We start from the raw sequence: 55,047 nt of genomic DNA on the forward strand, positions 1-55,047 counted from the left end.
ACGTGGGGCGCAATGAGGACGGCGGCGCTGGCGACCGCGAAACCGATGAGAAAGGCGATGACCGTAAAGCCCATCACCTGACGGACATTGAGCTTCGCGATGGCGAGCACCGGCAGCAGCCAGAACGGCTGAATCATGTTTGCGACTCCTTCGCCGACCGCGACCGACATCGACATCAGCCCGAGGTAGGCCGGCGAGTGTTGATCAATGGCCAGCGCCGAGCCAACCGCGATCGGCCCCTGCACCGCCCAGTGCCCACCGCCCGAAGGGACGAACAACGAGATGAGGACCGAGCCGATGAATGTCAGGAACGGCAGGGTGTACTGGTCCGCGCCCCGCACCAACGCCGCCGCGAGCACCGTCTGCAGCGCCTTGCCCGATCCGGTAGGCAGATAACCCAACAGACCAACGATTCCGCCGTATAGCGGATACTGCAGCAACAACGGGCCGGATACCTTCGCCGCGCCCGAGAATGCGTGGATGAAGCGAATCGGTGTGCGGTGCAGCAGCGCGCTCGTGACGGTGAACAACATGATCATCGACGAGATGTTCAGCGCGAAGCCGCTCAGCACGAAGTACGTGATGCCCGCAGCGAAGACAATGACGTTGAGGATCCATAGGTTTTCTAGCCACTCGGCCACCGATTGCTTGCCGGTGGGCGTGGCCGGTTCCGGCTCCTCACTGAAAACCGCTGGATCGGGTTCGAGACTCTGCTTGGGCTCCATGCGCCAGATCGCGATGGAGAGCAGGCCGACCACGGCGATCACGGCGATCCAGTTGTAGGGCTGGAAAATCGTCAGCGTCAACGGCACCGTCATGCCGGTCATCTTGTGAATCACATTGATCGGGCTGCTGGTGTCGGTGTTGGCAAGCGCGATCGACGACGACAGGCCCTGCGTCCACACGATGTAGCCCATGAACCCGGTGGCGATGAGAAAGCCGAAATGTGCCCCCTCGAGCCGTTTTGCGACCTGGCGCGCGACCAGCGCACCCGCGACCAGGCCGAGTCCCCAGTTCAGTAGTGAAAAGACGGTGCTGACACCGAAACACAGCAGGGCGCCCTGCACCTGGTTCGCCGGCTTGCTCGCGATGCGGATGATCGCCCGCTTCAGGATGGGCGCCTCGGCCAGCGTGTAACCCGTCACGAGGACGAGCACCATCTGGAACGCGAAGGTGTAGATGTTCTGCGCTCCCCACACCCCGCCGTACCACGCCTTGAGGACGCCGCCGGGCGTCGCGCCCCGGACAAGCAGCGCGACGAGCCCGACCACGACGAGGGTAAGGATGACCGCGAACAAATAGGGGTCGGGCATGAGGCGTTCGACATACCGGACGCACACTGCGGTGAGGCGCGGGATGAAGCCGCCCCGCTCGACCCGTCGGCCCTCTTCCGTGGTCATTGATTTCCTTTATCGCTTCGCCCATGTCGTGGTCTCGTTGGCTTGCCGAAACCCTGCCTTAGGCAACTCGAGTCAGGTTGCGGTTAGGTGAATTCCAGGAAGCTGGCAGTCAATGACAATCACGATTGTCACCGGAGCGGCCACAGGATCGCACCGGCGTCTCCTCGGGCGCCAGCCTGTCCTGCCGCACATCTCGAGTGAACCAATGCTCGCCACCGCGATGAGTTTCGGCGACGAAACCTGTCTTTATATGTAGTTCGATCGGACTCGATCGGCTCATTCGGACGGATCATCGACGCCCCCGCACCCAGTGCGGGGGCTTTTTCAGTTGAAAGGGGCTTGTCGTGGGCTTGACAGAGGACACACTCGCAGGCAAATCAGTCTTGGTCACGGGTGCCAACCGCGGCATCGGTCGGGCCTTCGTGGAGGAAGCGCTCCGCAGGGGGGCAACGCGGGTGTACGCGGGCACGCGAGGCGCCATCTCGTTTCCCGATGAGCGGGTGGTCCCGGTGGCGCTCGACGTGACCGACGCGGCTCAGATCCGCGAGGCCGCCGCGCAAGCCGAATCGCTTGACGTGCTGATCAATAACGCGGGCATCGCGGTCTACGACGATCTGAGCGATCCCGCGATGCTCCAACGGCACCTTGCCGTGAACCTGTTCGGCACCTACGCGGTGACGCAGGCCTTCCTGCCGGCGCTGATTCGTTCCGGGGGAGCGGTGATCAACAACCTGTCGGTCAACGCACTGGCGCCATTGCCGCTCATCCCGGCGTACTCGGTCTCCAAGGCGGCCGCGTTCAACCTCACCCAGTCGCTGCGGGCTTTCCTGGCTCCCCGTGGTGTGCGGGTTTGCGCGGTTTTCACCGGCCCGGTGGACACCGACATGACCCGCGAACTCGACATCCCGAAGGCCACTCCGCGGTCGGTGGCGGCGGCCGTCTTCGACGCGCTGCAACGCGACGAACAGGACATCTTTCCCGATCCGGTGTCGCAATCCATTGCCGAGGGCTGGGACAGCAGCCCGGCCAAGGAGCTGGAGCGTCAATACGCCCAGCTGCTGTCGGCGGCACCGCCCGCGACGGCACACGCCTAACACCATCACCAGGAGGACGAGATGAACAAACTATCCGGCAAGACCGCACTTATCGTGGGCGCAAGCCGGGGCCTGGGCCGCGGCATCGCGACGGCCGCGGCCGACGCCGGCGCCTCGGTCATCGCCGTGTCCCGCAGCGCAACGACATATCCCAACCCGACCGACGGCACCGGCGGGATTCAAGCCGTCGTCGCCGATGCGGCCGACCCATCGGTGCCCGGCAGCCTCCTGGATCAATACGATCCGCAGGTTCTGGTGCTGGTGGCCGGGGCGAGCCCATTGCCTCGCCCGCTCCAACACCACACCTGGGAGACGTTCTCGGCCAACTGGAACACCGACGTGCGTATCGCCTTTCATTGGCTGCGCGAGGCCCTGCTCAAGCCGCTGCGCCCCGGGAGCAGGGTGGTGGTTTTCAGCAGCGGCGCCGCGCTCGCCGGATCACCGCTCAGCGGCGGGTACGCCGGCGCCAAAGCCACCCAACGCTTTATCACCGGTTACGCCCAAGACGAGGCGAACCGCGCCGATCTTGGCATCACCTTCACGGCCCTGATGCCCCGCATCACCCCCCTGACCGACCTCGGGCGCCCCGCCGTGCGGGCGTACGCGGCCCGGGGCGGCCAATCCGAGGAGGAATACGTCAAGCAGCTCGGCGAACTGGTCAGCCCGCAGGTGGCCGGCGCGGCTGTCGTGGAGCTGGCGCAGGCGGACACCGCCGGCGTCGCTGCCAGCTACTTGTTGACCGGCGCGGGCCTGCAGAAGATTCCCTGAGAGCTTGGCGCGGCGCTACCAGAACCGTGAAACCACAACCGAAAGGCTGGACATGAACATGCAAACGCCCCCGATCGTGTCGGCGCAGGAGTGGGAGGCCGCGCGCCAGCGGCTGCTGGTCAAAGAGAAAGAGATTTTCCGTGCCCGCGACGCGCTGGCGGCTCAGCGCCGTCGGATGCCGTGGCTGGCGGTGGACGAGCCGTACCAGTTCGACGGGCCCGAAGGCAGGGTGAGCCTGCTGGACCTGTTCCAGGGTCGGCGTCAGCTGGTCGTCTACCGGGCATTCCTGGAGCCCGGGGTGGACGGCTGGCCCGAGCATGCCTGCCGCGGCTGCTCCATGATCGCCGATCACATCGGCGACCTGGCGCACCTCAACGCCCGCAGCACCACGCTGGTGTTCGCCTCCCGCGCCGGCCAGCCCGACATCGAGCGGGTGAAGGCCCGGATGGGGTGGCGGATGCCGTGGTACACGATCACCGACGAGTTCGACCGCGACTTCGGGGTCGACGAGTGGCACGGCACCAACGCGTTCATCCGCGACGGCGAACGGGTGTTCCGCACTTACTTCATCAACAACCGCGGCGACGAGGCGCTGGGAACCACCTGGAGCTACCTGGACATGACCGCGCTTGGGCGCCAAGAGGATTGGGAAGACTCTCCGGACGGCTACCCGCAGGGCCCCGCGTATGCGTGGTGGAACTGGCACGACGCATACGGCGATCAGCCGGCGCAATGGTGGGAAGACCCCGAGCCGGGCGAGCACAATCCCAACGATCCCCGGCCATCGCGCCGCCGGTCATGAAAGGCTTACCCGCACGGGCGCTTCGGCGCCAGTTCCGGCGGGATAGGTGAGGTGGGCAATGCCGGCCGCCAGTGGCGATGATTTCGCGCAAGTCGCCGAGCGGTATCGACCCGAGTTGCGGGCGTACTGCTATCGCATGCTCGGATCCGTCGACGAGTGCGAGGATCTCGTGCAGGACACCTATTTGCGTGCGTGGCAGTCCTACGAGAGGTTCGAGGGCCGCTCCTCAGTGCGGTTGTGGCTCTACAAGATTGCGACGAACACGTACCTGAACACGTTGCAAACGCGCAAGCGGCGTCCACTTCCCTCCGGGCTGAGCGCCCCGGCCGACAGTGCGGCAACCCCGCTGGCCCCGGCGCAATCCGACATCCCGTGGTTGCAACCCGCCCCGGACAGCATGCTGTACGGCGCCACCGACGACCCCGCCGTGGTCGTGTCGCTGCGCAGTAGCGTCCGCCTGGCGTTTGTCGCTGCCCTGCAACATTTGTCGTCGTTGCAGCGCGCGGTTCTGGTGCTGCGCGACGTACTGGGTTGGCAGGCCGCCGAAGTCGCCGAGATATTGGAGACGTCCACGGCGGCCGTCAACAGCGCCTTGCAACGCGCGCGTGCACGATTGGCCGAGGCCGGCCCGATGTACGACGAGCTTGGCGAACCTACCGAACCCGAGCTGCGCGGCGTGCTCGACCGGTATATGGCGGCCTTCGAACACGCCAACGTCGACGAACTGGCGGAACTGCTTCGCGCCGACGTCGAGCTCGAAATGCCGCCCATCCCAACGTGGTTCACCGGACGGGATGCGGTGCGCGGATTCCTGGCCCGGGTGGTGCTGCATACACCGGATCTATGGCGGCTGGCCCTCACCCGCGCCAACGGCGACCCGGCGTTCGCCATGTACAGGCGAACGCCGGACGGTGCTTTTCAAGCCCACGGCCTGGACGTGGTGTCGCTGATCGGCGGCCGCATCTCACGCATCGTTGCCTTCAACGACGCGACGCTGGTCGCCAAGTTCGGGCTGCCCGAGACGTTCACGGCACCAAGGCGGTGAGGACCGGACCGTGTCCGACACCGATGACCTGCCCGTACTGGCCGAGGCGACTCGGTATCTGTTCGGCAGCCTCCTCCTGGTTCGCAAGGCCGACCTGTCGGCGCCGACGCCCTGCCCCGACTGGGACCTGCGTCGCCTGCTGTGTCATCTCCGCACCTCATTGGCGGATGTCACCGACGTCCTGGGGGCTCGCGACTTCGACCGAGGCCCCGAACCCGACGCAGCGGCCCACGCCGACCCCTCCGATCCCATAGCCGCGCTGCGAGCCGGGATCGTCGACTTTCTGCTCGCGTCGACCTCGCTGCCGGCGGCGGGCCGCCGGTGTGAGATCCGGGGCCACTCCCTTCCCGCCAAAATCGTTGTCTACGTTGGGGCGATCGAAATGGTGCTGCACTCGTGGGATATCGCCCAGGCATGCCGGACCGATCGCCCCATCCCCTCCAATGTTGCCTCGGCCCTGTTGTGGGTTTCGCCGCCCCTCGCTGAGGCCGGACTGGCCGGGCACGTGTTCGCCGAGCCGCTGGCGTCGCCCCCGACCGCCACGCCAAGTGACCAGCTACTTGCCCTGTTCGGCCGTCAACCGGGCCGTCGGTAGGTGCGGGCGTGGTTCGTCGCGCAGGCGCCCGCCTGGGCGCGACACGGGAACCCGGACCTGCCCCGCCGGGCCCCTAGACTGCGCGTATGGATTGCGGTACCCGCCACAACGCCGCGGCTTCACAAGGCATGCTTCTCATAGAGGACTGCCTGGACGCCGACGGCGGCGTCGCGTTGCCGCCGGGCACCACCCTGATATCTCTCATCGAGCGCAACATCGCCAATGTCGGTGACGCCGTGGCGTATCGCTATCTGGACTACGCCCGCACCGAAGGCCACACCTCCGAAGTGACCTGGGCCCAATTCGGGGTCCGGTTGCGGGCCATCGGGGCGCGGGTGCAGAAGTTCGCCGGCGAAGGCGACCGGGTGGCGATCTTGGCACCGCAGGGCATCGACTACGTCGCCGGCTTCTACGCCGCGATCAAAGCGGGCGCCATCGCGGTGCCGTTATTCGCACCCGAGCTGCCGGGTCACGCCGAACGGCTGGAGACCGCGCTTCGCGACTCCGATCCCGTCGCGGTCTTCACCACGGCGGCGGCGAAGGACGCGGTCGAGAACTTTCTGGCGAGCCTCCCGGACCTGCGGAAGCCGCACCTGATCGTCATCGATCAGATCCCCGACTCGGCGGGGGAGCTGTTCGTCCCCGTCGAACTGGACGTCGACCGCGTGTCGCATCTGCAGTACACCTCGGGTTCGACGCGGCCACCGGTCGGCGTGGAGATCACCCACCGGGCGGTCGGCACCAACCTCGTGCAGATGATCCTCTCGATCGACCTGCTGGACCGGAACACCCACGGCGTCAGCTGGTTACCGCTCTAACACGACATGGGCCTGTCGATGATCGGCTTTCCCGCGGTGTACGGCGGGCACTCCACCCTGATGTCGCCCACCGCCTTTGTCCGCAGGCCGCTGCGCTGGATCCACGCCCTGTCCGCCGGGTCGAGGGAGGGCCGGGTGGTGACCGCCGCGCCGAACTTCGCCTACGAGTGGACGGCGCAGCGTGGCCTGCCCGGGCCCGGTGACGCCGTCGACCTCAGCAATGTGGTGATGATCATCGGTTCCGAACCGGTCAGCATCGACGCGATCCGGACCTTCAACAAGGCCTTCGCCCCGTATGGGTTGCCGCGCACCGCCTTCAAGCCCTCGTACGGCATCGCGGAGGCGACCCTGCTGATCGCGACCATCGATTCCGCCGCCGAGGCATCCGTCGCATACCTCGACCGCGAACAATTGAGCGCCGGTCACGCGGTACGCGTCGGGGCGGACGCCCCCGACGCCGTGGCGCAGGTGTCCTGCGGCCGGGTCGCTCGCAGCCTATGGGCGGTCATTGTCGACCCCGACACGGGATCCGAGCTGCCCGACGGTGACGTCGGCGAGATCTGGTTGCAGGGCACCAATGTGGGTCGCGGGTACTGGGGGCTGCCCGACGAGACCCGGCGGGCGTTCGGCGCCAAGCTGCAGACGCGGCTGGCGCAGGGCAGTCACGCCGAGGGCTCGACGGCCGAACGAACCTGGCTGCGCACCGGAGACCTGGGGGTGTACCTCGACGGCGAGCTTTACGTTACGGGCCGCATCGCCGACCTCATCACGATCGCGGGCCGCGACCACTACCCGCAAGACATCGAGGCCACCGCCGCGGAAGCCTCGCAGATGGTGCGGCGTGGATATGTGACCGCATTCTGCGTGCCAGCTGACGGCGAGCAACGCCTGGTGGTGATCGCCGAACGCGCCCCCGGTACCGGCCGCGACGATCCACACCCGGCGATCGAGGCGATCCGGAACGCGGTGTCGCGCCGGCATGGTGTGACGGTCTCCGACGTGCGTTTCCTGCCGGCCGGTGCCATCCCACGCACCACCAGCGGCAAACTGGCCCGCCGGGCCTGCCGCGCCGAATACCTCGGCGGCGCATTGGGCGTGCACTAGCGGGCGCGACTTGCCCTCGCCGGAAGGCGCAGTGGTGGCATCCTGGCGGTGTGGGTTTGCTAATCCGGTTGGCGGAGCTCCTGATCGTGATCCTGCCGCTGACGGGCATGGTCATCGCCGCGGTGAGGGCGTTCGGCGCCAACAGGCGCCGCACCGAGGAGCCCCCGGAATTCGATCGGGCGCGGACGGCCCAAGCCCCGAGCCTGCCCACCGACAGCAGCGTCAATAGCCAAGCGGCGCAATGGCGTTCGCTGCGACGCGTCATCGAGGAGCACGGCCGCACCGACGCCCGATGGCTCGAGTACGAACTCGACGTCGCCAAACTTCTCGACTTCCCGCTGATGACCGACATGCGGGATCCGCTGACGATCGGTTTCCACAGAGCCAAACTCCGAGCGGACTTCTTGCGCCCCGTCAAAGCCGAAGACCTCCTCGATGACCGGGAGGCGGCGGCGCAGTATCAAACCGCGGTCGAGGACTACGTGACCGCGTTCAACGTCGCCGAGGCCGAGGCGAAGCGCAAACGCCGCAGCGACTTCTCGCGGGAGGGACAGCAGCGGATTGCGCGCGCCCAGAGCCTGTTGCGGGTGGCGTCGGATCCCGCTGCGGCGCCGCAGGAACGCCAGAAAGCCTTCGACCTGGCCCGCAAAGAACTCGAGGGCCTCATCGTGTTGCCGTCCACGACACAGGCCAGCATCGAGCGCGGGATCTCCGGTCAGTTGGAGGGATAGCCCGCAAAGGCATTCGCCGTGCCACGATGGTCGAATGGCCGCCACCCCCGACCTGCCGGACGCGCAACTGACGGGGTATTCGGTCACCCCACCTGCGCTTCCCGGGCCAGTCACTTTCGAACAGCGCTGGGACGAGCTGACCTTCATCCATTGGCCGGTGCGGCCCGAGAGCGTCGAGGGCCTGTATCCGCCCGGGACCCGGCCGGACGTGTTCGCAGATGGCATGACCTATGTGGGACTGGTCCCGTTCGTACTGAGCGGCACCAAAGTCGGCACCGCACTGCCGCTGCCGTATTTCGGCGGCTTCGCGGAGACCAACGTCCGGCTCTATTCGATCGATGACGCCGGCCGGCACGGCGTTTTGTTCCGATCGCTGGAAACGGCTCGCCTGGCGATCGTGCCCGTGATCCGGCTCGGCCTCGGCGTGCCCTACGCCTGGTCGAAGATGCGGGTGACGCGCCGCGGCGACCACATCACGTATGACAGCGTGCGCCGCTGGCCCGGGCGCGGCCTGCGCAGCCGGGTGACGATCGCCATCGGTGACGCGGTTGAGCCGACGGCACTGGAGGTCTGGCTTACCGCCCGCTGGGGGGCGCATACGCGCAGGGCCGGCCGGACCTGGTGGGTGCCGAACGAGCACGCGCCGTGGCCGCTGCGCGCGGCCGAGATCGTCGAGCTGAGCGACGAGCTGGTGGCCGCGAGCGCGGTACGGCCCGCCGGCGAGCGCCTCCGGGCTTTGTTTTCGCCCGGCGTACGAACCCGCTTCGGTCCCCGCTGCGTCGTCGGATGACCGCGCGGTCAGGGGCAGGAGTAGCCGCCGTCGATGACGATGTCGGAGCCGGTCATGTAGGTGGACGCCTCACTCGCCAGGTACAGGTATAGGCCGGTGAGTTCTTCGGGCCGACCCAAGCGGCCCATCGGTATTTTCGGTTCCCACAGCGCGTGGAGGTCGGCGTAAGGCTCGACGAGCTCGGTGAGGATGTAACCCGGACTGACGCTGTTGACCCTGATCTTGTGCGGCGCGAACTCGACAGCCATGGCCTTGGTCAGGTGAATGACCGCCGCCTTGGAGGCGCAGTAGTGGCCCACCTGCTGCGGGATGTTGACGATGTGGCCGGACATGGAAGCGGTGTTGATGATGACCCCGCCCTGTCCTTGCCGCACCATCGCCCGGGCCGCCGCCTGGGCGGTGAGGAAGACGCCGGTCACATTGGTGTCCTGGATGCGCTGAAATTCTTCCAGCGGCATCTCCAGCATCGGGGTGAGGGTGATGATCCCGGCGTTGCAGACCGCAATGTCGATGCCGCCCAACTCCGCGGTCACCCGGTCCAGCATGCCGTCGACCTGGTCGGGTCGGGTCACGTCGCAGCAGACGGGCACCACCCTGCCGCCCGCCGCGGTGAGCTCTTCGGCGACCTCCGTCAAAACTTCGGAATGCCTTGCCGCGATTGCCACTTCGGCACCGGCTTGAACGTAGGCCAGCGCCACCTTCTTGCCGATGCCGCTGGACGCCCCGGTCACCAGAGCCCTCTTGCCGTGCAATTGAAACAGGTCCAGCACACTCATTGGATATCCCCATTCAGAAGCGTCGCCTTCGACTTCAACCACGTTCTAGTCTGTCCGCTATGGGCAAATTCACCAGGGCCGAAATCGGGCGAGCAGTCGAAAACTACACGACCGTCGTCGAGGGGTGCAGCTCCTCGGGCGACTGGCGACCTTTCGCGGATCTCTTTACCCAGGACGTCGTCTACACCGAGCATCACTATGGCGTCTTTCACGGCCGGGAGGCGGTGCGGGACTGGATCGTCGCGGTGATGACCCCGTTCCCGCACATGCGTTTTCCCAATGACTGGATTGCCTACGACGACGACAACGACGCCGTCGTCGTGATGATCAAGAATCTGCTCGACCACCCGACCGACCCGAACGGCGAGCCGTTCTGGTTCCCGAACTGGACTCGGCTCGTCTACGCCGGTGACGGCCTGTTCTCCAGCGAGGAAGACATCTACAATCCCAACCGCGACGCGCCCCGGACTATCGCCGCCTGGATGCAGGCCGGCGGCCAGCTCGCCTCGACCGAGATCCTGCAGCCCAACGCTTAGCGCGGAGCTAATCGCCCGAATCCCCTTGGGCCGCGACGAACGCCAGGGCCTCGCGGAGAAGCGAGGACCAGGTTTGGGAGCGGCCAGAGTCGATGGAGGCCCATTCCCGAAAGAGCCGGCCCGAGGGCGCGAATGGCTCGGCCTCACCGGATTCGATGAGTTCGTTCACCCTGGCTGTGGGCAGCTTGACGATGAGGGCGGCGCTCCGCCGGTCGAACGAGGCAAAGAAGCGGCCGCTGGCACGCAGGCAGGGAAGGCCCATCATTGTCGAGCGGGTGACCGTGGCGGCGGTCAACAGCGGTTCGGCGAACGCCCAGAAGCTAGTTTCGGTGAACTTGTCGCTCACCGATGGAGCTCCTCGCGACTTGGCACCCGGCGGTCGGCCCATGGATCGGCGCCGGCGTCGTCACCCTCGGCGGTGCGGCGAAGCCGGTCGAGGTAGTGAGCCCAACCGCCGTCGTGAGCGTCCGCGGCGCCATCTTCGAGACCACGATGCACCAGTTTGACAACCGTGGTGCCATCCGGTTGCGCAATGAGATCGATCTCGACGGTGGTTGAGCCGGGCGGGATCCCGACGTCGGCCCGCTCCCAGCCGTAGGTGAACACGATCCGTCGCGGCGGCTCGACCTCGACGTAGCGGCCGGACACGGTGTCGCCGTTGGGATGTGTCCAGCGGACGACGCCGCCCGGCGTGGCGTCGAGGATTGCGTCCTCGGCCATCCATCGCCCGAATTGCAGCGGGTCGGTGAACAATTCGAAGACACGCTCGGCGGGGGCGCGCACCACGAGCTGCTGGATCACCAACTTCATAGCGAGTCGCTCTCCGCGGCCGCGCGCAGCCGTTGCAGCGGCGCGGCCCAGAAGTCGTCCAGCAGCGCCGCCACCTCCGCGACCCGGGCCAGGTCGGCGCGATACAGCCGCCGGGTCGCATCGACACGCACGCCGATCAATCCCGCGTCGCGCAGGACCTTGAGGTGCTGGCTCGCAGCCGATTTCGACAGACCCGCCGCCTCGGCGAGCGCGGATGCGGGTCGCTCTTGGTCCCATACCAAACGCAGCATGGTCCGACGGCCGGGGTGGGCCAGCGCCCTGATCGCGGCCTCAACGGCCGGCTCGGTCACGGTGTGCGGCCCATGGCCGCCAGCAGCCGATCCTGCGCCGGCGCGCCCTCACCGAGCACGACCTCCGGACCGACTATCCCGGCTTCCCGTCCGCGTCTTGGCATTTCGGGTAGGAACATCGCGGTGCAGGCCTCCACCAGGGTCGTGTCGAGGCGTTCACCCTGAGCCGTCGCGCGGGCCAGGTCCCAGGTGTGGATCAGCACGTCCATGAACGTGCCGGCGACGGCGTCCGCCACCGACCACTCGAAGCCGAGCGGTGAGACACACACGCGCTCCATCGCGCCGGGCAATTCCAGGGCGGTCAGGACGCGGTCCACACACGTTCGGTATTTGGTGCCGGGCGCACCCGGCCCGGCTGCCTCCACACCCGTTGCCGCTGCGAGCAGGTAGTCGGCGCCGCCGACCAGATGATCGATCAGGTGCTGCACCGTCCACTCTGAGCAGGGCGTCGGCAAGCCGAGTTGGTCGTGTCCGACCGCCTCCACGACTGCCACGGCTCGATCTGTCGCGGCGCGGTACAGCAGCAGGGGAGCGGGCAGACCGGTGTTAAGCATCTCCTAAATTTAGGGGTCGCTAAACAATCCTGTCAAGTCGTGTGGTCCCGTCGCGTCCGGTGCCGCGACATCACCGACCCCGCAAGTTAGCGCATGCGCTATCGGTTTTCGGAGTCGCATCATGCCTTGCTGGACGGGACCGAAGTGGCGGGTGCGGCCCGCCTGCGTCGGCGCGACCGGACCCCCGCCAGCGCCTGCTCCCACGCGAGCATCGTGGTGGCCTTCAGGTTGGCCGGCTTGGCGCTGTCCTTCGACAACAGCGCGGTGGCAGCGGCTTTCGTGGTCGCGGACGCTTTTGACATGTGGCCGGAATCGAACGGTGGCTGCGGGTCGTACTCGATCGCGAGCTGGATCGCCTTCGCGCGGCCTTCGCCGCCGATCTGGCCCGCCAGCCAGAGCGCGAGGTCGAGTCCCGCGGACACGCCCGCACTGGTAACGATGTTGTCCTCGTGCACGATCCGCTCGTCGGCGACGGGGGTGGCGCCGAATCCCTTCAACAGCGGGATGGCCAGCCAGTGCGACGTCGCGCGCCGCCCCTTGAGCAGGCCGGCTGCCGCCAGGATCACCGACCCCGAACACACCGACGTCGTCCAGCTCGCGGTCCGGTGGGCCCGACGCAGCCACTCGAGCAGCGCCTCGTCGCGTGCGTGCACCGGGGTCGACGGGCCTCCGGGCACCAGAATCACGTCGGGGGAAGGGGTTTCGGCCAACGAATGGGTGGCGCCGATGACCAGTACTCCGGAGTCGGCGGTGATCGGTCCGGATTCGTGCCACACGAATCTCACCTCGGCGTCCGGCAGGTTTCGCAGCACCTCATAGGGGCCGATCAGGTCCAGCGCGGTGAATCCGGGGTAGGCCACGATTGCGATCTGGGTCTGGGACATCGGGGGGTTCCTTTTCTGATCAGGCGAAAGCCTTGCGGTATTGGTCCGGGGAGATACCGACGCGACGAATGAAGTTGCGTCGCATGGTTTCCGCGGTGCCGAAGCCGCACCGGGTGGCGATGGCGACGACGGTGTCGTCGGTCTCCTCCAACTGCCGGCGCGCGGCTTCGGTGCGGATGCGCTCGACGTAGTGGCCGGGCGCCTCACCGACCTCGTCGGTGAACACCCGCGTGAAATGGCGCGGGCTCATCGCCGCGCGGCGGGCCAGGTCGCCGACGCTGTGCTGCGCGCCAGGTTCGGCCTCGATAGCCTCCTGCACCTGGCGGACCGAGGTGCGTTTGGCGCGCGGCAGCCACACCGGCGCCGCGAATTGTGTCTGCCCGCCTGGGCGCCGCAAATACAGGACGAGCCAGCGCGCGACCGTCTGCGCGACCTCCGTGCCGTGGTCGTCCTCGACCAGGGCGAGCGCGAGGTCGATTCCCGCGGTGACGCCCGCGGCCGTCCAGACCGTGTCCGAGCTGCGGACATAGATCGGGTCGGGATCGACGTCGACGGCGGGGAACTCGCGGGCCAAACGCCCGGCGAACGCCCAGTGCGTGGTCACCCGCCGGCCGTCCAGCAGCCCCGCTTCGGCGGCCAGGAACGCGCCCGTGCAGACGGTGACGACGCGGCGGGCATTTCCGGTGACCCTCTTGATCCAGCCCACCAACTCGGGATCGGATCGTGCCGCGTCGACACCGCCGCCGCCGGGCAGCACGACGGTGTCGATGGGTTCGCTCGGGTCGGGCAGCGGCGTCGCGAGGAAGGCCAGCCCGGTGGCGGTGGTCACCGGCTGGCCGTCCACCGACGACATGACGACGTCGTACCCGCCGCCGGTCAGCAGCGATGCACCGCTGAACACGTCGTGGGGTCCCACCACATCGAGCGCCTGAACGCCCGGAAAGCCGACGATCACCACACTGCGAGCCATGGATTCAGTCTTGGCCAGCGGGCCGGTGGCGTCTACGTCGGGTACCCCACGAATTAGGACATGTGGACCTGACCCAAGGCGGCCCCGCCGGCCTTGGCAGACTGTGGCCATGGCACAGATAACCTTGCGTGGAAACCCGATCAACACCGTGGGCGAGCTTCCTGCCGTCGGATCTCCGGCCCCGGCCTTCAATTTGACCGGCACGGACTTGGGCGCGGTCAGCGCCGACCAGTACAGCGGTAAGCCCGTGGTGCTGAACATCTTTCCGTCCATCGACACACCGGTGTGCGCGACCAGCGTCAGGACCTTCAACCAGCGTGCCGCCGCGACCGGTGCGTCCGTGTTGTGCGTGTCGAACGATCTGCCGTTCGCGCAGGCGCGGTTCTGCGGCGCGGAGGGGATCGAGAATGTCAAGACGGGCTCGGCGTTCCGGGACAGCTTCGGCAAGGACTACGGCGTCAGCATCGTCGACGGCCCCATGGCCGGGCTGCTCGCCCGGGCGGTCGTCGTGATCGGCGCCGACGGCAACGTCGCCTACACGGAGTTGGTGCCGGAGATCGCGCAGGAGCCGGACTACGACGCGGCACTGGCGGCGGTGGGCTGACACCGTCCGTTTGCGGCGCAACACGGCCCACCGCTCTGAGCTGCTGTATCGCCGGTATCGCCGCCATTGTGTGTTAGCCTGGCGATCCGATCACGATCGTCAATCGCCGGAATGGCGGCTGAGCAATGACCAACATTGTCGAGCGGGCGGCGGCGGGCACGCTCGCAACTGCGCTCCTCCTGACCGCGTGTTCCGCGAAGGCGACGGTCAAACCCGACGGCGCGGCCCAATCCGTCGTCGGTGTCGTCTCGAGCCAGACAGGCTTTCATCCGACCGACGTGAGCTGCCCGTCGGGCGTGGAAGCCAAGGCCGGCCAGGAGTAGGACTGCCACTTCACCGGCCCGGAGGGCAAGCCGTACACCGCGCACATGCGCATCACCAAGGTTGACGGTGAGCGGGTCGACTTCGACGTCAGAAGCCGTCCGTCGTAACCGGCCCCGGCTGATCGCCCGTGGCGGCCAGCGCCCGGCGCCGCCCCTCCTTCGCCGAAAGATGTTGAGGTTTCGATCTTTCGACGGCCGGGGTGCGGATCACGCGCATCGTCCGTTTCCCGTCGGGGGAGCAGCACCGCCTGCTTGAGGTTGACGTGCACCGCTGACTCCGCCGAGGCCTTCAGCCGCGCGGGTCGATCAGGTCACGGAAGCTTGCCGCGGGGTAGACCGTGGCGCCCAGGGCTGCGACCCGACTGGCCAGCCCCTTGTCCGATGTCACGACCCGAATCTCCTGCGGCCGGGCGTCCGCTTCCACCAGCCGGACGATCTGGTCGTCGGCCGAATTGGCGGCCGCCTTCGGGGCATACGCGATCTCGATCACCGATGAGGTGATCGCGGTTGCCGGCGGTCGCTCAAACACCACGGTCACGTCTTCGCCTTGCACTGATGCCCATCGGTCGAGCTTTTCCACCAGCGCGACCATGGCCCGGCCGCGGTCCTTCCACCAACCGTCGGGGCGACTCCCGATCACGTTCATGCCGTCGACGATCCAGCGCACAAAGACACGGTAGGGCATACCAGTTCCGGCTTATGAAAGGGCTTGCGTGGCGGCCGTTTCGTAAACACCAAAACGAGACTGAACACGCCGCGCCACAACAAGAGCGCGGCGATCGGCATCGGGCGTGGTGGTCGCCGAGGCCTTGCCACCGTATTGTTTGTCGAGCAATGCGCGGCGTCTACGGTATGGCAGCGCGAAAAAGGCTGATGCCGTCGCACCGTAATCGATGATGGGAAACGACAATGACGTCGATAGCCGACACGGATGATCGGGTGGTTTCGCTGGCCCGCGGCATGCGCGACCTTGTGCAGGCCGAAGCCGCCGAGTCCGAGCGGGCGCGCACGCTCACCTCGCCGATCGTCGACGAGATGTGGGCCAGCGGGCTGATGTCCGCGTTCAACCCCGTCGCGGCCGGCGGCGTCGAGCCATCGTTTGCCGAGATGATCGAAACCTGGATCGAAATGGCTTGGCAGGACGGGTCGTTCGGGTGGATCGGCATCGCCAACCTGCCGTCGTCGTTCGCCGCCTCGGCGTATCTGCCCGACGAGGGTTTCGCGGAGGTGTTCACCGCCCACGACAACCACGTGACCCTGGGCGGCCAGTTCTTTCCGAACGGACAGGGCGCCGCGGTGGACGGCGGCTATCTGGTGAACGGGTCGTGGAACTTCGGCTCGGGCATCGGCCACTCGCAATACATCGCCGCCGGGTTCCTGCCGATGGACGACGGCGAGATGCGTTGGATCAGCGAGGGCTTCCCGGAAATGCGTGTAGCCGTAATCCCGCGCGACCAGATCAGCTTCGACGACGGCTGGTACGTGCAGGGGCTCAAGGGAACTGGCTCCTATGACTACAGCGCGCAGGACGTATTCGTGCCCTCCAGCCGCAGCTTCGAGCTGTTCGTCCGGCAGCCGTACCGCGGCACGTCGCCGGCCACGCGCATGGGGCTGATGCCCGTCACCGCCGCCGGTCACGCCTCGTGGGCGTTGGGTGTTTCCAAAAGCATGCTCGACGACGTCCAGGAACTGGCCGCGACGAAGTTCCGGATGAGCGACATGGCGTCCCTTGCCAGCCGCCCGACCTTCCAGAAGGGGCTGGCACACCACCGGGCGGCCTGGCGCGCCGCCCGCCTCCTGGTGCTCGACGCGTTCACCACCGCCGAGGCCGCCGTTGCCGCGGGCGAAGACCTGACATCGGCCCTGCGCGCCGACATGCGGGTCGCCGCCGTCTATGCCACCGACACGGCCCGGGGCTGCGCCGAGTGGGCCCATCTGGTGGCGGGCACCAGCTCGATCCGCGAGGGCAGCCGCCTGGAGCGCGCGTTCCGCGACATTTACACCGGAACCCAGCACGCCTTCATCAGCGAGAAGGTGGCCATCGACGTGGCGCAGATCTGGCTGGGCATCATCGACGACCAGCCGGGGCTGTAGCAGGCGCTCACCCGGTTGCGGCTTGCCGGGATTGTCACCGTCGCTCTCGTCTTGGTCCTCGTGACGTCGACCGATCGCGATCCGATGGCGGCGGCGGCCGGGTTGATCGACGTCGATTCCATGTGCAGAGTGCTCCTGTCACGCCGCGGCACCAACTGCCGAGCACAATGCGCGAAAGTCGGGGTACCCCGCGGGGTAGGGACCACCGGCCCTCCTTACTATCAGCGCATGCGCGGATCCAAGATCCTGATCACCGGCCCGACCGGTCAATTGGCCACTCCCATCGCCCTGGCGCTCGCGGCCGACAACGAGGTGTGGGGGGTCGCCCGCTTCACGAATCCCGCGGCGCGAGAAGGCCTCGAAAATGCGGGGATTCGGTGCCAGACGGTCAACCTGGCAGCCGAGGACTTCACCGGTCTCCCAAGTGATTTCGATTACGTCCTCAACTTGGCGGTGGCCAAGAGCGGGGACTGGGACACGGACCTCGGGGCCAACGCCGAGTCCGTCGGCCTGCTGATGGCCCACTGCCGCGGTGCGAAGGCCTTCCTGCACTGCTCCTCGGCCGCCGTGTATGACCCGCCCGATGACGAACCCCGCACCGAGCGATCCGCCCTGGGTGACAACCACAAGTGTTTGTTCCCCACCTATTCGATCTCCAAGGTCGCGGGGGAAGTCGTCGCCCGGTCGATGGCGCGCATCCTCGACGTGCCCACCGTCATCGCCCGCCTCAACGTCCCGTACGGCGACAACGGCGGGTGGCCTTACTACCACATGGAGATGATGCTGGCCGGCATCCCGATCCCGGTCCCGCCCGGCGGACCGGCCCGCTACAACCCGATCCACGAGGACGACATCATCGCAACGCTGCCGAAGCTGCTCGACGCGGCATCGGTGCCGGCGACCACGGTCAACTGGTGTGGCGACCAGGCCGTCAGCCTCCAGGAGTGGTGCGGCTACCTCGGCTCGCTCGTCGGCAAGGAGCCCGTATTCGAGGCAAGCGAGCAGGCGCTGCGCGGCAATCCCACCGACGTGACCCGCATGCATGAGCTCATCGGCGGCACGACGGTCGACTGGCAGGACGGGCTGCGCCGGATGGCGGCGAAGTTCCACCCCGAGCTGGTCGGCACGTAGGGCCGGCCCCACTCACAGATGACCCAAGAGCCGTTCGGCGAACGCCTCGGGATGCTCCCGGTGCATGAAATGTCCGCCGGGGACCTCCTCGATGAGGTAGTCGTTCTCGAACATTCGCGCGGCGCCCCGGTAGTCGGATGGCTCGGCGATCGGGTCGTCCAGCCCCGCAAAGGCGACCACTGGCACCTTGATCTTCGCCTTCAGTGACGCGCTGGGTATGGGGGAGAGTTTGCGGTAGTAGCCGAAGGCCGCGTTCAAGCTCGCCGGGTTTGAGAAGCTCGCGCGGACCGCGTCGAACTCCCGGGGATCCGGGTTCCAGGTCGGGGACCAGCGCCGGCAAATGGCGGGCAGCGCCGCAAAGTCGTTGCGCGCGAATCGGTCCGCCGCTCCCGGCAACTTGTACGCCGCGAAGTGGCGGACGCCCCAGAGCTTCTTCGGCGACGGCCTCAGCGCCCCAGGGTGCGGAATGCCGACGACGAACAGCTTTTTGACTCGATCCGGCCCGAGTGCGGCCGCACCGTAGGCGGCCGCGGCTCCCCAGTCATGCCCGATGAGGATGGCCTCGCGGGCGCCGAGCGCTTCGATCAGCGCGAGCGGATCGCGCGCCAACGTTTCTTGATCGGCATCCCCGGCGGGCATCGCGCTGGGGTGATATCCGCGCATATACGGGCTGACCGCGCGGTAGCCCTGGGCGGCGAGGCGCGGGCGAAGATCGTCCCAGGTGTGCGCCGTGTCCGGGAACCCGTGCAGCAACAGGACGAGCGGCCCCGAGCCGTCCTCCAGGTAGGCGAATCTCAGCCCGTTGGCTTCGACGAAATGCATCTCATCTGCCATGGCCTGGGACACTACGCGCTTGCCGGAGTCGCGAACGAAGCGCCGGCCGCCGAAAGTGAAACTCACGACGCGACACGCCGAGAATGCGTCGCGCAGTTCACTTTCGGCGGTTAGGTCCGCTCAACGGGTTTGACGATGCGGGCCGCCGCCTCGACGGCGGCGGCGCGCCGGCGGGCGATAACCGTCGCGTCCGTGGTGACCGCCGCGGGATCGGGCCAGTTCGCCCACGCCAGGGCGATCGCAAAGAGAAAAACCAGCAGCTGCGGGGGTTGCCACGCCGGGTCGACGTGGCCGTCGGCTTGCGCCTGCTCCAGGGCGGCGATGGCGCGCTCGGGCGCGCGCTCCTCGTCGAATTCCGGAATGTCCAGCGGAAAGCCTTCCAACCGGGCCCACGTGATCATCCGAAGGTGTTCGGGCCGGCTCTGCGTCAGGTCGAAGATGCCGCCGACGAACTCGGGAACCGCATCGGGGCACAGCTCCACGGCGCGGAAAAATTCCGCGCCATCGGTGGCGACCACATCGCGGAACAGGGTCTCCTTGTCGCCGAAATGCGCGTACAGCCGTTCCTTGCTCGCATTGGCGGCGCGCGCGATGCGGTCGATGCGCGCCCCGGCCAAGCCGTACTTAGCGAACTCCGCGCGGGCGGCGGCAAGTATTTCGCCGCGCAGTTCGGTCTTCGTCCTCACAGGAATATCATAAGCAGACGAACTGGTTCGTTTGTTATGGTGGTTCGAGAACGGGTTGATGACAGGAGAAGGAGAGGCCGTGATGGCTACGACCGACGAGCTGGAGCAGGCAATTGCGACGATGCCGAGGGGTGGCCCTGAGGCGTCGTGGCTGGATCGTCGGTTCGAGACCGATGCGCTGGAGTACCTCGACCGTGACGACGTGGCGGACGAGGTCAAGCAGAAGGTCATCGGCATGCTCGACCGGATGGGCACGCTGACCAATCAGCATGAGAAGTACGCGCGCACGGCGCTGAGCGTCGTCGCCAACATCCCCAATCCGCGCATCCTGGAAATCGGCGCGGGCCACGGAAAGCTCTCCGCGCAGATCCTCAAGCTCCACCCGACCGCTACCGTCACCGTCAGCGACCTCGATCCGACCTCGGTGGCCAACATCGCCGCCGGGGAGCTGGGAAACCACCCGCGGGCGCGCACCCAGGTGATTGACGCGACGGCGATCGACGCCGCCGACAACAGCTACGACCTGGTGGTGTTCGCGCTGGCGTTCCACCACCTCCCGCCGGCGGTCGCCAGCCGCGCCGTCGCCGAGGCCACCCGCGTGGCCAAGCGGTTCCTCGTCATCGACCTCAAACGGCAGAGCCCGTTGGCGATGATGCTGTTTCCGGTAGTGGTGCTGCCGCTTCATCTGGTGCTGTTGCGATGGTCGTGGATTCAGCCGGGGCTGCACGACGGGTTCATCAGCGCGCTGCGTGCCTACAGCCCGTCGGCGATGGAGGCCCTGGGCCGCGCCGCCGATCCACAGATGAACATCGAGATGCTGCCCAGTCCGACGCGGCTCGGGCCGCCTTCGCTCACCGTCGTGTTCTCCCGCCCGGGCGCAGACGACCGTGGCTGACAACACAGACCTGGCCACGATCATGGAGCCAAGCGCGCGGGTGCGGACACTGCGGCGGGCTCTCGATGCGGTGAGCGACCGGCTCCGTCCCCTTGCCGACCTCTCTCGGCCCCATGTTGACGGTGTCGAGCACTTACCCGTCGACCCGCGGTTCTTGTTGGCGGGCAACCACACTCAGTTCGGCTCCGAGGTCTTCTTGATCTCCGATACGGTGCGACGCGCGATCGGGACCCGGGTGCGGCCACTGGCCGACCGGAATTTCGGGCGCATGCGTGGGTTGCCCGGTGACCTGATGGCGGCGTACGGCGCAGTGGTCGGCGCGCCGGAGACCGCGCGCGAACTCATGCGCAACGACGAGACCATCCTGGTGTTCCCGGGGGGCGGCCGCGAGATCGCCAAGTTCAAAGGCGAGGAGTACCGGCTGCGCTGGCAGGGGCGCACGGGATTCGCGCGGCTGTCGGTGGAGAACGGCTACCCGATCGTGCCTGCCGGTCTCGTCGGCGGCGACGAAGTCTATCGCAGCTTGACCACCCGCGACAGCGCCTACGGACGGTTCAGTGAGGCGTTGGGCCGTAGGTTGAACGGGCGCCCGGACATGGCGATGCCATTGTTGCGGGGAATCGGGCCAACCCTGATTCCTCGACCGCAGCGCATGTACCTTCGGTTCGGCCCACCGATCGATACCAGCAGACCGCTGGGTGTCACAGAGCAGGAGTGGGTGGACATCGTCAAGGACCAAACGCAACGGGCGCTGGAGAAGATCCTGGGTGACCTGCGGCGGCTGCGCGCCACCGATCCGTATCGCGGCCTCAATCCGCTGGCGTGGCGGCGGGCGACAACACCGTAAGCGCCCTGCGCGAAGGGCCTTGCGCCGCTATGGATTCGGCGGGGCCGGCCCGGCGCTGGGCAAGTCCCGCCGATCGTGGCAGCATCGCCTAGATGACCAGTAGCTCCGCCGCGCAGCAGCTGCGCGACCTCGCGCTGCTGCGTCGCGTCCGCGACCGGATCGACCGGGACTACGCGCAGCCGCTGGACGTCGAGGCGCTCGCCCGCGGTGTGCACCTGTCGGCCGGGCACCTCAGCCGCGAATTCCGTCGCGCCTACGGCGAATCGCCCTACTCGTACCTGATGACGCGGCGCATCGAGCGTGCGATGGCGCTGTTGCGCCGCGGCGACCTCAGCGTCACCGAGGTTTGCTTCGCGGTCGGCTGCGCATCGCTGGGCACGTTCAGCACTCGGTTCACCGAATTGGTCGGCATGCCGCCCAGCGCGTATCGGCGCCAGGCGGCCGACGCGACCACGGGGATAGCACCGTGCGTCGCAAAGCAGGTGACCAGACCGATCAGGAATCGAGAAGCGCCGGTCACCGGGCCGCCCCTAGCCTGACGCCATGGACATCACGATTCATTCGAGCTTTCTCCCGCATGACGACCCGGAAGCCTCCCTGGCCTTCTATCGGGACACCCTCGGCTTCGAGGTCCGCCTCGACGTCGGGGAGGGCAAGATGCGCTGGATCACGGTGGGGCCGCCGAGCCAGCCCGACACGTCCATCGTGCTCAACCCACCGGCCGCCAACCCGGGCATCACCGACGACGAGCGCCGCACCATCGCCGAGATGATGGCCAAGGGCACCTACGCGATGATCCTGCTGGCCACCAAGGACCTCGACGGCGCCTTCGAGCGGCTGCAGGCCGCCGACGCCGAAATCGTCCAGGAGCCGACCGAGCAGCCATACGGGCTCCGCGACTGCGCCGTGCGCGATCCCGCGGGGAACCTGATCCGCATCCAGCAAGTGCGATGAGTGCCCGCAACGGAAAAGTCCCGAGCCCCAAGCGGGTTCGGGACGTCTCCACTGCGGCGTGCCGGGTTCAAGACCCCTTGGAATAGCGGGTCAGGAATCCGACGGCCGCGACACCCGCGACGGCACCGATCGCGCCCCACAGCACGACCTGGAAAACCATCGAGCCGAAGAACCAACCGAACGTCAGTCCGAGGTAGAGCACCCAGATCAGGCGGAAGAGGCTCCAGGCCGCAACCAGGCCGGTGCTGATCCCGATGTACAGGCTGCGCTGGCGGTCGACGCGGTTGATCTGCTCTTCGATGCTGGTGGGTACGAGCTTCATTTCTGACTTCCTTTCATATGGCGCCGCCTCGGTGGCGTCGTCGTTGCGGTAAGTACAGAGCGCGGGATTGGCTACCGATCCCAACAACGTCGGCCCCACGCTGGCGTCAGGAGGCGGCCGAGGTCTCGGCGTTGTCGCCGACGGGATGGTTCATCTCGGCCTGGAACCGGCGATACCTTTCGGCGCGCCCGGGCCGGCGCCGCACCACCAGCCAGCCGGCGGCGAGTACCAGGAACCACAGCGGAAACCACGCCAGGGCGATCGCGGTTTCGCGTTCGGTGCACAGCGTCCAGATCACGAACGCGAAAAAGCCCAGGATGGCCCAGCACATCGCCACGCCGGCGGGCATCTTGTATGACGAGTCGGCATGCCGTTGCGCGTGCCGGCGCCGGTAGACGAGGTAGCTGACGACGATCACCGCCCACACGAACATGAACAACAGCGAGGCGATGGTGGTCACGAGCGTGAACGCCCCGATCACGGAACCGCCGACGTAGAGCAGCGGAATGGACATCAGCAGTAGCGCGGCCGTGAGAAAGAGAGCGACCGAGGGCACGCCGCCGCGGTTCAGTCGCCCAAAGGGCGCCGGAGCGCTTCCTTTGTCGGCCAGACCGAACAGCATGCGGCCGGTCGAGAAGACCCCGGAGTTGGCCGAGGAGGCGGCCGCGGTGGTCACCACGAAGTTGACGATCGAGGCCGCGGCGGCAAGTCCCGCCAGGGCGAACATCGTCACGAACGGGGACTGGCCGACGGCGAAGTGCCGCCACGGGACGACGGCGAGGATTGCCAGCAGCGCACCGATGTAGAAGATCGCCACCCGAAGCGGAACGGCATTGATCGCGCGGGGGAGGGTGCGGCGCGGGTCCGCCGTTTCAGCCGCCGCGGCGCCGACGAGTTCCACACCCACGAAAGCGAAGAATGCGATCTGGAACCCACCGACCACGCCCATGAACCCCGTCGCGAAGAATCCGCCGTCGTTCCAGAGGTTTTCAACCGTGGCCCGATTGCCTTGCGGGGAAACAAAATTGGTCGCCACGAGCACGGCACCCACGACGATGAGGCACACGATCGCCGCGACCTTGATCAGGGCGAACCAGAACTCCATCTCACCGAAGTTGCGGACGCTGAACAAGTTGAACCCGAGGATCACACAGCCCGTCACAAGCGCGGGCAGCCACGCGGGCACGTCGGGCCACCAGAACTTCGAGTAGCCGGAGATCGCAACGATCTCCGCGATGCCCGTGACGATCCAGGCGAACCAGTACGACCAGCCGACGAAAAAGCCCGCCGCGGGGCCCAACAGGTCGGCCGCAAAGTCGACGAACGACTTGTAGTTGAGGTTCGACAGCAGCAGTTCGCCCATCGCGCGCAGCACGAAGAACACGAAAAACCCGATGATCGCGTACACCAGCAATACCGCCGGGCCGGCGAGCGAGATTGTCTTTCCGCTTCCCATGAAAAGCCCGGTGCCGATGGCGCCGCCGATCGCGATCAACTGGATGTGACGGTTGGCAAGACCCCGGCGCAGTTGCGGGACAGCGTCAGCGGCGTCGGGACCGACGACATCGTTCGACATTGATGATGTCCTCGTCAGTTGGAAACCGTTGTTGCCCCGCGCTAGCCGTTGCCGACCTTGACCACAAGTTTGCCGACGTTCTTGCCGTCGAACAGCATGTTGATCGCCGTCGGCAGCTGCTCGAAGCCCTCGACGACCGTCTCCAGCGGTGTGAGCCTGCCCTCGGCGATCAGGCCGGTGATTTCGGAGATCGCCTCCGGCGCGCGCCCGAGGTGGTCGAGGACGATGAAGCCCTGCAGCGTCGCACGCTGGACGAGCAGATTGCTGAACGCGCGCGGTCCCGGCGGCGGATCGGCCGAGTTGTAGCCGGAGATCAGGCCGCAGAGCGCGATGCGGGCACCGATATTGAGCCGCGCGAAGACCGCGTCCATGATGTCGCCGCCGACGTTCTCGAAGTCAACGTCAACGCCATCGGGGGTCGCCGCGGCGAGCTGGGCCGCCCAGTCGTCGGCGCGGTGGTCGACGGCCGCGTCGAAACCGAGCTGCTCGGTGAGCAGGGCGCACTTCTCGGGTCCGCCGGCGATCCCGACGACACGTGCGCGGTCGGCCTTGGCGAGCTGCCCGGCGACCGACCCGACCGCACCCGCCGCGGCCGATACCACGACCGTCTCACCTTGCTTGGGCTTGCCGATGTCGCGGATGCCGATCCACGCGGTCAGCCCGGTGGTCCCCAGCGCACCCAGGTAGGCGCTCGGCGACATGCCCTCAGCGACGTCGACCGGTGTCACAAGTGACGCGTCCGAGACGACCGCGTACTCCTGCCAGCCGAGGAGGCCTTGCACGGTTTGCCCGACCGGGAAACGCGGATTCTTCGACGCGACCACCTCGCCCAGCCCGGCCGCGCGCATGACCTCGCCGATGCCCACCGGCGGCAGGTACGTGGGCGTGTCGTTGATCCACGTGCGATTGGTCGGGTCGACCGAGATCCAGTCGACGCGCACCAGCGCCTCGCCGTCTGCGAGCTCGGGCACAGGCTCCTCGCTCAGTTCGAAGGTGTTGGGGCCGATGCGTCCGGTGGGGCGTTCGCGCAGGAGGAAGCGGCGGTTTCGACCGGGCATAAGCGCACCGTACTGGACCGGCGCCGCGACAACAGCTATCCGTCGAGATCCGGTGGCTCTACCCTTCAACAAAGGGTCCGCCCGACGGAAGGTTTTGCGCGGTGAACATGGTGTCGCGAGTTGCCCTGATGCCGATCGCTGTAGTGATCGGAGGTTTGTCGCTCTCCGCACCGGCCGCCGCCGATCCGCCACCCACCCAGCAGATCACCGTCGTGGCCGTCGGGCCCAGCGGCGAAGCGATCAACGGTTACCGGGAGGCGCCCGCGGAGGGCAACGTCTTCACCGTCAGCGACTGCACGACACCGTCGCCGTCGGCGGTGGCCAACAACGTCTACTACTGTTCGCCGACCGCGGCCGGTGCCGGCACCTGCTGGCCGTCGACGCCCGGATCACTGCTGTGCGTTGACAATCCCTGGGACAAGCGAATGCATCGGGCGAGCTATGACGGTCCGCTCCCGCCCGTGCAGCCGACCGCCACCCCGGACCCGTTCGCGCTGACGCTCGACGACGGCACGCGTTGCCTGCTCCGCAACGGCGGCGCCTGGGGTGGGCGCGCCGACGGGTACGTCGGCGTCTACGGCTGCGGCGCGGGCGGCGGTGCCAACCCCGCGGTGCTGTGGCTGCCCAGCCAAGGCGCCGGGAGCTGCATCGACCGCTCATCATCGGTGTGGACGGTCAAAGTCGGTCAAATCGGCCAACCGGACACCGACTTTCCACCGCCCCAGACCCGCGCGGTGACCTCCGCGTGGCTGGCCGGAGGTAAGGCCGGTCAGTAGGGCGGTCACGTGGCTGCGCATCCGGTTGTGGTTAGGCACCGGTCGTTCGATCTGGTGCTGGGACCGATCAGCTCGCGGTGATGAACCCGACGTCGAAACGGTCAAGCGTCTTTGCCTGTGTCGAGGGCTGAAGGCGGCTCATAGCCCTGGAGCTCGGCAACGAGCTTGGCGACGACTCCCTGGAGGCGGTGATGGCCCGTTCACGTGCAAAGTTCCTGTGGTCAGGGCCGGGATCGAACCGGCGACCTTCTACATCATGCGTCCGCCGACGAGGACGCCTCCTCCGCGGGCCGTGATGCGTCCGCCGGAACGGGTGGCCAGTGATAGAGCCTTTCGGGTGTGATCCGCACGATCAGCCGCTCGGCTTCAGGCTCGGGAGGGGGCGTCGCACCGTCCATGTATCGGTCGTACATCTCGTACAGCAACGACTTCTGCGGGTCCTCGGTGATGTCGACGGTCCCTCGGATCTCGATATACCGCCCCGTGGTGGTATCCCGCACGAGCAGGCTTACCCGCGGGTCGCGCGTCATGTTGCGTGTCTTCAACCGTCCCTTGATGGTGCTGAAAAGCACCGTGTCACCGTCGCGCTTGACGAAGATGACTGACGATTGGGGTCGGCCATCGACATTCGATGTCGCAATTGTTGCGACGTGCGGGCCGTCGATCACCGCTCGCGCCACGCTATTGAGTTTTTCAGTCATCGGAGGTTTCCTTTCGCTCACAAGGCAATTGCCTCAGAGCAGGGTGCGTTGCGCGCACCCTGCTCTGAGTTAGACATTGTGTTTGGGCGCCGGCGGAGCTCATCGATTCAGCTGCTTCATCGCCTCGACCAGCTGCGGGTCGTCAGACTGGAGGCGGCCGGCTAACCCCGCGGTCTCCAGCGGGTAGTGGTTCATCAGGATCAGCGTCTCAGCGGTGTTAGCGATGCCGTCGTATGCCGCACCGATAGCGGTGAGGATCCTTTCGGCCATCTTTCGTTTGGCGTCGAGACTGGACAGTTCTGGTGCCTCGAGAAAACACACTGGTCTGATCGCCTCGGCACCCAGCCGCCCGTCCTGCGCGACGTTGTCGGCCTGGTATTCCCGCAGCCAGACTCGCACGTCGGGAATGTGATACGCGTCGTCGATCGCGGCGGTGAGGTCTTTCATCATCTTTTGCTTGGCGTCGTCGCGAATTCCTATCGGAGCTTCGACAAAGAACTGGGGCATGACTGGTCTCCTTGGTTTCGGTATTCAGGGCACGGCTTAGGCGGTCACCGTTGATCGCCTCGTAGCTCGCAAGTTGGACTCTACTATGTGATGATTGGATTGTACAACTAGTCGATAGAACTTTCGTATCTCAGCTGGTAGGCTGGGCTGTCATGGTGGGAAGACGTAAGTACGAGGAGGGATGCGCGGTCTCGCATGCCCTCGATGTGATCGGCGAGCGCTGGGCACTGGTGGTCGTACGCGAGCTGTTACTCGGGCCGAAACGGTTCACTGACCTGCGCGCGGGCATGCCGGGCGCGAGCCCAGATGTCCTGGCGCAGCGACTGCGTGAGCTGAAGGAGGCCGGCGTCGTGCGCCAGCACAAGTTGCCACCACCGGCCGGCTCCCAGGTCTATGAGCTGACCGACTGGGGCGCCGAGCTCGAGCCGGTCGTCACCCACCTAGGCCGCTGGGGCAGCCGCTCTCCCTCGATGCCCTACGACGCTGACCGCAGCATCGATTCTCTCGTCCTGTCCTTCAAGGCATTGTTCGACCACACAGCCGCGCAAGGATTCAGCGCAACGATCACGCTTCGTCTCTGCGAGAACCACTTCAGCATTAAGATTGCCGACGGCCAACTCCACCTGACGCGCGGCGAGGCTGAACAGGCCGCCGCAAAACTGGAGACCGACCCACAGACCCTGGCCGCGCTGCTCTATCGCCGTCGTACCCTCGATGACGTCCTGCGCACCGGCGACATGACGATCTCTGGCGACAGCGGCGCCGTGGCACGGTTTCTTCAGCTCTTCCCGCTACCCGTACCAGCCAGCAATTCCTGAGCCCTGTCCGTCTGACCCGCCGACCGGCCAAACACCGACGCAGCACCGGAGCCGAACATCGGCGAAGCCCGCCGCCGTCCATCTCAGACGAATACGACGGAATCGATTCTCAATCGGGTTGTCGAGCCGCCGCGGAACCGGGTGTCGGTTGGTAGAGCGTGTTGTCGCGCAGCATGGCCCAAAGGACGTTGAGGCGCCGTCGGGCCAAATGCCAGGACAGCCTGGCGGTGGTGTTTGCCTTCGGCGCGTTTGCGGTCGCAGTGTGAGCCATGGCGCTAAACCTGCACGCTCTCAGCGCGGAACTGCGGACTAACAGGTGGTTCGTAGGATGCGGTGGTGGCCTATGGGCGATCGCGGTGCAGATTGTGTGGTCGTCACGGCTCCATCGCAAATACCATCGCCCATTACCTCCCTAAAACACACACCCCGCGGGCGAATATCGGCCAATCCTAACCGGCACCCACCACCGCCGCAGCTCACTCGCGAATGCTCCACCAACCCCTGCGCCGGTCTGGCAAGCCCAAGCAGATTGGCAATTTGCAACTACTGTCAGCCCCATGCACACCATTACCCATGTTTCGGACACGGCCCGCTGGACGGCACTGCACCGGGCCACCGAATCTGCCCGCCCTGACGCGCTTTTCAGCGACCCGCTCGCCGAGCGCCTCGCAGGTGAACACGGCCGCGCGATCGTCGCCAACGTCCCGCGCTCGACCCGCAACGGTTGGTGGCTCGTCGCGCGCACCAAGATCATCGAAGACGCCATCGCCGAAGCGATCGCCGCCGGCTGCGACCGGGTGCTGAACCTTGCCGCCGGTTTGGACACCCGGCCATACCGGTTGGAGCTCCCCCCGGAGTTCACGTGGGTGGAGGCGGATCTGCCGAAGTTGCTCGAGGAAAAGACGCAGCTGCTCGCCGACCAGACACCGCAGTGCCGATTGACCCGGGTTGCCGTCGACCTGGCCGACCCGCAAGCCCGGGACGCCTTCCTCGACGACGCGCTGGGGGGCGCGACCAAGGCGCTGGTGCTGACCGAGGGCCTGTTGATGTATCTGGAAGACAGCGATGTCGTCGCGCTTTCGGCGGCGATCAAGCGACCCGAGGTGGCCTGGTGGATGCTCGACTTCGCCGGTCCCGGCCTGAAAGCGATGATGAACAAGAAGATGGCCGGCATGCTGCAAAACGCGCCGTTCAAGTTCGCACCCGAGAACGGGGTGGCCTACTTCGAAGACCTCGGCTGGCGCACCGTCCAGGTGGAAGCGCTATTTGTTGCCGCCCACCGGTTCCGCCGGTTGCCGATATGGATGCGCCCGATGAACTGGCTGCCGCAACCGGACCCGCGGCACCCGGGCAGCAGAGTCTGGAGCGCGACCGCGCTTCTCACGCACTGACTACCAGACGCGTATCCAGTCGACGAGCATGTCGGCAGGATAGGTTCCCGGCCCGGGATCGCCGCCACCGGAACCGGCGACCGCAAGGTTGAACACCGGGAAGACGGTGTAGCCGGGGCCGTTGAACGGCCAGTCCGGTAGGGAGTTCGCCGGTACATCGAAGTACGGCTGAGCGCCGTCGACGTAGTCTTTCCAGAACCGGATTCCTGCCTCGTCCCACTGGGTGCGCCATGTGTGCCAGGCGCTGTCCACCGCGATGTTGTGGGTCTTCCATTCGCCGCCGTTCGCTTTGGCGTGAACGGTGGTGGCCGAGGGCCAGCTGCCGTTGCCGTACCACTCCATGACGTCGATCTCGCCTTGATCGTCATTACCCAGCCAGTAGGCGGGCCAGGCGCCGGCGGTCAGGCAGTTGAGCTTGATCCGGGCCTCCCAGATGTGGCCGACCCCGCCCCGCCACAGGCTTTGCACCTTGCCGCTGAAGTACGTGGGACCATCCTTCGCGGCGCGCAGGACGAGGTTGGAGTTGCCGTCGAGGAACACGTTGTGGCGATCGTCGCGGTACTGCCCGATGTTCTCGGGACGCTCCCAGTACGTCGGGTCCTTGATCGCCTCGCGGGCCTTGGCCACCGCCCACTTGGACGGATCGGGGGCCGAGCCGGCCGGGCCATCGAATTCGTCCTGGAAGATGTAGCTCCCGGCTTGGCCGCTGGGCGCGGCGGGCGGCGGCACCCCGGGCGCGTGTCGGGGCGGGTCGGCGCGGGCCTCGGGGACGGGCAGTGCGGCTGCGAGCACGCCGATCCCGGCCGTGAGCATCATGCGGCGGCGGTCCATCTGCGGCATAAGCAAGGCACGATAGCAGCCGGCGCCGTCCGGGCGCGAAACAGGAATCCAACGGCAATTCTGTCGGTGGCCGTCGCTAGGGTGTGGATCGGTGGGGCGGTGAGGTCTGGGTTACGCCGAAATTCACGGCTAATTCTCACCTTGGCGCGTGGTTTCGTCTCAGGATTGGCGGGGCATCCTGAATTACGAACCGATAACCACTGTTGGTGCTTTTTGCGATTTGCTCGGGAGGAGTTGGAATCGTGGCGAACGCATCGGGAGCGACGGTCATTTTCCTTCAGTCCCATCCGGCATGGGCCGCCGCTCGGCGACGAGACCGTGAGCGCCGCGACGCGATGCGCCGCCATCCTTCTTTTCTCGCCCGGCGGCGCGGCGCAGCGCCGGCCGGCCAGGTTACCCGCGACTTCAAGGTGTACTCGAGCACCGACACCCCGGCCTGAACCCCGCTGGGGGATGCGGTGGAGAATCAGATGCTGTCCCGGCGCGACAACTAATTACCGAGCCTATTTTCCGGCAGTCCAGAATTTTGCTCCGCCGTTTTGAACCGCGAAAGTGCAAGTACCGACGCCGCTTCTCGGAAATGCGTCGGCAGTTGCACTTTCGCGGCTTGGGGCAGAGCCGCCCGTTAGCCCGAATCCCTTTGCAACACAGGCCATTAGCATCGGCTGCGCAACGGCCGATACCCCGGCATAATTCCTCGCGTGGCAGACACCCGCAGGACGAAGGCGCTCGCGCACCCAGCCCCGCCGCACAGCGCACTTCTGCACGAGCTGGAGCGCGACATCGAGGCCCACAATCCCGGCGTGACCGACGTCAACGTGGTGAGCGCGACGGACACGGGCCAGGCCGACAAGGGCCACAAGCCGGTGCGCCACTGGTATCAGGTCACGTACGAAGCCTGAAATCGCGACCGGCGTGACAGCCGACAAGCGGTGACATGGCCAACGCCCCTCAGCACGTCCCGGTGATCATCGGCAACAGGTATTGGCGCACGTAGGCGCGGGTGTCCTCGATGGTGGCGAGGTTGATGCTGGTGTGCGGGGTAACGATGAAGGACAGCGTGAGTCGGGTGTGCAGCTCGGCGACGGTGCGTAGATGGTGCTCCTGCCCGGGCGTGGTGCTCGCCGTGCCGTAAAGCTCGGTCCTCAGCTCCACGGCCGCCTGGTCGGTGGCGAAGTCGAGGATGGGGCCGGCATCGACGGTCAGGCTCGGCAGGATGGTCTCAGGCTCGGTACGGAGCAATTTCTTCAGTAGCACGTGTTCCCGCAGGAATGTCACGGTGAACACCGTGCCGTAAACCAGGCGATCTTCCAGTGTGGTGGCGTGCGAGCAGGCTTGTGCGTGGCCATCGAAGTAACGGCGGGCTTCGCCGAGAACAACGGCATCGATCAGGGCGGCTTTGGTGGGGAACCGGCGGTACAGCGTCGCGCGTCCCACCCCACTGCGCCGTGCGACATCTTCCATCGTGATGCGGCGCATTCCGACGAGTTCGGCCTGCTCGACGGTGGCATCCAAGATGCGGCTGGTGATGTCGTCGGGTTGGTGCAGTTGGGCGAGCACGGAAGGCTCCGGCGCAGTGAGGCGCCGCACGAAGTCCGCCGTTCGGCTCGTCGTCACGTGGTTCTCCTTGCCGGCTCAGGGGGTAGGTCGTATCGTAGCGATTGATACGTGAGAGACATCATACGTCTATTTGTATCGCAGGTGCGGTAGATGGGCTTTGCTGTAGGGGGTCGTTATGGGCGTTGGCTTGTGGGCCCGATGGGTGGCCATGCATGGCGTGCCTCGGGCGTTCATGAGAATCCAAGCGTTGCGCGGCGATCCGCTGGCCCGGCTGATCGCCAGTCACGGACGCGGCGGCGATCCCTACCCGCTGATGGAAGAGATCCGCGTGCGTGGACCGCTGGTGCGCACACCGTTCACCTGGGTGAGCGTCGATCACCGCATATGTCGAGAAATATTGCGCGACAAACGTTTCGGCGTGACGGCAACGTCCGCCATGGACCTCCCACGCCCCCTGCGGACGCTGATCTCTAAGACCGACGACGAAGTCGTGGCCAATCCTGTCGAACCACCCGCCATGGTCGTCGTCGATCCGCCCGAGCACACCCGATATCGACAGGCGGTGGCACAAAGCTTCACCCCGCGCGCGATCGACACCCTCAGCGGCCGCGTCGCCGAGGTGACCGACCAGCTCATCGAGCGCCTCGCCGGCACACCACAGCCGGATCTCATCGCGGATTTCGCATCCCAACTGCCGGTCGCCGTCATCGCCGAAATCCTTGATCTGCCGCCCGGCATTCACGCACGGATGCTGGAGTGGGGGCACCGCGGTGCCCCACTGTTGGACATCGGTATCGGTTGGCGGACCTACCGGCGGGCCATCGACAGCCTGCGCGGCGCTGATCGCGAACTTCGTGAGCGCTTCCATCAACTCCGCGCCGGTGAGCCGGGCGACAACCCGTTCAGTCGGCTGGCTACCCATGGCACGCTGACCGATCACGAATTCACCGCCAACGCCGCCCTGCTCATCGGCGCGGGCTTCGAGACCACCGTTAACCTGATCGGCAACGGCATCGTTCTCCTCCTGCAATACCCCGATCAGCTCGCGCGGTTACGGGCAGACCCCGAGCTGTGGCCGTCGGCGGTCGAGGAGATCCTTCGGATCGACAGCCCGGTGCAGATGACCGCGCGCACCGCGCATTCCGATGTCGGCATCGCCGGTTTCCGCATCGGCGCAGGAGACATGGTGGCCCTGCTCCTCAGCGGCGCCAACCGCGACCCGCACGTATTCGCCGACCCCGAAACATTCGATATCACCCGGCCCAATGCCCGGGATCATCTGGCGTTCGCGTCGGGTATACACGCCTGCCTCGGCGCGGCCCTGGCACGCATCGAAGGCGCCACCGCGCTACGCGCCTTATTCGAGGCCTTTCCCGATCTAGAGCTGACCGCGCCCCCGCAGCCGCGGGGACTGGTCAACCTACGCGGATTCAGCCGGCTGCCCGCAAGCCTCGGCGCCCGAAGCGCCGCGTCACTGGGCGCCTAGAGTTTGCCCGCGACGAAGTCGGCGGCCTGGTTGGCCATGCCCGCATCGATGTACGCACTGGCGAGGTGTTGGGGCCAGTTCTCTTTCCAGGTGTTCGGGTCGGCCGGGTTGCAGACGGGATCGGCACCGTGGCACAACTCGATGGTCCGGTCGTTGTAGATCGCGTTGAAGTTCGTGATGGGACCGGCCCATGCGCTTCCGTTGCCGAACAGCGCAACGGCGGCGACGTGCTGATCGATGCCCGGCGGCAGGGGGCTGTCGAAACCGAACGCGGCGATGGGCGCCGCGAGCACCACGTCGGTGACGGCCGCGCCGAGTGAGTAGCCGCCCAGCACCAGTCGGGTGTCGGGGCAATTGTTGACCACGTCCTGGATGTGGTGGCTCATGTCGTTGGCGCCGATGTCGATCTCCGTGTCGGCGGGGTACTTCACGGCGTATACGCCGATGTTCTTCGAAACCTTGGATTGCAGCGCGTTGATGAACGCATTGCCGAGCACGCCGGTCCCCGGCGATTCGTATCGCCCGCGGGCGAAGACGACCTGCACTGGGGGACAATTCGCCGCGGCGGCCCCGGGCATCCCGGATGGCACCACCGCGGCGGTCAAGGTCAGCGTGGCCGCGGCGACCACGGCGGCCATCCCGAAATCAAGCAACTTGCGGACAGGCAAAGCGCGCACAGCATGATGGTAAAGCGAATGCGCGCTCGCCGCTTGCGCAGCGTCAATAACGGACGGCGCGCACTCCGGCCCTCAAGCGACCACCGTGTCGGCGCCACCGAACCAACCCGATAGGTTCGCCTCATGAGCCACGCCGACGCCAGTCCAACCGAGCGCCTGTTTGTGCTGGCCGAGCAGGTGCAAGGCTTCATGCCGCCCGACGAGGGGCGCGCGCTGCATGACGCCGCGCTGAGCTACCTCAACGGCGGCGTCGGCGTCGAGGTCGGCACCTACTGCGGCAAATCCACCCTGCTGCTCGGCGCAGCGGCGCAGCAGACCGCCAGCGTGCTCTACACCGTCGACCATCACCATGGCTCGGAGGAGCACCAGCCCGGCTGGGAGTACCACGACGCCTCGTTGGTCGATGACGTCACGGGGCTGTTCGACACGCTGCCGACGTTCCGTCGCACGCTCGATGTCGCCGGCCTCGACGACCACGTCGTCGCCGTCGTGGGCAAGTCGCCGATCGTGGCTCGGGGGTGGCGGTCCCCGCTGCAGTTGTTGTTCATCGACGGCGGCCACTCCGAGAAGGCCGCGAACGAGGATTTCGAAGGATGGGCGAAGTGGGTGGACGCCGGCGGGGCGCTGCTCATCCACGACGTGTATCCCGATCCGCGCGACGGCGGCCGCCCGCCCTACTACATCTATTGCCGCGCCATGGATTCCGGTCAGTTCCGGGAGGTTTCGGTCACCGGTTCGCTGCGGGTGCTCGAACGCACCGCCGGGCGGGCAGGGGAGCCCATGGGCCAAACTGGAGTCACCGGCCGGGGCCGCTAACCACGCATTCGCAGTGGAAGTCGGTGTGCAGCCCCATGGGCAGCTCCTCGCCGCGGAAGATCCCGCTGCCCGCAGTGGTGTCCGACAGCGCGTCGGCCGCCAGAATCATCGCCGCGCCGGTCCAGGTGGTTCGCTCCTCGGGCCACCGCTTCCCGTCGGCGAAAACCAGGCCCGTCCAATAGGAGCCGTCCTCTTCGCGCAGGTGCTGCATCGCGGCGAACTGCCGGTGCGCGGCGGAGCGGTGGCCGATGGCGTCGAGGGCCATCACCAGTTCGCATGTTTCGGCGCCGGTCACCCAGGGCCGATCGTCGACGCAACGGATGCCGAGGCCGCCGACCACAAAGTCGTCCCAGCGCTGCCTGATCCGCGCGGCGGCCGCCGGGCCGCGCAGGGCACCGCCGAGAATCGGGTAGTACCAGTCCATCGAGTAGCGGTCCTTTTCGGTGAACGCCTCCGGATGCACGGCGATCGCGTGGTCCAGGCGCCCCAGTGCCAGCTCCCACTCCGGCTGCGGGTCCCCGACGAGAACGGCCAGCGCCAGCGCGCAGCGGATGCTGTGGAACACGCTGGCGCACCCCGTCAGCAGCGCTTCCGGGAGAGGTCCGGCTTCGCTTCGGGCCCAGGCGATCTCGCCGTAGCCGAACTGCAAGTCGATGACGAAATCGATCGCCTTGTGGACCACCGGCCACATCTGGGCGGCGAACGACCGGTCGCCGGTGATCAGCACGTGATGCCATACGCCGGTGGCGATGTATGCGCAGAAGTTGCTGTCGCTGTTGGCGTCTTCGATGGCCCCCGCGCGGGTCTGGATGGGCCAAGAGCCGTCGGGCCGCTGCGTGCGGCGGCTCCACTCGAACGCGGCCCGCGCCGGCTCCAGCAGCCCGGCCGCGGTGAGCGCCATCGCGCATTCCACGTGATCCCACGGGTCGGTGTGACCACCCTCGAACCAGGGGATGGCGCCCGACGATTCCTGCGCGGCGGCTATCGACTGCGCGGTCTGCCGGCATTGGTCCGGGGTGATGACACCCGGAACGGCCGGCGCGTTAAACCGACGCAACTGAATATCCCGGGGCCGCTTCGCTTTCCGCAGCACGCGGCTTGGTGAAATACATGGCTACGCTCTTGCCGACGAGCGGGTTGAGCAGCGACTCGGCCAGCTGCGTCACCTTGGGCCGCCGCATCAGGTCCCACACCAGAAGCTTGTGGTACGCGGCCACCGCGGGATGATCGGAGTTCGACACCCCCACCGCGCATTTCAGCCACCAGAACGGTGAGTGCAGCGCGTGCGCGTGATGAGCATGCGTCAATTCCATCCCCCCGCCGGCGATCTTGTTCCGCAACTCGCTCGCCCTGTAAATGCGCACATGCCCACCCTCGTTGGCGTGGTATTCGTCGGAAAGCAGCCAGCACACCCGCTCGGGAAGCCAGCGCGGGACGCTGACCGCCAGAGCGCCACCGACTTTGAGGACCCTGACCAGTTCGGCGATGGCAGCGTCGTCTTGTAGGACGTGCTCGAGGATCTCCGAGGCGATGACGCAGTCGAACGTCTCGTCGGCGTATGGCAGGCTCAGCGCGTCACCCAGAACGACCTTCGCCGACGCCGCCGCGGGCGCCTCTCCGGTGTCGGCCATCGCTCGCAGGATGGTGTCGACCGAACGCAGTTCGGATGCATCGCGGTCGAAAGCGACGACGTCGGCGCCGCGCCGATAGGCTTCGAAGGCGTGCCGGCCCGCCCCGCAACCCACGTCGATCACCTTCGTGGACGGCCCGATACCGAGCCGGTCGAAATCTACCGTCAGCATCGAGCGATCGCCCGCTCGTAGACCTGCACGGTTTGAGCGGCCACGGCTTCCCAACTGAACACGCTGATCGCGCGGTCCCGGCCCGCCTTGCCCATGGTGCGGCGCTTTTCCGGCGAGTCGAGCAGCTCGCCGAGCGCGCCGGTCAGCGCATCCACGTCGGCCGGCGGCACCAAGTCGGCGCAGGCGCCGTCGGTCCCCAGGACTTCGGGTAGTGCGCCCACCCGGCTGGCCACGATCGGCGTTCCGCTCGCCATGGCTTCCACCGCGGGCAGCGAAAAGCCTTCGTAGAGAGAGGGAATGCAGGCGACCTCGGCCGACGCGAACACGGCGGCGAGCGCTTCGTCGGAAAGCCCATTGGTGATGTGGACGATATCCGAGATGCCCAGCTCGGCGATGAGTTTGTCGGTGGGACCGTTGGGTTCCACCTTGGCGACGAGCCGCAACTCTAGGTCGCGGCGCGTGCGCAGCCTGGCGACCGCGTGCAGCAGCGTCCGCACACCCTTCAGCGGGGTGTCGGCGCTGGCGATCGCGATGACGCGGCCGGGCTGGCGGGGGTGCGATGCCGGCTGGAACAAGTCGGTGTTCACACCCAACGGCACCACGTGCAGTTGCTCCGGGGAGACACCGAAGTCGGCGACGATGTCCGCGGCCGACGACGACGAAACCGTCAACAGGTCGGGGATCCGGCGCGCCACCTGCTCCTGCATTTTGGAGAATCCATACCAGCGGTGCACCAGCGGTTTCCGCCACCATCGTGCGGCGGCGACGTCGAGGACGCGGTCTCGCGTGATGGGGTGGTGCACAGTGGCCACCACCGGCAGCCCCGTGTCGGCGATCGACAGCAGGCCGGTTCCAAGGCTCTGGTTGTCGTGCACCAGGTCGAAATCGTTTGCGCGCTCGGCCAACAGCCGGGCGACGCGCAGCGTGAAGGTTCGCGGTTCGGGAAAGCCCGCCGTCCACACCGTCAGCAGTTCCAACAGGTCGATCCGGTCGCGAATCTCGCTCGGACGCGGCACCCGGAACGGGTCGGGCTCGCGGTAGAGATCCAGGCTGGGCACCTTGGTCAAGCGCACCCGCGGATCCAGCAGCTCGGGGTAGGGCTGGCCGGAGAACACCTCGACGTCGTGGCCGAGCTCGACCAGGCCGCGGCTGAGATGGCGCACGTAGACGCCCTGTCCGCCGCAATGGTCCTTACTGCGGTAGGACAGCAGGGCAATTCGCATACTCAACTCTTATCCGCCGACGAAAGACCGCGGACGGCCGGCCCCCAATCCATCGCGATCAACGGACTCCCGAGCTCCGTGACAGCAAACTGGACATGTGTCCAGACTATAGTTCGAACAACTAATCGACGCAACGAGGGCCATGACCAGGCATTGAAGTCGTTAACGCCGCGCATGTTTCGGCCATCGCGAAGGTCCTGGATCGGTTAGTTGATCTCGTCGAGTTTGCAGCGACGGCGGCGGCGCGGACGCTCGGCTCGACCGTCGAACCATTCGGCACCCGACTGCGTGTAGATATACAGCGCTATACCCAGCTAAGGGGAGGAACCCATTCGTGGATGCCGTCTTGGAGTCGCGTTACGACGTCATCGTCTGTGGGGCCGGGTCGTCGGGATCGGTGATCGCCGGCCGCCTGGCGGCAAACCCCGACGTGCAGGTCCTGCTGCTGGAGGCCGGCGGCAGCGACGACGTCTCCAGCGTGACCGAAGCAAGCCAATGGCCATCCAACCTCGGTAGCGAACGCGATTGGGGCTTCGCATCCGAGCCGGACCCGCGGCTTCACGGGCGATCGATCCCGTTTTCGATGGGCAAAGTGCTGGGCGGCGGGTCAAGCATCAACCTGATGGTGTGGGCGCGCGGACACCGCAGCGACTGGGACCACTTCGCGGCCGAATCCGGCGAACGGGCCTGGGGATACGAGGCGGTCCTGGACCTGTACCGGCGCATCGAGGATTGGCACGGCATCGGCGAGCCGAATCATCGGGGCAGGGGCGGGCCGGTATTCGTGCAACCGGCGCCCAACGCGCATCCGGTGACCACGGCGACGCTGACGGCGGCGCGGGCACTGGGGATTCCCACCTACCAGAGCCCCAACGGCCGCCTGATGGAGGACACGCGCGGCGCGGCGATCGCCGATCTGCGTTGGCGCGCGGGGAAGCGCCTGTCGGTGTTTCGCACCTACACCGCCCCGTACCTGGAAAGGCCGAACCTGACGGTGCTGCCCCACGCCCTGGTCACGCGGGTGATGTTCCAGGGCGACCGGGCCGTCGGCGTCGAGGTCGTCCACGGCGGCACGGTCCATCGTGTCGCCGCCGATGCCGAGGTCGTGCTGTCGCTCGGGGCGATCCACACGCCCAAGGTGCTGATGCAGTCCGGCGTCGGCGACGAAGCGGAATTGGGGGGCGTCGGCGTGACGGTCCGCCAGCACCTGCCCGGGGTCGGACGCAACTTGCAAGACCACTTCGGGTTCGATTGCGTATGGGAATTTCCCGAGGACATTCGCGGCAACACCCAGGTCAGTGCGGCGCTGTTCTGGGACTCCGGAGCGGCCGACATGCAGGGGCCGGACCTGTTCGCATGCTTGGGGCCGTTCCCAAAATCCACCTCCGAGAACGTCGCGAAATACGGCCTGCCACAAAACAGTTGGATCCTTTTCGGCTCGCCGACGCACCCTAGGAGCCGAGGCCGGTTGCGCTTGTCGGGCCCCGACCCGGCAGACCCCATCCGGATCGAAGCCAACGCCCTGTCGCATCCGGACGATCTCAAGACCGCGATCGCCTGCATCGAAACCCTGCGCGAGATCGGCAACGCCCCGGAGCTCCGCCCGTTCGTCGCGCGGGAGGTCATGCCGGGCACGCTGTCGGGCGCCGAGCTGGAGACCTACCTGTGCGACGCGGTGACCACCTACTGGCACGAATCGGGGACGGCGAAGATGGGCCGCGACGCGATGTCGGTGGTCGACGGGCGCCTGAAGGTCTACGGAGTCGAGAATTTGCGCGTCGCCGACGCGTCGATCATGCCGCGCATCACCAGCGCCAACACGATGGCGCCCTGCGTGGTGATCGGCGAGCGCGCCGCGCAATTCATCGAGGCCGAGCACCAGTTCTGAGGCCAGCCCGTTTTGTTACCATCGCGCGGTGCACGGCGGACGGCGATCGGTCTCACGACGCGACGCCCTCAAATTTGCGTTTGCGCCGGCTCTGCTGAGCCTGGCCGCACCGTTCGCGCAGCAGAAAGCGTCGGCCGCCGACCTGCGGCTGATTGATTTCGCGGAGCGGCGGATCCCGCCGGACGAGATCAAAGCGGCGGGCTATGGCGGGGTGGTGAACTACGTGTCCGAGTCGCGCCCGGGCGCGAACTTCGAGGCAAAGCCCATCACCCGCCAGTACGCGGACGCGCTGCGCGCGGCCGGCCTTCAGATCGTCAGCAACTTCCAGTACGGCAAGCCCGGTTGGCCCGACCCCTCCGATTGCACCCGCGGGTACGACGGCGGCGTGGCCGACGCCCAGACGGCGCAACGGCTGCACGCCGCGGCCGGGGGCCCGGATTCGGCCCCGATCTTCTTCAGCATCGACGACGACATCGACGTCAACACCTGGAATAATGTTGGGGTCCAATGGTTTCGGGGGATCAACTCGGTACTGGGCGTCGGGCGCAGCGGCATCTACGGGCACGCCCAGACGTGCGGGTGGGCGATCCGGGACGGCGTCATCGGCAACTCCAGCACGCCGGGGCACCGGTGGGCGTGGCAGACGAGATCGTGGTCGCACGGGGACCGCGAACCGATGGCGGTGCTGTATCAGGCTGTGGTCAACAGCCCGTCGAACCCCGGCCCGCTCTTGGGCGGCATCAACGTGGATGTGGACGACGTGCTCGCGGCCGATTACGGCCAGTGGGATTTCACTCGGTGATCCGGCGCGGTCTCCTGAGGCGTCGTCGAAGCGATGAAGTCCTCCAGAATCTGCGCCACCGCCGACGGCGCTTCCACGTGCGGGAAGTGTCCGATTCCCTCGAGCACCTCGAGGCGGCTGCCCTCGAGCGCGTCATGGGCGGCGTAGGCGTGCGCCACGGGAATGATCCGGTCGTGATCCCCCCAGATCAAGACAGTGGGCAGGCCGGCCGCAACGTGCAGTTTGTTCAACGCGCTGACGGCCTGTCCGCGGTAGTCGACCACTGAGCGCAGCGTCCGTAAAAAGGCTCGGCGGGTCTGTGCGTCCGACAGCGAGGAATACGCGTGCCACATCTGACCGGCGCGCGGCGACTGGACACCGGCCGAGGTCAGCCACGCACCGAGCTTGTTGCCCAGGTTCAGCACCGGTTGCGGCGCCACGACGGGCAGCACCAGCTCGGCGCCGGGCGCAGACAGCACCCGCAGCAGCGGGTTGAGGTCGGGACCGAGGCCACCGCTGCCGATCAGGGCCAGCCGCTCACAATAGTCCCGATGCTGGTGGGCGAACTGCATCGCGATGCCGCCGCCGAGGGACTGCCCGATCACAGTTGCCCGCTCCACCCCGAGTTCGTCGAGCAGGTCGCGTAGAAAGACCGCGAAGGCTCCCAGCGAGTAGTCCCCACGCGGCTTGGCGGACATGCCGTGACCCAGGAGGTCCGGCGCGATCACGCGGAATTTCGTGGAAAGCTGAGGAATGATTGCACCCCAGGTGGCAGAACTACCGGCCATACCATGGATCAGCAATAGGGCGTGGCCGTGGCCGGCATCCCGGTAGGCGACCCGCTCTCCGTGCAGTTCGAGGTAGGTCAATTCGCTCATCTCAACCTTTACCCAGCCTTGGTCAGTGGATACGTCTGACATCGCCTACGGTACGCAACTTACGCCTTCGTAGGTTACCCGTGGGTAATACTGTGCGTGGTATCACTCTGCCCCCGAAACGCACGACACCCCGCGAGCCGAAGCCCGCGGGGTGTCGCTTATCCGGGTGCTATTTGAGGTCGAACCGGTCGGAGTTCATGACCTTGACCCAGGCCGCGACGAAGTCCTCGACGAACTTCCCCTCGTTGTCGTCCTGGGCGTAGACCTCGGAAAGCGCACGCAGCACCGAGTTGGACCCGAAGACCAGGTCGTTGGCAGTGGCCGTCCACTTGCGCTGCCCCGAGGAGCGGTCGACCACGTCGTAGACGTTCTCCGCCGTCTCCGACGCCTTCCACTCATTACCCATGTCGACCAGGTTGACGAAGAAGTCGTTGGTCAGCGTGCCGGGCCGGTCGGTGAACACCCCATGCTTGGTGCCGCCGTGGTTCGCACCGAGGGCCCGCAGCCCACCGACGAGCACCGTCATCTCCGGACCGGTGACGCCCAGCAGGTAGGCCCGCTCCACCAGCAGCTGCTCCAGCGGCGCCTTCTCGCCGGCGCGGATGTAGTTGCGGAACCCGTCGGCCCGCGGTTCGAGCACCGCGAACGACTCCACGTCGGTGTTCTCCTGCGAGGCGTCGGTGCGTCCGGGCGCGAAGTGCACCGAGATCTCGTAGCCGGCGTCCTTGGCCGCCTTCTCGATCGCCGCCGAGCCGGCCAGCACGATCAGGTCTGCCAGCGAGATCTTCTTGGCGCCCGACGACCCGTTGAAGTCCTGCTGGATCTTTTCCAGCACGGGCAGGACCTTGTCCAGCTCGGAGGGCTCGTTGACCTCCCAGCTGCGCTGCGGCTCGAGGCGCAGCCGCGCCCCGTTGGCGCCGCCACGCTTGTCGGTGCGACGGAAACTCGACGCCGCCGACCAGGCCGTCTTGACCAGCTGCGGGACCGTCAGGCCGGAGTCGAGCACCGTTTTCTTGAGCGCCGCGGCATCCTTGTCGTCGACCAGCTCGTGGTCGACGGCCGGAACCGGGTCCTGCCACAGCTGCGGCTCGGCAACCCACGGCCCGAGGTAGCGAGTGATCGGCCCCATGTCGCGGTGCAGCAGCTTGTACCAGGCCTTGGCGAACGCCTCGCTCAGCTCCTCGGGATGGTCGAGCCAGCGCCGCGTGATGTCGCGGTAGATCGGGGACTCGCGCATCGAGATGTCGGTGACCAGCATCGTCGGGGCGCGACCCGGCCCGCCGAACGGGTCGGGGATGGTGCCGGCACCGGCCCCGTCCTTGGCGACGAACTGCCAGGCATCGCCGGGGCTCTTCGTCAGCTCCCACTCGTAGCCGTACAGGATCTCCAGGAAGGTGTTGTCCCACTTGGTCGGGGTGGGCGTCCAGACCACCTCCAGGCCGCTCGTGATGGCGTCCTTGCCCACGCCGCTGCCATACGAGTTCTTCCAGCCCAGCCCTTGTTGTTCGATCGGGGCGGCCTCCGGCTCCGGGCCGACCAGATCGCCGCCGCCGGCGCCGTGGGTCTTGCCGAAGGTGTGCCCACCCACGATGAGGGCGGCCGTCTCCTCGTCGTTCATCGCCATCCGGCCGAACGTCTCGCGGATGTCGATCGCCGCGGCGATCGGGTCCGGTTTGCCCTCGGGACCTTCCGGATTCACGTAGATCAGGCCCATGGTGGTTGCGCCGTAGGGCTGCGCGAGATCCCGCTCACCGGAGTATCGCTTGTTGGTGCCCAGCCATTCGTCCTCTTCTCCCCAGAGGATCTCTTCGGGCTCCCAGACGTCCTCGCGGCCGAAGGCGAAGCCGAAGGTCTCAAATCCCATCGACTCCAGGGCGCAGTTGCCGGCGAAGATGATCAGGTCGGCCCAGGAGATCTTGTTGCCGTACTTCTGCTTGACCGGCCCCAGCAGCCGGCGGGACTTGTCCAGGCTGACGTTGTCGGGCCAGCTGTTGAGGGGGGCGAAGCGCTGCATGCCCTGGCCGCCGCCGCCACGGCCGTCGTGAATGCGGTAGGTGCCCGAGGCGTGCCAGCTCATCCGGATGAACAGGCCGCCGTAGTGGCCGTAGTCGGCGGGCCACCAGTCCTGTGAGGAGGTCATCACCGAGATGACGTCGGCCTTGAGCGCGTCGACGTCGAGCTTGGCGAATTCCGCGGCATAGTCGAAGTCGTCGCCCAGCGGATTGGACTGGGGGGAGTGCGGGTGCAGCGTCGACACGTCGATCTGGTCGGGCCACCAGTCCCGGTTCGTCAGGGGTGGGTGCGGTTTGGGCTCGGGCGCACGGATTACCGGGTTTTCACTCTCGCTCTTGGGTGTATGGGATGACACAGCATTCCTTTCCGGTGGTTGTGATGCGGGCTGCGATCACGGGAGTGATCAGGACTCCGCCGTCGAGCAATCGGGGCACATGCCCCAGTAGATGACTTCGGCCTCGTCGAGGACGAAGCCATCCAGAACGTTGTTGTCGTCCGATGGGGTCAAGCAGGGCGCCTCGCCGACCGCACAGTCGACGTCGGCGATGACCCCGCACGAGCGGCACACGACATGATGGTGGTTGTCGCCGACGCGGGATTCGTAGCGAGCAACCAGGCCCAATGGCTGGATCCGCCGCACCAGGCCCACGGCGGTCAGCGCATTCAGTACGTCGTACACGGCCTGGCGCGAAACGTCGGGCAAACCCCCGCGCACCGCGGTGAAGATCGTCTCGGTGTCGGCATGGGGGTGGGCGTGCACGGCCTCGAGGACGGAGACCCGGGGCCGGGTCACGCGCAGATCGGCCAACCGCAGCCGGTCTGCGTGACTCGCCGATGAGGACACCCTGCCAATATCACTCTCTTATTTGGAATCAGTCAAGACTTTCCTGGCGGACGGTCAAGCAAATATGGGGTGAACCATGCCCTTCGGTTGGGTGCGACGGGGCGAATGACGTTGCGGCGAAAGGCAACTCCGCCGATCGGGATGAGCTTACGAGGCCGGCTTCAGGGCGCTGCCATTGCGCCATTCGTCCCAGCTCAGCGTCCAGTCACCGTTCTGGGCCAGCGTCAACGGCGGCCCCCCGCTGTTGCGGATCTCGACCACGTCACCCGGTACCGAAAAGTCGTAGAACCACCTCGCGTTGTCGGCGTTGAGGTTCAAGCACCCGTGCGACGTGTCGCGGTGGCCCTGGGCCCACACCGTCGCATCGAGCTCATGCAGGTAGATGCCGTCGGTGCTGATCTTGGTCGCGTAATTGATGGTCTCGCGATAGCCGAGGCGTGAGTTTTTGGGCAGGCCGAACGTCGAGGAGTCCATCACGACCGGGTTGCCCTTATCGATCACGGTGTAGATGCCCGGCGGGGTCCACAGCGAGATCGTGTGCCCGGCGACGTCTTCGATGCCGCCCATTCCCATGCTGGTGGGCATGGTGCGGACCAGGGCGCCGTTGTCGAAGACGCTGACTTGTTTGGTGGCGTCGTCGGCGATGGATATGTGCGCGTCGCCGATCCGGAACGACACCCGGCTGTCGTCTTGCCCGAATAAGCCGTCGCCCAACGCGATTCCGTAGATCTTGGCTTCGGCTGTGACGGTCGTTCCCGCGGCGTAGTAGTGCTCGGGTCGCCAGTGGGCGTTTTGGCGGTCGACCCAGAACCATGAACCCTGCACCGTGGGGTTGGTGGTCACGCTCAGCTGTCGCTCGGCGGCGGCCCGGTCGGCGATCTGCTCGTCGAAGTGGGCGACGACCACCGTCCCGACGCCGTAGGTGCCACCGTCGTGCAGCGCGGCCTCCGACGTGGTGGTGAACGAAACCTTGGTCTGGTTGGACGGCCGCAGCGTGGAGAACGACGAGACCTGCGTGGCCGCAACGCCGTTGGGCCCGCGGGCCGTGGCGGTCAGCGTGTAGGTGCGCCCGTACCCCAGGGGGACGGTGGGCTTCCAGGCGGTGTTATCCGGAGTCGTGACGCCCTGGACCGACCCGCCGCTCTCATTGACCATGCGAACGTCCGTCAGCGTCCCCGCATCGGCCTTCACCATGACGAGCGCGACCGGGTCCACGTCGTGCGCGTTGGGTCCGGGTGTGATCGTTATCTGGGCCGCGTCAGGAGATTTCGCGGCGACGCCGGGGCGGGGGCACGCGCCGTTCGGGCACCTGGCCAACGATGCCAGCTGGATCGCGCCCACCACCGCGACGGCGAGCAACACCGCCAGCAGGCACCGGCGGAGCCATCTGTTCGTGGACGTGATCAAGCCCTGTTTCCGGTATTTGCCAGCATGCGCATCAAATAGCCCGGGGCGTTCGCTCTGAAACGTGACGCGAGTCGAGCTGCCCGAGCGCGAGGGATCATGGCGTCATGGCCGACGACGAACTCGACGATCTGTACCGGGCGGAGCCGGACGCTTTCACCGCGCAACGCAGTCGATTGGTCGCCGAGGCGAAGGGCCGCGGTGACGCCGCGGCCGCCAAACGGATCTCCGCGGCACGCAAGCCCACGACGGCGGCGTGGATCGTCAACCGGGTCGCGCTCGGGCATAAGGACACCAAGAAGCGCCTGGCCGACCTGGGTGACCGGCTGCGCGCCGCGCACGCCGAGATGGACGGCGAACGCATCCGGGCCTTGTCCGCCGAGCAGCACAAGCTCATCGATGAGCTCGTTGGCGCCGCGTTCGAAGCGGCCGATGTCAAGCGGCCGTCGGCGTCGGTGCGGGAAGACGTGACGAGCACACTGCAAGCCGCGGTCGCCGACCCCGACGTCAGGGAACGACTCGGTCGATTGGCGAAGCCCGAGCGATGGTCGGGTTTCGGCGCGTTCGGCGATGCGACGAAGGCGGAGCCGAAGCAATCGCGGCCCGCGCATGACACGGCGGCGCAGCGGCGGCGGGACAAGATGACCGCCGCCGTCGCCGACGCCGAGCAGGCCCGGGCCGAAGCCGACGACACCCTGTCCCAGCGGCAAGCCGAACGTGATGCGGCCCGGCAGCGGCGTGACGAAGCGCTCGCGACCCTGCGCAAAGCCGAACGCGAATTCACCAAAGCCGAAGCCGACTACGACAAAGCGAAACGGGCGAGCCGCGCGGCCGCCGAATCGGTCAAAGAGGCGCAAGCTCAGCTCAAACGGGCTTGAACGGGATTGCGCGAGCGGCGCGCAGTTTCCCTCTGTTGTGCGGAGGGTATCAGCCCAGCCGTGACTTCTTTATGGTTGGCCGACCGCGCCGAACAGCCCTGGGCCGCAAGCCAGCTTGACGACGGTCCACGTTCCGCCGACGTCATCGTCGTGGGCGCGGGGATCACCGGGCTGATGACCGCCGTTCTCCTGGCCCGCGCCCGCAGGGACGTGCTGGTGGTCGAGGCGCGCACCGTCGGTGCCTGCGCGACGGGAAACACCACCGGGAAGATCAGTTTGCTGCAGGGCAGCCAGCTGTCGAAGCTCCTGCCCAGGCACGGCAGGCACGTGGCCCGCGCCTACGTCGACGGCAATCGAGAGGGCAAGGAGTGGGTGCTGCACCACTGCGCGTCGCACGGCGTTGCGGTGCAGCGCGAGGACGCCTACACCTACGCCCAGTCCGCCAAGGGCGTCCTGTCCGCGCGCGCCGAACTGAAGGCCTGCCAGGCGGTCGGCCTGCCCGCCGTGTGGGACGACAACGCCGACGTGCCGTTTCCGTACCACGGCGGCGTGCGGCTGCCCGACCAGGCCCAGTTCGACCCCATGCCGTTCCTGGACCTGTTGGCCACCGAGTTGCTCGGCCACGGCGGACGGCTGGTCGAGCACACCCGGGTCCGGCGCGTGTCCTCGCGCGGCAAGGGGGTGCGCGTGCACGTGAACGACACCGCGCAGCAGGACGTCGAGCTCGAGGCCGGCCAGCTGGTGCTCGCCACCGGAATCCCGATCCTGGATCGCGGCGGTTATTTCGCGCGGCTGAAGCCAAGCCGGTCCTACTGCTTGGCGTTCAAGGTCCCCGGCAGCATCACCCGGCCGATGATGATTTCCACCGACTCGCCGACGCGTTCGGTGCGCTATGCGCCCACCGCGGACGGGGAGCGGCTGATCGTGGGCGGGGCCGGCCACACAGTGGGCCGTGAGAAGAGCCCATCGAAGTCCTTGGAGGAACTCTCGTCGTGGGCGCGCAAGCACTACCCGGGAGCCGTGCAGACCCACTTCTGGTCGGCGCAGGACTACACGCCCATCGACCGTCTGCCCTATGTGGGCCCCATTCTGCCGAACGACGAAAGTATCTTTGTCGCAACAGGTTTCAACAAATGGGGGATGACCAACGGCGCCGCGGCGGCGTTGGCGCTGTCGAGCCGCATCCTGGGCGGGCGGATGGACTGGTCCCGCGCGTTCGCCAGCTGGAGTCCCCACGAGCTGTCGGGCCTGCTGACGGCCGTGCAGGCCAACCTGGAAGTCGGCTTCAACCTGACCAAGGGCTGGATCGCCCCGGCGATCCGCACCGGCCGTCGCAGCCCCGTCAACGGCGAGGGCGGCGTGGTCACCGGACCCCCGTGGCACCTGGAGGCCCGCTGCCGCGTCGACGGCACCGAGCACCGCGTTTCGCCGGTGTGCCCGCACCTGGGCGGGATCGTCAACTGGAACGACGCCGACGAGGCATGGGAATGCCCGCTGCACGGGTCACGCTTCGCCCCGGACGGCACCCTGCTGGAAGGGCCGGCGACCAGGGATCTGACCGCTTACAACCCTGCGCCGAACGTGTACTGAGCGCGAAAGAACTTATCGGCATTGCAACGCGGTTAGTCCAACATCGCGTTAGGCGGCTTGGTCGAGGAGGACCGTTGACCGCGGGCGGTCCTTCGGGCTTGAATGTGCATTCAGGGCTTTGAGAGTGCATCTTGGGCGGGGAATTCGCCGAAATCCCGCCGTGGGTTCACTCGGAAAGCCCTCAGCGCACACGGAAAGCCCTCAGCGCACACACAACCGTGGCGGGGCGGGTGCTTGGGTGGTCTAGTGCTTCTGGTAGACGAGCCAGCGCAACTCGATCGGGGACTCCTCGCGCGCGACGTCGAACACGTCGAGGCCGGTGGCCCAGGTCTCGAACCAGCCTGTGGGCGGCCAAGCGCCTTCCGGCAGATGGGCTTTCTCATAGTCGTAGGCCGAATCGTCGGCGATGAGCTCGAGAGGCAGCCCGGCCGCCGCGCTCGTCACCTCGTCACGGGTGAAGATCATGGTGTTGCACTGCTGCCCGAGTTCCAGTGCGGCGTTGTCGGGGGTGTAGCTCGGGCGCGCCAGGAACGTGTTGAACACCAGACGTCCGCCGGGGGCCAGAAGATCGGCGGCGAGTTCGAACACGCCGCGCAACTCGTGGGTCGTCCGGAAGTCGGACACCACCTCGGAGAGCACCATCAGCTGGTACTCCTCGTGGACGCCCTCCATGGCCGTGAAGACGTCGCTTTGGATGACGCGCGCGCCGAGCGATTCGCTTTCCACCTCCGCGCGCATGACCTCGGCGAACTTCGGCGCCATCTCGACCGCGTCGACGGGGTGGCCGCGCCGGGCCAGGGCCAGCGCGTTGCGCCCGGTTCCCGCGCCGACATCCAGCACCCGACAGCTCGCGGCGTCGGCCGCCTCGCAGGCCAGCGCCAGCACGCGCGCGTCCGGCTCGGTGCCGAACAGCGGCGCCGGCCGGGTGGCGACCCAGTCATCGTAGTCGGCTTCGACGGTCCGCCATTCGGCTTTGACGCGGTAGTTCAGGCCCGTTCCGAAGGGAACCTGAAACGAGATGACGATTTCCGACCGCTGGGAGGCCTTGAAGGCCTTCGCCAGCTCGGCCTCCAGCACCTTATTGAGCTGAAGAGCCTGTTCGGGCGTGTACGGGACGCCCAGGGTCGCGCAGAGGTTGGCGCATAACCGGGCGTACTCGTCGATCAAGCCGGGGACGGCCGGCACCGAGATCTGGCCCTCGGCCATCGATCGGCGGTACAGCCGGCTGACCATGGCTTCGCGCAGCATCGACGTGTCGAACCGTTTGGGCTGCGGCGCATTCACCAGACTCTTCTACACGACCCAATCCATGGTCGCACAGCGGGTGCCCCGACACCCGCGGGCTAAGACGTCCGTTCGGCGCGGTGTCGGCCACCTTGACGCGCCGGACATGTACTTCTGAATGAAGTGCGATCAATTGCTGGCCCGGTTTTGGCTGCGCCGTCCCAGTACGTCGTCACCGAAGCCGTCACTGCCCTGGCGGCGTTTGACCCGATCGGAGGGACTGACATGGGCAGCACTGCCGCCCGAGATCAACTCCGCCCGGATGTACACCGGCCCTGGCTCGGGGCCGATGCTGGCCGCCGCGACGGCCTGGGACGGACTGGCCGCCGCGCTGCATTCGGCGGCGGCCCGGGCCGTCGGGAGCGGATCGGGGCGCCCACGACTACCGGAAAGGCGGCGCCTCCGGAGGCCCCGGCCGGCGGCCCGATCACCCGCGTCGCCGCCGAGCTTCGTGAGCTGGCCTCGCTGCGCGACTCGGGCATCCTCACCGACCAGGAATTCACAGAGCAGAAAAGGAAACTCCTGGATCAGATCCCCTAGCAAATCGTCGATCAGGGCAACAGTTGCCACTCGACGGCTAATGAGGCTATGCACCGGCTGGTAACCCGGCGTATTCGATGTTGTTGCATTCCCGCCGACTGGCGAAGCGCTTGTTACCACTTGTCGGGCACCGCGAATATGACGGCCCGCCCTGTTACGCTATTCCGCCAACCGGGCGCGCCCAAGGTGCTACCGTTTGCACGCAATTCGAATCCCCGACTTAGCCTCGCGAGCCCTCATGTGCAATTTCCGGATCACCCCCTTGGCGCGCAGCGCACTGGTCGCCGCTGTCGTCGGCATGGCCATTGTTTTCGCGCCGGGGGGCTGCCCGGCGGCGACAGCGGCCGACGGCGTGTACGGCGACCCGGCGGCGGCCGCCAAGTACTGGCAGGAGCAGTCGCTCGAGGACAACTGCGGTTTGATGGCCGTGGCCGACGTGGTCGGTGAGATCACCGGCAATTCGCCGACCGAGCGCCAGATGATCAAGCTGGCCCAGCAGACACCGTCGGGAACCAACCCGGGTCCCATCTACGCCCCCCGCGGCGACCCGAGCCACTCCAACGGCAATGGCGGCGTCGAGATGGCGGACGAGGTGGTGCTCCTCGGCCACTACGGCATCAAATCGATGATGACCTACGACAAGCACCCGGAACAGACGGGGCTGCCGGCGCTGGAGCAATACCTCGGCAACAACCGCAAGGTCATCGCCTGGGTCAACTCCGCGATCATCTGGCACACCGGCGATCAGCGCACGCAGGCCGATCACTTCCTCGTCGTCACCGGGGTCGACACCAACAGCCAGATCGTCCACCTCAACGACCCCGGCGTCGACTACCCCGACGAGCAGGTTCCCATCAGCACTTTCACGAACGCCTGGAAAACCGGCGAGGACTCGATCGTCGTCACCAGCTGAGCGCATCGGTCACTGAGGCCGTCTAATCATCTCGTCACAAGTTTCACAGTTTTTAATATTCATGCTGGCCGGCCACCCATATACTGACGACACCCTCGACGTCGACAAGAAAAGAAGGGCATGAAATGTTTGCACCTCGCTGGCTGACCAAACTGACTATCCCCGTCCTGGTTGGCGCTGCACTAACTGCGAGCACCGCGATTGCGACGGCTGACAGCAACGATGACCAATACCTCGGGAAACTGAAAAACCTCGGTTTCACTTGGCAATCGGGAGGCGACTCCGACATCGTCTCAATGGGCCACGGCATCTGCTCCGACCGCATGGCTGGCAAAACTCCTGACGCCATTGCCTCGGACCTGCACTCCCAGCTGGTCTCCAAGGGCTACTCGTTCGCGGACATCACCGGCATGGTCAGCGCCGCGGAATCGGTTTACTGCCCGGGTTAGTCAATACTCGGCTACCTACCCGCCCCTGAGGGGGTCGTAGAGCCAGCCGTCGCAACCGCTTACTGTCTTCCCTGACGGTGTATGAAGTGCCTCTCGCGGGGGATTGGGTAGTGGAGGAGCCGACGGGCCTGGCAGGTTGCGCTGCGGTGCACATGCGGGTGGAGAGTTTGCGCCGCTATCCGGTGAAGTCGATGCTCGGCGAAACCGTGGACTCCCTGTTCGTCGACGAGGGCGGCGCGGAGGGGGACCGGCGGCTGGCGCTCGTTGACACCGAAACCGGCTATGTGGCCAGCGCCAAACAGGCGCGGCTCTGGCGCGGGCTGCTGAAGTGCACCGCCAACGCGGACACCGGGCGGGTCAGGATCAGGCTGCCCGACGGGACCGACGTCATGGCCGATGACCCCGGCGTCGACGACGTGCTCTCGCGGCTGTTGGGCCGGACGGTCCGACTGGTCAGTCAGCGACCGCTCGGCGCGACGCTGGAACGCCCGGATCCCGAGCAACTGCTCGAGCTCGGGTTGGACGCCGAGGTGAGCGGCCGCATCCTGGAGATCGCTCAGGCGACGCCGGGTCACTCGTTCACCGACGAGGCCCCGCTGCACGCGATCACCACGGCCACCCTCGATCACATCGGCGTCGAGGCGCTGCGCTACCGGCCGAACCTGGTGATCGCGACACCGCCGGGTCATCCTCCATATATCGAAAACGGCTGGGCCGGAAGGGAAATCGTCGTGGGGAAGGCGCGGCTACGCGCCCTGACGGCCACGTCGCGGTGCGTGGTGCCCACCCTTGAGCACGGTACGCTGCCGCGTGCCCCGCACGCGCTTCGCACACCCGCGGCCGAGAATCGTTGGGACACAGGCGGTCACGGCCCGCAGCCGTGCGCCGGGGCATACCTCGAGGTGGTGGCGGAGGGCGTCATCCATGTGGGCGACCAGGTCACCATCGACCGGTAGTCAGCCCGTTGCCCCAACCATTTTCATGACGAGCAGCAAGGGCCGCGAACTACCTCGTGCTCGTGGCGCGAACGGGGGTCACCGCCACTTGATGCCGCACCCGATCGACGGCCGCTGATCGGGGTTGACCGGCTGCCCGGCGAGCACGGCGTCGACCGCCGCCCGGACGTCCGCGGCCGTCACCGGCTTGCCGTTTCCCGGGCGGGAGTCGTCGAGCTGGCCCCGGTAGACGAGCCGGCGCTCGCCGTCGAAGACGAACGTGTCGGGCGTGCAGGCCGCGGAGAAGGCGCGCGCGACATCCTGGGTCTCGTCGTAGAGGTAGGGAAACGTCCAGCCGTGGCTGCGGGCCTCGGCGACCATCTGCTGGGGCCCGTCCTGCGGGTAGGTGCCGACGTCGTTGCTCGAGATGCCGACCATCGAGACGCCTCTATCCGCGAGGTCGCGGCCCAGGGCGGCGAGCCCGGCGGCGACGTGCTTGACGTACGGGCAGTGGTTGCAGATGAAGGTGACGACGAGCGCGGGACCCGTTAGGTCGTCGAGGCTGACGGTGGCGCCGGTGGCCGGCTCGGGCAGCGAGAACGGCGGCGCGGGAGTGCCGAGGGCGAGCATGGTGGACTGGATGGCCATGCCAGCCAGATTAGCCCGGCGCTACAACTTGGAACCCAGCCCCGCGACCAAATTGATGGTGACGGCCAGGACAACGGCGCCGAGCAGATAGGACAGCAGCGCCTGCCGCAACACCGTCGCCCTGATCGATGTCAGTCCGATCTCGGTGTCCGACACCTGGTAGGTCATGCCGACGGTGAAGGCCACGTATGCGAAGTCGCGGAATCGGGGCGGCTCCGGATCGTGAAAGTTGATCCCGCCCGGTTCGTCCGAGTAATAGAGCCGCGCGTAGTGCACGGTGAACAGCGTGTGCACCGCAAACCAGGAGGCCGCGACCGTCATGATTCCGACCAGGGCCGCAACCACCGCCACTGCGCCGGATCGCGAGCCGGCGGCCACCACGTAGCCGACCCCGGCCAGGCTCGCGATGCTTGCCGACACGACGACCGCGTCGGCGACCCACCGGGTGGGGTCCTCACGGGTCACGTATTCGCGGGTCTGGTCGGCGTCCATTCCGCCCAGCAGGAGCCGCGTAGACACCACATACAGCCCGGCGGTAGCTATCCAGCCGACAATCGCGAATCGCCAGCCGACGGTGTTGCCGACCGCGATAGCCACGGCGATGCCGAGCAGCACGGCGATCAAGATTCGAACCGCGACGGTGTCGCGAGACAACGCAACTAGGGATTTCACAATCCCGACCTAACCACGTCACATCCGCCACATGCGTTTCTGACGGAGGAGACGTTCGATGTGCCCGGCTCAGCGCGACAAGCGCGACCGCTTGGAAGCGATTAGCCGTTCTGGGCCGTTTGCGGCGCCTGACCGATCTTGCTGGCCGCGAACGTCGCGGCCTGGTTGACCATCCCGGCGTCGATGTACGACATGTGCGACATGATGTTGCCGCCTGAGGAGCAGATCGGGTCGTCGGGGGCGCACAGGCTGATGGTCTTGCCCACGTAGAGCGGGCTGATGACCGGCAGCGGCTGGCCGCCCCACAACATGGTGGAGAACCCACTGGAGGGCTCGCCGAACAGGGCGACGGCGGCGACGTGACCGGCCACAGGGGCCGGTAGCGCCTGACTGGCGAGGTCGATCACGGTCGAGCCCTGGGAATACCCACCGAGCACGATTTTCGTGTTGGGGCAGCTGGCGACCGTGTCCTGGATGTGCGCGGTCGCGTCATCGGAACCGGCCGTCGCGCTGTTGTGGTAGTCGTCGTTCGCCGGGTAATTCACCGCGTAGACCCCGACGGACCGCCCGCCGACCTGTGAGGTGAGCGAGTCGACGAATGCTTGCCCGATGTTTCCCAGACCAGGCTCCTGATGGGTGCCGCGAGCGAAAACCACCGCGACATCGGAGCACGGATCGGCGGAAGCGGTAGAGACGAGGGGCGTGCTCAGCGCCGCCCACGCCGCCACGGCCGAAACTCCGACGATGCGGGCAAGGCTCTGTGAATTCATTTCCAAATGCTGACATACGGTCGGCGATGGCGGCGCATGCGGTGCCTCAAAGCCCACCTGCGCGCGCGATCCGATCGGCACGCCAACAGCGCGACTGCATAGGGATGTCGATCACGTCGGCGCCGGGGAACCGCGCCTCCAAAGCGGCGCGCGCTTCGGCCAGCCGCCGTGCGCGATCGTCGGGGGCGGCGACGATGACCCCGCTGTAGGTGCCCAGCATCGCGACGGCGTCGTCGATGGTCATGGCCCGCACGAATCGGAACGTCTCCCGGGCGATGTTGCGGAAGGGCGGCGGCGCCGGGAGGGCGACGTCCAGGCGCCGGCGCGCCCTTTCCGCCGCTTTGGCCTCGGAGGTCTCGTCGCCGGGCAGCCGGTCGAGGTTGCGCACCCAGCCCACCTCGCGGTCCCGGCTCGTCCAGATCAGCCCGAGCCGACCGCCGTCGCGCAGCACCCGAGCGATCTCCGGCACGGCGCGTTCGTGGTCCATCCAGTGCCACGCCGACGAGACGAAGACAGCGTCGGCGCACGCGTCGGGAAGCGGAATCGACTCGCCGCGGCCCTCCACGACGCGGACGCCGGGGGATCGCTCCGTCATGACCTTCCGCATCCGCGCGTCGGGTTCGACGGCGACGACCTGTGCGGCTTTGCCCA

Annotated in this window: 62 protein-coding genes and 3 pseudogenes (1 of these 65 only partly in view); 33 read left to right on the plus strand and 32 right to left on the minus strand. The window is 67.0% G+C overall.

All coding sequences use genetic code 11. The features are described from left to right. Window positions 1-1,400: TIGR00366 family protein (locus JWP83_RS24430; protein ID WP_297736169.1), on the minus strand; the 1,400-nt coding region annotated here is incomplete at its 3' end. Window positions 1,401-1,744: 344 nt separating this feature from the next. On the opposite strand from JWP83_RS24430, the gene JWP83_RS24435 reads away from it, so the two are divergent. The 8 genes and pseudogenes from JWP83_RS24435 to JWP83_RS24470 all read left to right on the plus strand — a co-directional run bounded on the left by JWP83_RS24435 (window position 1,745) and on the right by JWP83_RS24470 (window position 9,147). Then, entirely contained in the window at window positions 1,745-2,494 is a 750-nt protein-coding gene (locus tag JWP83_RS24435) for an SDR family NAD(P)-dependent oxidoreductase (RefSeq protein ID WP_297736172.1), read from the plus strand. Window positions 2,495-2,515: 21 nt separating this feature from the next. Continuing rightward, window positions 2,516-3,262 carry an SDR family oxidoreductase gene (locus tag JWP83_RS24440; protein WP_297736174.1) on the plus strand — a complete coding sequence of 249 codons (747 nt, stop codon included), beginning with the start codon at window positions 2,516-2,518 and terminating at the stop codon, window positions 3,260-3,262. Between the two features lie 58 nt (window positions 3,263-3,320). Next, window positions 3,321-4,064 carry a DUF899 domain-containing protein gene (locus tag JWP83_RS24445; protein WP_297736315.1) on the plus strand — a complete coding sequence of 248 codons (744 nt, stop codon included), beginning with the start codon at window positions 3,321-3,323 and terminating at the stop codon, window positions 4,062-4,064. A gap of 58 nt (window positions 4,065-4,122) precedes the next feature. Further along, a complete protein-coding gene (locus JWP83_RS24450; protein ID WP_297736176.1) occupies window positions 4,123-5,109 on the plus strand; it encodes a sigma-70 family RNA polymerase sigma factor in 987 nt (328 codons plus the stop codon). A 10-nt stretch (window positions 5,110-5,119) separates the two neighbouring features. Beyond that, a complete protein-coding gene (locus tag JWP83_RS24455; RefSeq protein ID WP_297736178.1) occupies window positions 5,120-5,704 on the plus strand; it encodes a TIGR03086 family metal-binding protein in 585 nt (194 codons plus the stop codon). 86 nt (window positions 5,705-5,790) lie between these two features. Continuing rightward, a pseudogene (locus JWP83_RS24460) lies at window positions 5,791-7,626 on the plus strand (fatty acyl-AMP ligase). Between the two features lie 50 nt (window positions 7,627-7,676). Continuing rightward, complete coding sequence (locus JWP83_RS24465; RefSeq protein WP_297736180.1) at window positions 7,677-8,357, plus strand: hypothetical protein; 681 nt, start codon at window positions 7,677-7,679, stop codon at window positions 8,355-8,357. Window positions 8,358-8,391: 34 nt separating this feature from the next. Then, entirely contained in the window at window positions 8,392-9,147 is a 756-nt protein-coding gene (locus JWP83_RS24470) for a DUF2071 domain-containing protein (protein WP_297736182.1), read from the plus strand. A gap of 8 nt (window positions 9,148-9,155) precedes the next feature. Here the strand turns inward: JWP83_RS24470 and JWP83_RS24475 are convergent, their stop codons facing one another. After that, entirely contained in the window at window positions 9,156-9,923 is a 768-nt protein-coding gene (locus JWP83_RS24475) for an SDR family oxidoreductase (RefSeq protein WP_297736184.1), read from the minus strand. A 59-nt stretch (window positions 9,924-9,982) separates the two neighbouring features. Here JWP83_RS24475 and JWP83_RS24480 point away from each other — a divergent pair, with 59 nt between their 5' ends. Then, window positions 9,983-10,459, plus strand: coding sequence for a nuclear transport factor 2 family protein (locus tag JWP83_RS24480; protein WP_297736186.1), 477 nt, complete (start codon window positions 9,983-9,985; stop codon window positions 10,457-10,459). Window positions 10,460-10,466: 7 nt separating this feature from the next. Here JWP83_RS24480 and JWP83_RS24485 read toward each other — a convergent pair whose 3' ends face one another. From JWP83_RS24485 to JWP83_RS24510, 6 genes are all read right to left on the minus strand, one after another. After that, window positions 10,467-10,805 carry a hypothetical protein gene (locus JWP83_RS24485; protein WP_297736188.1) on the minus strand — a complete coding sequence of 113 codons (339 nt, stop codon included), beginning with the start codon at window positions 10,803-10,805 and terminating at the stop codon, window positions 10,467-10,469. After that, window positions 10,802-11,269, minus strand: coding sequence for an SRPBCC family protein (locus tag JWP83_RS24490; RefSeq protein ID WP_297736190.1), 468 nt, complete (start codon window positions 11,267-11,269; stop codon window positions 10,802-10,804). Before JWP83_RS24490 ends, JWP83_RS24485 begins: the two co-directional genes overlap by 4 nt. Continuing rightward, complete coding sequence (locus JWP83_RS24495; RefSeq protein ID WP_297736192.1) at window positions 11,266-11,580, minus strand: helix-turn-helix transcriptional regulator; 315 nt, start codon at window positions 11,578-11,580, stop codon at window positions 11,266-11,268. Before JWP83_RS24495 ends, JWP83_RS24490 begins: the two co-directional genes overlap by 4 nt. Continuing rightward, window positions 11,577-12,134 (minus strand): TIGR03086 family metal-binding protein, encoded by a 558-nt coding sequence (locus tag JWP83_RS24500; RefSeq protein WP_297736194.1) that lies wholly within the window; start codon window positions 12,132-12,134, stop codon window positions 11,577-11,579. The genes JWP83_RS24495 and JWP83_RS24500 overlap by 4 nt, the downstream gene beginning before the upstream one ends. A gap of 119 nt (window positions 12,135-12,253) precedes the next feature. Continuing rightward, window positions 12,254-13,018 carry a DJ-1/PfpI family protein gene (locus JWP83_RS24505; RefSeq protein WP_297736196.1) on the minus strand — a complete coding sequence of 255 codons (765 nt, stop codon included), beginning with the start codon at window positions 13,016-13,018 and terminating at the stop codon, window positions 12,254-12,256. Window positions 13,019-13,037: 19 nt separating this feature from the next. Continuing rightward, window positions 13,038-13,988 carry a GlxA family transcriptional regulator gene (locus JWP83_RS24510; RefSeq protein ID WP_297736198.1) on the minus strand — a complete coding sequence of 317 codons (951 nt, stop codon included), beginning with the start codon at window positions 13,986-13,988 and terminating at the stop codon, window positions 13,038-13,040. 109 nt (window positions 13,989-14,097) lie between these two features. Here JWP83_RS24510 and tpx point away from each other — a divergent pair, with 109 nt between their 5' ends. Then, window positions 14,098-14,592, plus strand: a complete 495-nt coding sequence (gene tpx / locus JWP83_RS24515) for a thiol peroxidase (protein WP_297736201.1) — start codon at window positions 14,098-14,100, stop codon at window positions 14,590-14,592. 125 nt (window positions 14,593-14,717) lie between these two features. After that, complete coding sequence (locus JWP83_RS24520; RefSeq protein ID WP_297736203.1) at window positions 14,718-14,915, plus strand: hypothetical protein; 198 nt, start codon at window positions 14,718-14,720, stop codon at window positions 14,913-14,915. A gap of 289 nt (window positions 14,916-15,204) precedes the next feature. Here the strand turns inward: JWP83_RS24520 and JWP83_RS24525 are convergent, their stop codons facing one another. After that, window positions 15,205-15,582 (minus strand): NYN domain-containing protein, encoded by a 378-nt coding sequence (locus tag JWP83_RS24525; protein WP_297736205.1) that lies wholly within the window; start codon window positions 15,580-15,582, stop codon window positions 15,205-15,207. Window positions 15,583-15,824: 242 nt separating this feature from the next. On the opposite strand from JWP83_RS24525, the gene JWP83_RS24530 reads away from it, so the two are divergent. Beyond that, a complete protein-coding gene (locus JWP83_RS24530; RefSeq protein WP_297736207.1) occupies window positions 15,825-17,009 on the plus strand; it encodes an acyl-CoA dehydrogenase family protein in 1,185 nt (394 codons plus the stop codon). Window positions 17,010-17,237: 228 nt separating this feature from the next. Next, a complete protein-coding gene (locus tag JWP83_RS24535) occupies window positions 17,238-18,140 on the plus strand; it encodes an NAD(P)-dependent oxidoreductase (RefSeq protein WP_297736209.1) in 903 nt (300 codons plus the stop codon). A 12-nt stretch (window positions 18,141-18,152) separates the two neighbouring features. Here the strand turns inward: JWP83_RS24535 and JWP83_RS24540 are convergent, their stop codons facing one another. Both JWP83_RS24540 and JWP83_RS24545 read right to left on the minus strand, forming a co-directional pair. Beyond that, the gene (locus tag JWP83_RS24540; protein WP_297736211.1) at window positions 18,153-18,974 is read right to left on the minus strand and encodes an alpha/beta hydrolase; all 822 of its coding nucleotides are present in this window, start codon (window positions 18,972-18,974) and stop codon (window positions 18,153-18,155) included. Window positions 18,975-19,084: 110 nt separating this feature from the next. Further along, window positions 19,085-19,660: a TetR family transcriptional regulator gene (locus tag JWP83_RS24545; RefSeq protein ID WP_297736213.1), complete on the minus strand. Its 576-nt coding sequence runs from the start codon at window positions 19,658-19,660 to the stop codon at window positions 19,085-19,087. 82 nt (window positions 19,661-19,742) lie between these two features. Between JWP83_RS24545 and JWP83_RS24550 the strand changes: the two genes are divergently transcribed. The 4 genes from JWP83_RS24550 to JWP83_RS24565 all read left to right on the plus strand — a co-directional run bounded on the left by JWP83_RS24550 (window position 19,743) and on the right by JWP83_RS24565 (window position 22,356). Then, window positions 19,743-20,555 carry a class I SAM-dependent methyltransferase gene (locus JWP83_RS24550; RefSeq protein WP_297736215.1) on the plus strand — a complete coding sequence of 271 codons (813 nt, stop codon included), beginning with the start codon at window positions 19,743-19,745 and terminating at the stop codon, window positions 20,553-20,555. A gap of 22 nt (window positions 20,556-20,577) precedes the next feature. After that, window positions 20,578-21,402: a lysophospholipid acyltransferase family protein gene (locus tag JWP83_RS24555; protein ID WP_297736318.1), complete on the plus strand. Its 825-nt coding sequence runs from the start codon at window positions 20,578-20,580 to the stop codon at window positions 21,400-21,402. Between the two features lie 92 nt (window positions 21,403-21,494). Beyond that, complete coding sequence (locus JWP83_RS24560) at window positions 21,495-21,941, plus strand: helix-turn-helix transcriptional regulator (protein ID WP_297736217.1); 447 nt, start codon at window positions 21,495-21,497, stop codon at window positions 21,939-21,941. Window positions 21,942-21,945: 4 nt separating this feature from the next. Then, on the plus strand, window positions 21,946-22,356 hold the full coding sequence (locus JWP83_RS24565; RefSeq protein WP_297736219.1) for a VOC family protein: 411 nt from the start codon (window positions 21,946-21,948) through the stop codon (window positions 22,354-22,356). Between the two features lie 67 nt (window positions 22,357-22,423). On the opposite strand, the gene JWP83_RS24570 is transcribed toward JWP83_RS24565, so the two are convergent. The 3 genes from JWP83_RS24570 to JWP83_RS24580 form a co-directional block, all read right to left on the minus strand. Then, window positions 22,424-22,678, minus strand: coding sequence for a hypothetical protein (locus JWP83_RS24570; protein WP_297736222.1), 255 nt, complete (start codon window positions 22,676-22,678; stop codon window positions 22,424-22,426). A 106-nt stretch (window positions 22,679-22,784) separates the two neighbouring features. Beyond that, entirely contained in the window at window positions 22,785-24,254 is a 1,470-nt protein-coding gene (locus JWP83_RS24575) for an amino acid permease (protein WP_297736225.1), read from the minus strand. A 41-nt stretch (window positions 24,255-24,295) separates the two neighbouring features. Continuing rightward, window positions 24,296-25,312, minus strand: a complete 1,017-nt coding sequence (locus JWP83_RS24580) for an NADP-dependent oxidoreductase (RefSeq protein WP_297736227.1) — start codon at window positions 25,310-25,312, stop codon at window positions 24,296-24,298. Between the two features lie 128 nt (window positions 25,313-25,440). Here JWP83_RS24580 and JWP83_RS24585 point away from each other — a divergent pair, with 128 nt between their 5' ends. Further along, window positions 25,441-26,088, plus strand: coding sequence for a hypothetical protein (locus JWP83_RS24585; RefSeq protein WP_297736230.1), 648 nt, complete (start codon window positions 25,441-25,443; stop codon window positions 26,086-26,088). Window positions 26,089-26,342: 254 nt separating this feature from the next. On the opposite strand, the gene JWP83_RS24590 is transcribed toward JWP83_RS24585, so the two are convergent. Then, complete coding sequence (locus JWP83_RS24590) at window positions 26,343-26,789, minus strand: PPOX class F420-dependent oxidoreductase (RefSeq protein WP_297736233.1); 447 nt, start codon at window positions 26,787-26,789, stop codon at window positions 26,343-26,345. 99 nt (window positions 26,790-26,888) lie between these two features. Further along, window positions 26,889-27,296: an N-acetylmuramic acid 6-phosphate etherase gene (locus JWP83_RS24595; protein WP_297736236.1), complete on the minus strand. Its 408-nt coding sequence runs from the start codon at window positions 27,294-27,296 to the stop codon at window positions 26,889-26,891. A gap of 152 nt (window positions 27,297-27,448) precedes the next feature. Here JWP83_RS24595 and JWP83_RS24600 point away from each other — a divergent pair, with 152 nt between their 5' ends. Beyond that, window positions 27,449-28,114, plus strand: a complete 666-nt coding sequence (locus JWP83_RS24600; protein ID WP_297736239.1) for a winged helix-turn-helix transcriptional regulator — start codon at window positions 27,449-27,451, stop codon at window positions 28,112-28,114. Window positions 28,115-28,223: 109 nt separating this feature from the next. Here the strand turns inward: JWP83_RS24600 and JWP83_RS24605 are convergent. Continuing rightward, window positions 28,224-28,380: pseudogene (locus tag JWP83_RS24605) on the minus strand (IS110 family transposase); the annotation flags it as partial. A 291-nt stretch (window positions 28,381-28,671) separates the two neighbouring features. On the opposite strand from JWP83_RS24605, the gene JWP83_RS24610 reads away from it, so the two are divergent. Next, window positions 28,672-29,505: an SAM-dependent methyltransferase gene (locus JWP83_RS24610; protein WP_297736241.1), complete on the plus strand. Its 834-nt coding sequence runs from the start codon at window positions 28,672-28,674 to the stop codon at window positions 29,503-29,505. Here JWP83_RS24610 and JWP83_RS24615 read toward each other — a convergent pair whose 3' ends face one another. Further along, window positions 29,506-30,345: a glycoside hydrolase family 16 protein gene (locus tag JWP83_RS24615; RefSeq protein WP_297736242.1), complete on the minus strand. Its 840-nt coding sequence runs from the start codon at window positions 30,343-30,345 to the stop codon at window positions 29,506-29,508. A 242-nt stretch (window positions 30,346-30,587) separates the two neighbouring features. On the opposite strand from JWP83_RS24615, the gene JWP83_RS24620 reads away from it, so the two are divergent. Further along, window positions 30,588-30,785 carry a hypothetical protein gene (locus JWP83_RS24620; RefSeq protein WP_297736244.1) on the plus strand — a complete coding sequence of 66 codons (198 nt, stop codon included), beginning with the start codon at window positions 30,588-30,590 and terminating at the stop codon, window positions 30,783-30,785. 261 nt (window positions 30,786-31,046) lie between these two features. Next, on the plus strand, window positions 31,047-31,247 hold the full coding sequence (locus JWP83_RS24625) for a hypothetical protein (RefSeq protein WP_297736246.1): 201 nt from the start codon (window positions 31,047-31,049) through the stop codon (window positions 31,245-31,247). Between the two features lie 49 nt (window positions 31,248-31,296). On the opposite strand, the gene JWP83_RS24630 is transcribed toward JWP83_RS24625, so the two are convergent. After that, on the minus strand, window positions 31,297-31,962 hold the full coding sequence (locus JWP83_RS24630) for a TetR/AcrR family transcriptional regulator (RefSeq protein ID WP_297736250.1): 666 nt from the start codon (window positions 31,960-31,962) through the stop codon (window positions 31,297-31,299). A gap of 118 nt (window positions 31,963-32,080) precedes the next feature. On the opposite strand from JWP83_RS24630, the gene JWP83_RS24635 reads away from it, so the two are divergent. Continuing rightward, window positions 32,081-33,391: a cytochrome P450 gene (locus tag JWP83_RS24635; protein ID WP_297736253.1), complete on the plus strand. Its 1,311-nt coding sequence runs from the start codon at window positions 32,081-32,083 to the stop codon at window positions 33,389-33,391. Here the strand turns inward: JWP83_RS24635 and JWP83_RS24640 are convergent. Beyond that, complete coding sequence (locus JWP83_RS24640; RefSeq protein WP_297736321.1) at window positions 33,388-34,029, minus strand: cutinase family protein; 642 nt, start codon at window positions 34,027-34,029, stop codon at window positions 33,388-33,390. The two genes, JWP83_RS24635 and JWP83_RS24640, sit on opposite strands and share 4 nt — an antisense overlap. 162 nt (window positions 34,030-34,191) lie before the next feature. Between JWP83_RS24640 and JWP83_RS24645 the strand changes: the two genes are divergently transcribed. Further along, entirely contained in the window at window positions 34,192-34,884 is a 693-nt protein-coding gene (locus tag JWP83_RS24645; protein WP_297736256.1) for a class I SAM-dependent methyltransferase, read from the plus strand. Here the strand turns inward: JWP83_RS24645 and JWP83_RS24650 are convergent. The 3 genes from JWP83_RS24650 to JWP83_RS24660 are packed head-to-tail and all read right to left on the minus strand — an operon-like array spanning window position 34,865 to window position 37,909. Continuing rightward, window positions 34,865-35,941, minus strand: a complete 1,077-nt coding sequence (locus JWP83_RS24650; protein ID WP_297736259.1) for a prenyltransferase — start codon at window positions 35,939-35,941, stop codon at window positions 34,865-34,867. The two genes, JWP83_RS24645 and JWP83_RS24650, sit on opposite strands and share 20 nt — an antisense overlap. After that, window positions 35,928-36,686 carry a methyltransferase domain-containing protein gene (locus JWP83_RS24655; RefSeq protein WP_297736263.1) on the minus strand — a complete coding sequence of 253 codons (759 nt, stop codon included), beginning with the start codon at window positions 36,684-36,686 and terminating at the stop codon, window positions 35,928-35,930. Before JWP83_RS24655 ends, JWP83_RS24650 begins: the two co-directional genes overlap by 14 nt. Next, complete coding sequence (locus JWP83_RS24660; protein WP_297736266.1) at window positions 36,680-37,909, minus strand: glycosyltransferase family 4 protein; 1,230 nt, start codon at window positions 37,907-37,909, stop codon at window positions 36,680-36,682. Before JWP83_RS24660 ends, JWP83_RS24655 begins: the two co-directional genes overlap by 7 nt. 334 nt (window positions 37,910-38,243) lie before the next feature. On the opposite strand from JWP83_RS24660, the gene JWP83_RS24665 reads away from it, so the two are divergent. Both JWP83_RS24665 and JWP83_RS24670 read left to right on the plus strand, forming a co-directional pair. Continuing rightward, on the plus strand, window positions 38,244-39,797 hold the full coding sequence (locus JWP83_RS24665) for a GMC family oxidoreductase (RefSeq protein ID WP_297736270.1): 1,554 nt from the start codon (window positions 38,244-38,246) through the stop codon (window positions 39,795-39,797). A 28-nt stretch (window positions 39,798-39,825) separates the two neighbouring features. Then, on the plus strand, window positions 39,826-40,599 hold the full coding sequence (locus JWP83_RS24670; protein WP_297736272.1) for a DUF1906 domain-containing protein: 774 nt from the start codon (window positions 39,826-39,828) through the stop codon (window positions 40,597-40,599). Here the strand turns inward: JWP83_RS24670 and JWP83_RS24675 are convergent. The 4 genes from JWP83_RS24675 to JWP83_RS24690 all read right to left on the minus strand — a co-directional run bounded on the left by JWP83_RS24675 (window position 40,572) and on the right by JWP83_RS24690 (window position 45,720). Then, window positions 40,572-41,456, minus strand: a complete 885-nt coding sequence (locus JWP83_RS24675; RefSeq protein WP_297736275.1) for an alpha/beta fold hydrolase — start codon at window positions 41,454-41,456, stop codon at window positions 40,572-40,574. The genes JWP83_RS24670 and JWP83_RS24675 overlap by 28 nt on opposite strands. A gap of 169 nt (window positions 41,457-41,625) precedes the next feature. After that, on the minus strand, window positions 41,626-43,824 hold the full coding sequence (gene katG / locus JWP83_RS24680) for a catalase/peroxidase HPI (protein ID WP_297736278.1): 2,199 nt from the start codon (window positions 43,822-43,824) through the stop codon (window positions 41,626-41,628). Between the two features lie 48 nt (window positions 43,825-43,872). Then, on the minus strand, window positions 43,873-44,313 hold the full coding sequence (locus tag JWP83_RS24685; protein WP_297736281.1) for a Fur family transcriptional regulator: 441 nt from the start codon (window positions 44,311-44,313) through the stop codon (window positions 43,873-43,875). A gap of 147 nt (window positions 44,314-44,460) precedes the next feature. Next, window positions 44,461-45,720, minus strand: a complete 1,260-nt coding sequence (locus JWP83_RS24690; protein WP_297736284.1) for an Ig-like domain-containing protein — start codon at window positions 45,718-45,720, stop codon at window positions 44,461-44,463. Between the two features lie 104 nt (window positions 45,721-45,824). Between JWP83_RS24690 and JWP83_RS24695 the strand changes: the two genes are divergently transcribed. Beyond that, window positions 45,825-46,595, plus strand: a complete 771-nt coding sequence (locus JWP83_RS24695) for a hypothetical protein (protein ID WP_297736287.1) — start codon at window positions 45,825-45,827, stop codon at window positions 46,593-46,595. Window positions 46,596-46,655: 60 nt separating this feature from the next. Then, window positions 46,656-48,185: an FAD-dependent oxidoreductase gene (locus JWP83_RS24700; protein WP_297736290.1), complete on the plus strand. Its 1,530-nt coding sequence runs from the start codon at window positions 46,656-46,658 to the stop codon at window positions 48,183-48,185. 243 nt (window positions 48,186-48,428) lie between these two features. Here the strand turns inward: JWP83_RS24700 and JWP83_RS24705 are convergent, their stop codons facing one another. Beyond that, complete coding sequence (locus tag JWP83_RS24705; RefSeq protein ID WP_297736325.1) at window positions 48,429-49,433, minus strand: bifunctional 2-polyprenyl-6-hydroxyphenol methylase/3-demethylubiquinol 3-O-methyltransferase UbiG; 1,005 nt, start codon at window positions 49,431-49,433, stop codon at window positions 48,429-48,431. 256 nt (window positions 49,434-49,689) lie between these two features. On the opposite strand from JWP83_RS24705, the pseudogene JWP83_RS24710 reads away from it, so the two are divergent. From JWP83_RS24710 to JWP83_RS24730, 5 genes and pseudogenes are all read left to right on the plus strand, one after another. After that, a pseudogene (locus JWP83_RS24710) lies at window positions 49,690-49,812 on the plus strand (PPE domain-containing protein); the annotation flags it as partial. 83 nt (window positions 49,813-49,895) lie between these two features. After that, a complete protein-coding gene (locus JWP83_RS24715; protein WP_297736329.1) occupies window positions 49,896-50,009 on the plus strand; it encodes an SHOCT domain-containing protein in 114 nt (37 codons plus the stop codon). 298 nt (window positions 50,010-50,307) lie between these two features. Further along, window positions 50,308-50,922 carry a C39 family peptidase gene (locus JWP83_RS24720; RefSeq protein WP_367185669.1) on the plus strand — a complete coding sequence of 205 codons (615 nt, stop codon included), beginning with the start codon at window positions 50,308-50,310 and terminating at the stop codon, window positions 50,920-50,922. Window positions 50,923-51,047: 125 nt separating this feature from the next. Beyond that, window positions 51,048-51,371 (plus strand): DUF732 domain-containing protein, encoded by a 324-nt coding sequence (locus JWP83_RS24725; RefSeq protein ID WP_297736296.1) that lies wholly within the window; start codon window positions 51,048-51,050, stop codon window positions 51,369-51,371. 152 nt (window positions 51,372-51,523) lie between these two features. Further along, window positions 51,524-52,327: an MOSC N-terminal beta barrel domain-containing protein gene (locus JWP83_RS24730; RefSeq protein ID WP_297736332.1), complete on the plus strand. Its 804-nt coding sequence runs from the start codon at window positions 51,524-51,526 to the stop codon at window positions 52,325-52,327. Window positions 52,328-52,405: 78 nt separating this feature from the next. Here the strand turns inward: JWP83_RS24730 and JWP83_RS24735 are convergent, their stop codons facing one another. The 4 genes from JWP83_RS24735 to JWP83_RS24750 all read right to left on the minus strand — a co-directional run. Then, a complete protein-coding gene (locus tag JWP83_RS24735) occupies window positions 52,406-52,954 on the minus strand; it encodes a thioredoxin family protein (RefSeq protein ID WP_297736300.1) in 549 nt (182 codons plus the stop codon). Between the two features lie 21 nt (window positions 52,955-52,975). Beyond that, complete coding sequence (locus JWP83_RS24740) at window positions 52,976-53,626, minus strand: DUF1345 domain-containing protein (protein WP_297736302.1); 651 nt, start codon at window positions 53,624-53,626, stop codon at window positions 52,976-52,978. A gap of 101 nt (window positions 53,627-53,727) precedes the next feature. Continuing rightward, window positions 53,728-54,396 carry a cutinase family protein gene (locus JWP83_RS24745; RefSeq protein ID WP_297736305.1) on the minus strand — a complete coding sequence of 223 codons (669 nt, stop codon included), beginning with the start codon at window positions 54,394-54,396 and terminating at the stop codon, window positions 53,728-53,730. 46 nt (window positions 54,397-54,442) lie between these two features. Further along, a protein-coding gene (locus JWP83_RS24750; protein WP_297736309.1) for a class I SAM-dependent methyltransferase crosses the window boundary here: on the minus strand, window positions 54,443-55,047 show its 3' portion. The gene runs 166 nt beyond the window's last position; 605 of the gene's 771 nt are visible here — the last part of the coding sequence; its start codon lies off the right edge, out of view; its stop codon occupies window positions 54,443-54,445.

The sequence above is a fragment of the Mycobacterium sp. genome, from assembly GCF_025965855.1.
In the GTDB taxonomy this organism is placed as follows: domain Bacteria; phylum Actinomycetota; class Actinomycetes; order Mycobacteriales; family Mycobacteriaceae; genus Mycobacterium.

Bases quoted from the DNA above. Each gene is read 5' to 3' on its own strand.
- JWP83_RS24440 (WP_297736174.1), top strand. From the start codon at position 2,516: ATGAACAAACTATCCGGCAAGACCGCACTTATCGTGGGCGCAAGCCGG.
- JWP83_RS24445 (WP_297736315.1), top strand. From the start codon at position 3,321: ATGCAAACGCCCCCGATCGTGTCGGCGCAGGAGTGGGAGGCCGCGCGC.
- JWP83_RS24450 (WP_297736176.1), top strand. From the start codon at position 4,123: ATGCCGGCCGCCAGTGGCGATGATTTCGCGCAAGTCGCCGAGCGGTAT.
- JWP83_RS24470 (WP_297736182.1), top strand. From the start codon at position 8,392: ATGGCCGCCACCCCCGACCTGCCGGACGCGCAACTGACGGGGTATTCG.
- JWP83_RS24475 (WP_297736184.1), bottom strand. From the start codon at position 9,923: ATGAGTGTGCTGGACCTGTTTCAATTGCACGGCAAGAGGGCTCTGGTG.
- JWP83_RS24480 (WP_297736186.1), top strand. From the start codon at position 9,983: ATGGGCAAATTCACCAGGGCCGAAATCGGGCGAGCAGTCGAAAACTAC.
- JWP83_RS24490 (WP_297736190.1), bottom strand. From the start codon at position 11,269: ATGAAGTTGGTGATCCAGCAGCTCGTGGTGCGCGCCCCCGCCGAGCGT.
- JWP83_RS24500 (WP_297736194.1), bottom strand. From the start codon at position 12,134: ATGCTTAACACCGGTCTGCCCGCTCCCCTGCTGCTGTACCGCGCCGCG.
- JWP83_RS24505 (WP_297736196.1), bottom strand. From the start codon at position 13,018: ATGTCCCAGACCCAGATCGCAATCGTGGCCTACCCCGGATTCACCGCG.
- JWP83_RS24510 (WP_297736198.1), bottom strand. From the start codon at position 13,988: ATGGCTCGCAGTGTGGTGATCGTCGGCTTTCCGGGCGTTCAGGCGCTC.
- tpx (WP_297736201.1), top strand. From the start codon at position 14,098: ATGGCACAGATAACCTTGCGTGGAAACCCGATCAACACCGTGGGCGAG.
- JWP83_RS24520 (WP_297736203.1), top strand. From the start codon at position 14,718: ATGACCAACATTGTCGAGCGGGCGGCGGCGGGCACGCTCGCAACTGCG.
- JWP83_RS24530 (WP_297736207.1), top strand. From the start codon at position 15,825: ATGACGTCGATAGCCGACACGGATGATCGGGTGGTTTCGCTGGCCCGC.
- JWP83_RS24535 (WP_297736209.1), top strand. From the start codon at position 17,238: ATGCGCGGATCCAAGATCCTGATCACCGGCCCGACCGGTCAATTGGCC.
- JWP83_RS24540 (WP_297736211.1), bottom strand. From the start codon at position 18,974: ATGGCAGATGAGATGCATTTCGTCGAAGCCAACGGGCTGAGATTCGCC.
- JWP83_RS24550 (WP_297736215.1), top strand. From the start codon at position 19,743: ATGGCTACGACCGACGAGCTGGAGCAGGCAATTGCGACGATGCCGAGG.
- JWP83_RS24555 (WP_297736318.1), top strand. From the start codon at position 20,578: ATGGAGCCAAGCGCGCGGGTGCGGACACTGCGGCGGGCTCTCGATGCG.
- JWP83_RS24560 (WP_297736217.1), top strand. From the start codon at position 21,495: ATGACCAGTAGCTCCGCCGCGCAGCAGCTGCGCGACCTCGCGCTGCTG.
- JWP83_RS24565 (WP_297736219.1), top strand. From the start codon at position 21,946: ATGGACATCACGATTCATTCGAGCTTTCTCCCGCATGACGACCCGGAA.
- JWP83_RS24570 (WP_297736222.1), bottom strand. From the start codon at position 22,678: ATGAAGCTCGTACCCACCAGCATCGAAGAGCAGATCAACCGCGTCGAC.
- JWP83_RS24575 (WP_297736225.1), bottom strand. From the start codon at position 24,254: ATGTCGAACGATGTCGTCGGTCCCGACGCCGCTGACGCTGTCCCGCAA.
- JWP83_RS24580 (WP_297736227.1), bottom strand. From the start codon at position 25,312: ATGCCCGGTCGAAACCGCCGCTTCCTCCTGCGCGAACGCCCCACCGGA.
- JWP83_RS24585 (WP_297736230.1), top strand. From the start codon at position 25,441: ATGCCGATCGCTGTAGTGATCGGAGGTTTGTCGCTCTCCGCACCGGCC.
- JWP83_RS24590 (WP_297736233.1), bottom strand. From the start codon at position 26,789: ATGACTGAAAAACTCAATAGCGTGGCGCGAGCGGTGATCGACGGCCCG.
- JWP83_RS24595 (WP_297736236.1), bottom strand. From the start codon at position 27,296: ATGCCCCAGTTCTTTGTCGAAGCTCCGATAGGAATTCGCGACGACGCC.
- JWP83_RS24600 (WP_297736239.1), top strand. From the start codon at position 27,449: ATGGTGGGAAGACGTAAGTACGAGGAGGGATGCGCGGTCTCGCATGCC.
- JWP83_RS24610 (WP_297736241.1), top strand. From the start codon at position 28,672: ATGCACACCATTACCCATGTTTCGGACACGGCCCGCTGGACGGCACTG.
- JWP83_RS24615 (WP_297736242.1), bottom strand. From the start codon at position 30,345: ATGCCGCAGATGGACCGCCGCCGCATGATGCTCACGGCCGGGATCGGC.
- JWP83_RS24635 (WP_297736253.1), top strand. From the start codon at position 32,081: ATGGGCGTTGGCTTGTGGGCCCGATGGGTGGCCATGCATGGCGTGCCT.
- JWP83_RS24640 (WP_297736321.1), bottom strand. From the start codon at position 34,029: ATGGCCGCCGTGGTCGCCGCGGCCACGCTGACCTTGACCGCCGCGGTG.
- JWP83_RS24645 (WP_297736256.1), top strand. From the start codon at position 34,192: ATGAGCCACGCCGACGCCAGTCCAACCGAGCGCCTGTTTGTGCTGGCC.
- JWP83_RS24655 (WP_297736263.1), bottom strand. From the start codon at position 36,686: ATGCTGACGGTAGATTTCGACCGGCTCGGTATCGGGCCGTCCACGAAG.
- JWP83_RS24660 (WP_297736266.1), bottom strand. From the start codon at position 37,909: ATGCGAATTGCCCTGCTGTCCTACCGCAGTAAGGACCATTGCGGCGGA.
- JWP83_RS24675 (WP_297736275.1), bottom strand. From the start codon at position 41,456: ATGAGCGAATTGACCTACCTCGAACTGCACGGAGAGCGGGTCGCCTAC.
- JWP83_RS24695 (WP_297736287.1), top strand. From the start codon at position 45,825: ATGGCCGACGACGAACTCGACGATCTGTACCGGGCGGAGCCGGACGCT.
- JWP83_RS24705 (WP_297736325.1), bottom strand. From the start codon at position 49,433: ATGCTGCGCGAAGCCATGGTCAGCCGGCTGTACCGCCGATCGATGGCC.
- JWP83_RS24720 (WP_367185669.1), top strand. From the start codon at position 50,308: ATGGCCATTGTTTTCGCGCCGGGGGGCTGCCCGGCGGCGACAGCGGCC.
- JWP83_RS24725 (WP_297736296.1), top strand. From the start codon at position 51,048: ATGTTTGCACCTCGCTGGCTGACCAAACTGACTATCCCCGTCCTGGTT.
- JWP83_RS24730 (WP_297736332.1), top strand. From the start codon at position 51,524: ATGCGGGTGGAGAGTTTGCGCCGCTATCCGGTGAAGTCGATGCTCGGC.
- JWP83_RS24735 (WP_297736300.1), bottom strand. From the start codon at position 52,954: ATGGCCATCCAGTCCACCATGCTCGCCCTCGGCACTCCCGCGCCGCCG.
- JWP83_RS24745 (WP_297736305.1), bottom strand. From the start codon at position 54,396: ATGAATTCACAGAGCCTTGCCCGCATCGTCGGAGTTTCGGCCGTGGCG.